We start from the raw sequence: 57,671 nt of genomic DNA on the forward strand, positions 1-57,671 counted from the left end.
TCAATGATGACGGCACGGTGTGTTTTTGAAACACTGGCAATGATCGTATCGGTATCTAACGGTCTGAGTGAGCGAAGATCAATGACTTCAGCGTCAATGCCTTCGGTTTCTAGCTGATAGGCGGCTTGTAAGGTTTTACCAAGGTTGCCGCCATAGGTAATGAGTGTGACATCTTTACCTTCCCGACGAACCAACGCTTTATCCATTGGGCCATCAGGCGCTTCCGTAATTTGACCTTCTTCATTGAGCAGCATGACATGTTCAAAAATGATCACCGGATCAGGGTCAGCCATTGCCTGATTGAGCATGTAACAAGCATCATTGTGGGTGGCTGGGCTTAACACTTTTAAACCGGGAACATGCGCATAGAAATTCTCCCAGCTGTGTGAGTGTTGTGCAGCAAGCTGTTTACCTGCACCACAGGCCATACGAATGACGATAGGAACATTAAACTGTCCTCCGGACATATGTTGCAAAGTCGCGGCGGTATTAATGATCTGATCCATGGCGAGCAAGCTAAAGTTAACGGTCATGACTTCTATGATAGGGCGCATACCACCCAGTGCGGCACCGACACCGACACCGACAAATCCCGACTCACAAAGTGGGGTATCAATGATTCGGTCAGGGCCAAATTGTTCAAGTAATCCTTTGCTGACGGCGTAGCAACCACCATAACGACCGACGTCCTCACCCATTAGGAACGAGCGTGGTTCACTAATTAGAACGTCATTGATCCCAGCACGAAGTGCTTCTCGGTAGGTCATTTTGTCAGGCGCTTGGCTACAAGGTAGAGGTTCTGGTGGTGGCTCGCCTCCCGGACTGTGCACAAAACGGGTAAGTTGTTCGGTGGGTTCTAACTCACCATTTTCTGAGAAAGTGATGGCTTCACTGATTTCTTCGGCAATTTTCGCTTCAATATCAGACAGCTCTTGATCCTGAAAGTGGCTGTTTTTTTGCAGCCAATGGATGAGTTGCTTCACTGGTCCTTTTTCTTCCCACAGGGCGACTTCACTTTTATCCCGATACAATTGCGTATCGAAACTAGAGTGGCCGCGGAATCGGTAGGTCTGACACTCGATAAAATACGGTTTTTTCTGCTCGCGGACGTAATCAACCGCTTCACAGGCAGCGGCTTCTACATCAACCACATTCATGCCATCAACTTGAGTAGATTCAATGCCATAACTTCTGGCTTTTTGTGAAATATTAGTGTTTGACTCTGAGAGCGCTAAAGCCGTGCCCATAGCATAACGATTGTTCTCACAGATAAACAAAACCGGAAGATCCCATAAAGCTGCGAGGTTAAGGCTTTCATGGAATTCGCCTTCAGCAACAGCTCCTTCACCAAAAAAACACACCGCAATCGCATTTCTCTGCATTTTCTTATTCGCAAGCGCGAGGCCGGTCGCAAGAGGCAGACCACCACCCACGATGGCGTTGCCTCCGTAAAAGTTGTGATTTTTGTCAAACAGATGCATCGAACCACCACGGCCACGGCTACAACCATTCGTTCGACCATACATTTCTGCTAAAACACTACCCATGCTCATGCCTCTGGCTAAGGCGTGCCCGTGTTCGCGATAGGTTGCGACGATCTGGTCATCTTTATTAAGTGCAGACATGACACCGACAGCGATGGCCTCTTCGCCAATATACAGGTGCAAAAAGCCACGAATTTTCTCTAGTGCATAAAGCTCCGCGCATTTTTCTTCAAATCGACGAATTCGTAGCATCTGCTCTAGCTGTTTGAGCAAATGCTCTCGATTGATATGGAGTCTTTTGTTCATTGTTCATCACTCTCCAAAGTCGAAATATCACCTTCAGGCAAGCCCAGCTCTCGTGCTTTAAGTAAGCGGCGCATGATCTTGCCACTGCGTGTTTTTGGCAGGTTGTTACGAAAGACGATTTCTTTCGGTGCGACTGCGGCGCCAAGGCGTTTGCGAGCTAAACCAAGCAGCGATTGTTGAAGTTCTTCATCTGCGGTGACATTAGGTTTAAGCGCGACAAAGGCTTTGACGATTTGACCTGCAACGGGATCGGGTACGCCAATCACACCAGCCTCGGCGACTGCTGGGTGCTCCATGAGGGCACTTTCTACCTCGAAAGGTCCAATCAAGTGGCCAGAAGATTTAATAAGGTCATCTTTACGCCCGACGAACCAGAAATAGCCGTCGGCATCTTTCATCGCGAGATCGCCGCTGAGGTACCAATCGCCTCTAAAGCAGGACTGATATTTTTCTTCTTGATTTAAATAGCCGCGAAACATAGAAGGCCAGCCGGATTTGAGCGCGAGCTCTCCGACTTGCATTGGCTCTGTTTCTTCACGTAGGGAACCGTCATCGTTTTGATTCACAATGCCAGCTTCAATATCGGGAAGTGGTTTGCCCATTGAACCCGGTTTGACCGGTCTCGAAGGAACATTGGCAATCATGATCCCGCCAGTCTCCGTCTGCCACCAGTTGTCATGAAATGGCATACCAAAGACTTTTTCACCCCATTCAACCGCTTCAGGATTCAGTGGTTCGCCAACGCTGGCCATAAAACGTAAACGAGACAAATCGAATTGCCTAGGCAGCGCTTCACCTATTTTCATCAACATACGAATCGCAGTTGGCGCGGTATACCAAACGGTCACATGTTGATCCTGTAAGATCTCATACCAACGTTCAGCATCAAACTCGGCTTCGTCAATAATCATGCTTACGCCCAAACAGAGTGGGGCGATAATGCCGTAAGTGGTGCCCGTTACCCAGCCCGGATCGGCAGTACACCAATAGATGTCATCAGGTTTTAGATCTAATGCGTAAAAGGCTGAATTAATATGATGCTTTACGGCCTGATGAACATGAATGACACCCTTAGGTTTTCCTGTTGTGCCGCTGGTAAAGTGAAGTAGCGCCATATCTTCAGGCTGTGTAGATTCGCATGGGCGTTCAGCGTTCGTATCAGCCATCATCTCGTGATAGTTGTAGCAACCGGGTTCGCCATCAGCGCCACCATCTATCAGCAATACCGCTTTAATATGATCCAACTCCTGCCACCAGCCTTTGAGTTTTTTCCGGTATAAGCTGCGAGTAGTAATGACGACATTCGCCGACCCAATCTCCATTCTGGAGCGGATAGGCTCGGGGCCAAATGCTGAAAAGAGTGGAGTAAATACACAACCGGCTTTGAGGGTTCCTAACGCCGCAATGTAGAGTTCTGGCCTGCGACCCGTAAGGCTGAACACTCTGCTACCACGCGGTAAATCGAGTGTAGATAATAGATATGCAAAGCGGTTAGTTTGCTCACTCAGGTCGCGGTAACTGAAGTCAATGACCTCGTTGTCTTTACTGATCCAACGAATAGCCAGTTTATTATGTTCCGGTTGGGTAAGGTGTCTATCTAATGCCTCGAAACCTATGTTTAAACCGCCTTCACTCAAACCTTTCAGCAAAGGAGGAGAGAGCACAGCGTTGCGTGGATCTAATTGCAGGTTGGCATTGTCCGCTAGCGTTTGGTGAAAAATTGTTTTAACCATAATTTGGCATCCCGCACAAAAGTGAACGATTTCCTGATTAGGGAAATAAACCTGCTAAAAGTATGGTTTATCGCAGTAAGTTTGCCACCGAGTAATTAAGTTTTTACTAATGTTTTGAGCTAGCCCAATTCTCTGCGTAATAGGTGTATAAAACTGGGCCAGTTGGCATGCCAATTCCAAATTTAATCTATACTGTGAGGATTCATTAATAACAAAAACATCAATAACAATTCATGAACTCATGACGCTATCCATCATTCCAATGATTTTTGCTTCCTCACCTTTTTATTAAAGGATTCGGATTATGAAAAAGTTCACAAGAAAGCTGCTGGTTACTGCGTGTGTATTACCATCATTAATGTTCGGTTCTAATGCGCTAGCTTGCAGCGGCGATGGAAACCAACTCCTTGGCAGTATGTGTGCATTCGCCGGTAATTTTGCTCCGCGCGGATACACCTTAGCCCATGGTCAGATTTTGTCGATCGCACAAAATACAGCGCTGTTCTCTATTTTGGGTACGACCTATGGCGGTGACGGACGCTCAACGTTTGGTTTACCTGATACTCGAGGTCGTGCACTCATCGGATGGGGAAATGGTCCAGGATTGACTAACTATCCACTTGGCTCCCGAGGAGGTACTGAGTCAGTCATCCTTTCCGAGGCTCAAATGCCATCTCACTCTCATACAGCATCGACGTTGATGTCTGGTGATATAGATATTGACGGTGTGATCGATCTTCACGCATTTAGTGGCAAGTCAAACACAAAAAGCCCAGCTGGCAATGCACTTGCCGGAGCAAAATACGCGACTGAGACTCCGGATGTCGCGATGAGCCCGGATTCTATTTCTTTTAGTTTTGTCGCTGAGAATAACCTGACGGCTTCGACAACAGTATCGAGTGCTGGTGGGAGTCAGTCTCACGAAAATCGCATGCCATATATCGCAATAACCTGGGTCATTGCGCTTCAGGGCATTTATCCATCGAGAAATTAAAGACATGCTAAACGTCACCCTGATACGACTTGCTCTGCTTACCCTAAGCTTGGCTTATCCGTCGTTTTGCGTTGCAGAAAAGCAAGATAAGGAATTGGCACAAGCGTATCAGGCACTCGCCAATGGAGACTATACAGAGTCGTTTGAAATTTTTACTCGCCTAGTAAAAGAAAACTCCGCTGAGGCACATTTTGTCTCAGCCTTGTTTTATAAGCATGGGTGGGGAAAGGTAGAGCAAGATCCTGATAAAGCTTGCGAGTTATTTTTGTATGCTGCTGAAAAAGGAATCCCTGTCGCTCAGCAAGAATATGGCTATTGCGCAATGAATAACGCCTCAGACAGTGCAAATGAACGGCCTGACGATTGGTTTAAGCTGGCGTATGAAAATGGTGTCTATGAAGCAGCCTGTGATATCGGACGTTTATATCTGGGCACTAGCTGGCAAGAGCAAAATTTGCCACAAGCAATAGAATGGTGTCTGCGTGCAGCGGAGAGAAGTGCAGTCAAAGCTCAGGTAACACTGGGTGATATTTACATCTCCTATTCGGAAGTATTCAATTTAGAGCGAGTAGAATTTTGGTATACGCAGGCAATAAATAACGGCTCTGGGGAGGCTGCTTATAAACTTGGAACTCTCTATCTTAGAGTTGTCGGTCAAAAAGGTGGCGATGACCACGCCAATAATAAAGCCCTTTATTTGATGGAACTCGCCTCATCTCGTCACATCGAAAAAGCGTATGAACCGACTGCGAAGATGTATTGGAAGAAGTTGCAAAATAGCTCCCATGATAGCTCTAAACTGTTGGCTAAAAGCTATGTATGGGCAAAAGCGGCACACCAAGTTAATCCAACGACTGACACGGCCCGTTTCTTGGGTGAAATTGAAAAGGAGTTACCAAGACAATGGAAGGAGGAGTTAGATTTTCAAGTTGAACAGTTTAATGAAAATGTTCCGCAATTTAAGTAGAAACGGCGAAGAGCCGGCGACGTTATGTCACCGACTATTTAGCCAATCGAACCATCACGATCTTTATGGCTGAGAATGATCTAAATGCGCTCTCAGTACCTCAATCACCATGTTGTGGTCTTCTTCTGACGGTAATCCAGATACAGTGATCACACCAACAAGTCCACTTCCTTTGATACGAATAGGAAAGGCACCTCCATGGGCACAGTATTCTCTCGCATCGATATGAGGCTGACTGTCAAAGTCACGTTGCTTAGATGCATTGTAATGACCAAGATAATGAGAGCTGTGACCAAAGCGCAGAACAGATTGACGTTTGCGCTTTGCCCAGTCTTGCTTGTCTTTGGTGCTGCCTTCCATTGCGTAACTAAACAGCACTTGTTCGAACGCGTACACTTCGATAAAAACGGTAGCAGATCGTCCCTCCGCTGTCGATTTCAATGCGCAGCCGAGTTCCCATGCAGTGCCATGATTAAAATGATTTAACTGTAATTCCGCTTCTTGCTCTAGTAGCTCTGATAAAATGCCTTTACTCATTTCCTTGTTCTCACACATTCTTAATTGGTAATTTTTGACCCAAACGGCTGCTTTCCATCGCTAGTTCAATCAGCTTGATGTTCCATAGAGCATCTTCAGCACTCACTGGTGGAGCCGTTTTATTACGAATTGCGTCCGCCATTTGTAAGAAGTAGTGCTGATAGCCACCTTGCTCGGTGACCACGGCTTCACTGTTATCGGCATTATAAAAGTAGCCATAATTATCAGGAGATTCATCTGCCCAGTCAGGGCTGGTTGGCTCAACACCTTCTATCAGACGTGGTTCCTGAGGGTCTAAGCCTAGCTTTTCGTAGCTACCTTCAGTCCCTTTCAGGGTAAAACGCTTATTTGGTCCGGCACTAAAGAGATCACCATGGACAATAGCTAAGTGATTAGGGTAGTGCATGACAACATCAAAATAATCAACATTTGTCGAGCCTTCACGCATCATCTTACATTCTGCGCTGATGGCATCAGGAAGTCCGAAAAGCTCAAGTGCCTGATCAATTAAATGCGAGCCTAAATCAAACAAAATGCCACCGCCGTCTGTAGCCTGTTCACGCCAGCGTTGACGCACTTCAGGTCGGAAGCGGTCAAAGTGTGACTCAAAATGTCGGAGCTCACCAATGCGTTTTTCTTCAATTAATTTCCTAACGGTTAAGAAGTCACCATCCCAACGACGGTTATGATAAACACTTAGAATGAGGCCTTTTTCTTTTGCAAGCGTAATAAGTGCTTCACCATCCGACACATTGGTCACGAATGGCTTTTCAATGATCACGTGTTTGCCATTTTCAAGAGCTTGCTTAGCGAGATCGAAGTGCACATCGTTTGGGGCGGTAATGATGACCAGTTCTGCATCCGAACTTGAGAGTAAATCTGACGCCGAAGCATAATGCTGTGCGGTAGGCCAGTCTTTGGCTACCGCCTCGCCATTACGGGTACTGATGGCAACGAGATCGAATTCAGCTAACGCGCTCACAAATGGAATATGGAAAGTTTTGGCTGAAAATCCGTAGCCGATAACCGCAGTTTTGATTGGTAATGAAGTCATAAATTCAAACTCTCAATTGGTGGATTACATGACGTCCGAGCCGTTATTTCGGAATTACATCACTCGGATGATCTATCTACCTTTGGCTACAACATCACATGTACACTACGCGCTAATGCTTATATTCACGTATCAATGCGTATGTAAAACGCGTATGTAAAACACAAATACTGCACGTATGCTTACGCACTTTCAAGCGTTAAAAGCGATGTTCTGCGTATCAATCGCATGGAATCACGTATAAATGTAAGTGATTTTACGTGTATTCAAGTGTTTAACTTCGCGTGAATACGTTACACTCATACAAAACTAAGCAAAGTGTGATTGTAAATGACGCAAGAAGAACGTTTGATAGAGATAGAAGCTCATATAAAAAGCACAGGTAAAGTCACGATAGACGAGATTTGCCTTAAGTATGACATTTCTTACGATTCAGCCCGAAGAGATCTGGTTAAACTCGCTGACCATCCGGGAATATTGCGCATCAGAGGCGGCGCAATTCTGGATGATAAAAAGGTGACGATTTCCTTTAATCAGAGATCGAAATCCAACCCGATTAAACAAAATCTGGCTGCATTTGGAGCATCACTTATCAAAGAGCATGACATCGTATTTTTAGACGCTGGCACCACTTGTGCCGCGCTGGCGTATCATCTCAATGAGCCTTGCAGTGTGATAACAAATTCACTTGAGGCGCTTAGTGAACTTCAGGATAAGGCTGGTATCAAAAAGTGTGTGCTTGGTGGAACGTTTGATGACTTTTCTCACGCCATACTCGGCGATATGACCATTCAACAGATCAGAAAATATCAGGCAAACAAAGCGTTTATTGGTGTGAGTGCTTTATCTGAATCGGGAATCACAACTGACTTAGAGACGGATGCCAACCTAAAGCTGGCGATGGCAGATCAATCTACTCAGGTTATCTGTATTGCGGAAGACAGTAAGTTCAATACCCAACTGATGTTCCAATCCTGTTTGTGGTCAGATATCGACTTTGTCGTGACTAATCGTCGACCTCCCGAGAATATTGCGAAGAAAATGCAAGACCACGATGTCGAACTTATAGTGCTGGATATAGAATCAGAATCTCAATCCGTTACTCTCTAGTTTAAAAAACAATCAGTTAGAGCAGCTTAAGGCAATCAGTGAGCCTCGTCAGGCACGTCGCAATTCACGACTTTTTCTGCGTGTATTGGCTAACTGCGTGCCATATCTGGCTCACCACAGTGGGTGAGGATCTCTGATCGGGCTTTATCGCGAAGTTCAAGCGCTGCGTTCCAGTCATTACCATTGGGGAAGACTGGTTCACCAATGCTTACACTGATGTCGCCTCTACGTGGGAAAAGAGAGTTACCTCTGAGTTTAGAGCGCGTACCACGTAAGGTAATCGGGATGACTGGCACTTGTGAGCTTGCGGCAGCAATAAAGGCGCCCATATGAAACGGATGAAGGCCAGACATTCGATATAATGTCCCTTCAGGAAATACGACCATTGGCTGACAGTCTTCAGCTTCAAACGCTAGCCTTTTGGCATCCACCACGCTTTTTTCCACATCAAACCGTTCAACAAACTCCGTGCCGAGTTTGCTTAAGAAAATTCTGGTAAATGGATTATTGAGTAACTCACTTTTTGCCACAAAACGGCAAGGCAATCCTGAAACGGCAACAATCACCAGCCCATCTAGATAACTGCAATGATTCGCGACAAAAATACAGGGGGCATTTCCTGCTGGTAAGTGTTCCTTTCCTTCGATGGTGCACTTTGTGCCAGTAAGTCCCATGAGCGCTTTGGCACCAAACTGGGCTATTTTCCAGCACATGGCCTTATTGGGTAAGACGGCAACAAGTAACCAGACGATAGGAGCAAGTATTCCCAACACTAACCACGAATAGGCCGCGTACCCGATGTCTAAAAGGATTCGCATGTATTTACGCAGTTGCGGCATGATGCCAGCTAAGGCGAGATTCAGGGTTTGTAACCACAAAGCCCGATGTTGTTTCGCAAAGGATCCACGCTCATGCAGATCTTTACACGCACTGCGACGAATTTTCCCACTGGACGTTTTTGGTATGGAGTGAGGCGGGCCGATAATGACATCATCGACGGGATTGCCAAGTAGTTTTAGAGAGAGTTTGTTAATTTTACGTTTTAGCTGTTTTACTTTGTCTTTACTGGTTTCTCGGCTTTCCGCCAACACGATCAGTTTCTCCGTACCGGAGTGCGCGTCGTGGCTACCAAACGCGGCCACACAACCTTTGCGAATACCATCAATACTCCCTACCGCTTGTTCCAGCTCATGAGGATAGATATTACGCCCAGCTTTGATAATGATATCTTTGCTACGTCCGGTGATAAAAAGCTCGCCGCCTAATGTAAACGCGCGGTCCCCTGTTACCAGCCAACCATCATGATACAGCGCTTTGGTTTTTTCTGGGTTTCGATAGTAACCCTGGGTGGCGGACGGGCCCTGAAACTCAAGTGCGCCTTCTTCTCCATCGGGTAATTCTTTGCCCAGATCATCAACGATACGAATTTGATGCTCGGGAAGTGGGTAGCCTAAGCCAATAAACGGAATGGTATCTTCATCTTCCTGTTGGGCGAGTACAGCACGACCAAACTGGCTTAACGATGCTCTTTGGAAATACTCAATACGCGGTTCGCGGACGGTCACTGGGAATGTCAGCCCGACCGACGATTCCGCTAGCCCATAAACGGGCGACATGGTTTCTGGCTTAAATCCATACTTGGCGTATTTTTCAGAGAAGTTTTGGATCGATTGTGGACTCACGGGCTCTGCGCCGTTCCAGGAAAGCCGCCAACTGCTTAAATCGAGCCCTTCGAGATCGCTTTCCTTCACTCGAGAAACACAAAGCTCATAGGCGAAGTTTGGTGCGGGAGAAAGGGTGCCTCGATGATGATGAATCGCCCATAGCCATCGCTGAGGTTTAGTTAAGAAGAGCAATGGCGACATGATCACCAGAGGGATCGCATGATACAAGCTACCAAGCCATGCTCCGATGAGTCCCATATCGTGGTAGACGGGTAGCCAACTCACAAACACATCGTCCGACTTGGCGTTAATGACTTTACCCATCGCGCGGATATTAGCGAGTAAGTTCGCATGGGTAAGGGTCACGCCCTTAGGTACACCCGTACTTCCGGATGTGTATTGCAAAAAAGCAATATCGTCGGTTTTAGCTTCACCCATATCGGGGAAGCTGGTGTCTTTTTGCAAATCACTCGCGGTAACGACGGCATCAACAGACGGTACTTGTAATTTAAGTAAGTGGGCGACAGGTTTTGCTTCTGGCACCGTAATCAATAGCTTTGCCTGAGCATTGTTGAGAATACTGGCGTGACGATTCAAATGATCTTCGACATGTTCAATTCGGGCTGGTGGATAAATGGGAACAGGCACCGCTCTGGCATAAAGTATCGCAAAAAAGCTGAAGAAGTAGTCAGTACAGGTTGGCAACATGATTGCGACGCAGTCCCCAGCTTCAATTCCTGCATCAATTAGCCCAGCGGAGATTTTGAGTGCTTGTTGTTTTAGTTGTTTATAGCTGACTTCTACCACTTCATCAGCGTTTTGATAAACGTAAAGATGGGGGCGTTTCGGGTGATGTTCCACATGCCAGTCGAGTAGCGCTTGTAGCGTTTTGACCTCAGTTGGTAACTGATGGACTGAGTCGAGTTTGATCGCTTTCGCCGACTCATCTAAGTAGGCTGTTTTATTTGATGATCCTGCCGTTAAAATCTCGCCGATAATATCTTCTGGTGTCGATATGCTGGACAATGCGTGATCCGGAAGTGACACGTCGAAACGACTTTCTATGCGTGTGATTAGCTCAGCACGCGTTAGGCTATCCAAACAAAGGTCATGGTCGAGGTCACTTTTTAAGTGAATAGAAACGGACGAGAGACCTTCGGGGTCTAGTTCAAGTTTTAGGTCCCGAACGATCTCTAACACAGTTTGCGCGATGTTTTCAGAGTCTCTACTTGTAGTGTCATTTTGGTCAGACATGCTGAAGCTTCCTGATCGAAGAAGAGTGCTGCTCGTTTTACTCTGTTATAAACGTTTTCCGTGCTTAAAGCTTAGACCACTCATCAGATGAGGTTACATATTCTGATAATTCGGGCCGCCTCCGCCTTCTGGCGTTTTCCAGGCAATATTTTGGAATGGATCCTTAATATCGCAGGTTTTACAGTGAACACAGTTTGACGAGTTGATCTGAAATGTGGTTTTTCCATCGACTTCAATCACTTCGTAAACCCCAGCGGGACAGTATCGCTGACTTGGTTCATCAAACATCCCAAGATTCACATCTATCGGAATGTGTGGGAATGTTAGAACGAGATGACATGGTTGATTTTCTTCGTGTTGCGTCCCCGACAAAAAAACGGAAGAGGGCTTATCAAAACTGATTTTTCCGTCCGGTTTAGGGTAGTGAATACGATGACATTCACTGGTTGGCTTGAGTTGTTCGTGATCATGCGAATTATCTCTAACTTTCCATGGCAATGGCTTGTTAAACAGTGGTCGCCAAACATTATGCTCAAAGGTAGAAAGCGCACCTCCGAGCAGACTGCCAAACTTGTGAATATTTGCTCCGAAGTTGCGTGTCTCGACAAGCTCATCATACAACCATGACCCTTCAAATAGCGTTTGGTAATCAGGCTCAACTGAAGCCTTTTGTATCGCTTTGTCGATTGCTTCTGCTGCCAACAAGCCAGATTTCATCGCCGTATGACTGCCTTTGATCTTAGCGACGTTCAATGTGCCAGCATCACAGCCAATCAAAAGTCCGCCGGGAAATTGTTGTTTAGGAAGCGAAGAAAAGCCGCCTTTCGCCAGTGCTCTGGCTCCGTAGGCAACACGCTGAGCATCTTTGAGGTGCTTTTTAATCGCTGGATGGTGTTTAAAGCGCTGGAACTCATCAAATGGACTTAAGTAGGTATTGTCGTAGTTAAGGTCGATGATAAGCCCGACAGCAATTTGATTGTCTTCCATTTGGTAAACAAATCCGCCACCGGTCGTTTTCGTTTCACTCAACGGCCAGCCAACGGAGTGAATAACTTTCCCTGCTCGTTCCGCATCGCCATCAGGTAATTGCCAAATTTCCTTTATACCCAACGCGTAATGCTGTGGCTGTTTTCCTGAGTCCAAGCCAAACCGACTGATGAGCTCTTTACCTAAATGTCCACGGCAGCCTTCGGAGAATACTGTGTATTTTGCTTTTAATTCGATGCCCGCTTCAAAGTTAGCTTTTTGGTTCCCGTTTTTATCCAGTCCCATATCACCAGTCGTAATGCCTGTAACAGCACCGGATTGGTCGTAATTGATGCTCGCTGCTGCAAAACCCGGAAAAATCTCAACCCCAAGCTCTTCAGCCTGTTTTGCCAACCAACGGCAAAGGTTTCCGAGGCTAATAATGTAGTTGCTTTCATCGTTGTGCATCGGCTTGGGAGTAAGAGCATTAGGTACTTTGACATGGTTAAGTGATGTCGTTAGATAGAGAAAATCATCACTTGTCACGGACGTGGACAGTGGCGCTTCCATAGTTTGCCAATCAGGAAAAAGTTCATCCAGAGCACGAGTTTCAAATACGGCCCCTGAGAGAATATGGGCTCCGACTTCGGATCCTTTTTCTACCACACAAATAGATAGCGGATTGTCTTGGCGCTGCTGATTCATCTGAGCCAAACGACAAGCGGTACTTAAACCAGCAGGACCGGCACCTACGATCACGACGTCAAACTCCATAATTTCTCGTTCCATATCTCTCTGTCCTTTGATCAAGCTGAACTATGTTATTGTCATATAAAGAACTATAGCTCAGTTAACGTAAACGTGATTGAACGTGTTTGCTTATGTCAGAACGAACGTGACAGGAAAGACCGCGGGCGGGTTAGTTAGGTGTTTATCAAAAGCAAAAACAAAAAAGGCTTCCATCAAGGAAGCCTTTGAGATCATATCAAAGCTAGTTTCCACTTGGCCTTTGCAAATGCTCCGCAAGTACTTTGGTAAACCTTGCCGCTTCACCACCAGTACATGCACGGTGGTCAAAAGTGATGGATAACGGCATAACTTTAACCGCGACCGCTTTTCCGTCTCTTATCACTACGCGCTCAATGATACGGCCTGCGCCGACAATCGCGACTTGTGGCGGAGAAACGACTGGCGTAGCAAAAATACCGCCGATTGCGCCAAAGTTAGACAAAGTAATCGTGGCGTGTTGTAAATCTTCACGATTGATCTTTCTTTCCCGAATGCCTTCTACAGTTTGGTCGAGCCAGCGACGGACGTCTTTTGACTCATACTCATCGGCATGGCGAAGAACGGGTACGTACAGGCCATGCCGACTATCCACAGCAACGCCGAGGTTTACAGTGGTATGAACACAGCGCGTCATGGTTTCTTCGTCGAACCAAGCGTTTAGGGCTGGCTCTTCCTGGCAAGCATGAACGATAGCCTGAACAAGACGAATACTGATGTCTTCACCTGAAGCCCAGTTTTCTAACAAGGCTTCTTCGGTGATAGTAACGGCTGCAACATTTTTGTGTGACTCTGCCATAGCAGAGACCATGGTTCGGCGCGCGCCTTTCAGCACCTCGGTGCCCGGACGTTGCTTGCCAGCTTCATCGTAGATATCAGAATCGATTATCAAGCCGTTTGGACCACTGCCAGAAACCGCGTTTAAATCCACACCGAGTTTCTTGGCTAATAATCGAGCAGAAGGCAGGGCGGTGATCAAATTGTTATTAGATGTACCGTCGCTACTGCCTACCCAAAAGTCATCGACATTCACGTTTTGAGTTTGGTGCGACACATTACCGACCACAGTAGCTGCGTCTGCAGTTTGCCTCTTCTCAGCGGAGACATGATGCTCAGCGCCGCTCTCATCGATTTCGAGAAGTAAGGCACCAATGTTGACGATATCGCCTTCTTCTCCATGGCGACTGACCACTCTGCCGGAATAAGGCGCCGGGACATCGACCGTTGCTTTGGCTGTTTCGACAGTAAGGATCACCTGATCAACTTCGACCATGTCACCCACATTCACGTGCCATTTTACAATTTCTGACTCAGCGAGGCCCTCGCCGAGATCGGGTAAGTTAAACGTCTTCATTTCCAATCCTCCACGAGTTCACGCGCTGCGTTCACAATATCTTCTTCCTGAACCATAAAATAATCTTCGTTACGATAGTAAGGCATGATGGTATCCATTCCGGTAACCCGTTTCGGTGGCGCTTTTAATAAGCACATGGCGTGTTCGGCGGTGCGAGCTAAAAGCTCCGAACCAACACCACAAGTTTTACTTGCTTCGTGAACCACGAGCAGGCGACCGGTTTTCTCCAATGAGCGGAAGATGGTAGTAGTATCAATTGGTTTGATGCTGGCTAAATCCAGTACTTCGACTTCGATACCCTGTTTCGACAATGTTTGAGCTGCTTGCAATGACTCAACTACACAAGCGCCCCACGTGACTAAGGTGATGTCTCGACCTTTGCGTAACGTAAAACAAGTGTCCAGAGGTAATGCTTCACCATTATCAACCACTTCCGATTTTACGGTGCGGTAGATTCTTTTTGGTTCAAAGAACATGACCGGATCATTACTGCGGATGGCAGCAAGTAATAATCCGTAGGCGCGCTGAGGTGATGATGGGACGATGACTTTCAGCCCAGGTGTGTGGGCAAACAATGCTTCCACACTTTCTGAGTGATGCTCGGGCGCATGAATACCACCACCAAATGGGGCACGGAATACGGCTGGGCAGGTGAGTCGACCGCGAGTTCGGTTTCTCATTCGAGCGGCATGGCACATTAAATGTTCCATCGCCGGGAAGACAAATCCCTGGAATTGAAACTCTGCGACCGGGCGCAACCCTTGTGTAGCCATCCCGACTGCAACACCACCAATCAAGGCTTCGGCTAATGGCGTATCAATCACACGCTTCAAACCGAATTTCTGTTTGAGGTTTACCGTAGCTCGGAATACGCCGCCGTTTTCGCCGACGTCTTCTCCTAGCACGACCACGTTTGGATCATGTTCCATTTCATGATGCAGCGCGAGGTTTACTGCTTCAACTAAAGTTAATTCAGCCATGTTTGCCTCCCTGCATGCGCATTGCTTTATTGATGAGTTCATCTCTTTGAGTATGAAGTTCTTGAGGAAGAGACTCATAAAGGTAATCAAACCCTGATTCAGGCGCTTGACTAGGCATATTCAGGTAACGTTTCACTGCTAATTCAACTTGTTGTTTGCACTCTTCGAGCCATTGTTTATCTTGTTCTTCGCTCCAGGCATCTTGGTTGATCAAGAAAGCTTTGAGTCGACGAACGGGCTCAAATTGCCATGCAGTCTGAACATCATCTTCGTTACGATAGCGGGTAGCATCGTCGGCGGTTGTATGGTCGCTGAGGCGATAGCTCACTGCTTCTATAAGTGTTGCACCTTTACCTTTGCGGGCCCTTTCTAGCGCGGTCATAGTGGCGTCGAAGACTGCGACTACGTCATTACCATCGACGGTAATGCCCGGAATACCAGCCCCTTTTGCTTTTTCAGATAAAAACTCAGCGGCACATTGAAGGCTGCGAGGTACGGAAATCGCCCATTGGTTATTGTTAACAACAAACACGAGAGGAATGTTCCAAGCACCAGCACAGTTAATTGACTCAAGGAAATCGCCTTTGGAAGTACCACCGTCACCACACATGACAAGCGCTGCCTCATGGTTGCCCTGAATTTTCAGAGCTGAAGCGACTCCAACGGCGTGGGTACACTGTGTGGCAATTGGGACACAAAATGGCAGGTCACGACTTGGTATCGGGCTACCTTCTGGTGCGAAATCGCTACCGCGTTCATCACCGCCCCAGTATTGCAGGTTCTTTTCCATACCAATACCACGGCACCACATAGCAGGCATGTCGCGATAGTAAGGTACGAAGACATCATCGGCTTTTAGTGCACGACCGACAGCGATCCCAATAGCTTCAGAGCCAAGATGCGAAGGGTAGGTCCCTAATTTCCCTGTGCGTTGCAAAGCAACAGCTTTATTATCATAGGTACGCGTTAATACCATATCACGGTAAAAACCGACCAATGTTTCTACGTCAGCCCAGTTGGGTAGTTGGCCGACTAGGTTCCCATGATGGTCGATAAACCGATGCATGGGTAATGCCTGAACGTTCATCTCAAGCTCCTTTTGACGCTGCGGGTCTTTTGGACTGCAGCTGTTCATTATCAAACCAAAGTTTGTATGGGTACTCAAACTTTGGCATCAGCGTAAAAGGTTATGCCTCAGGCTGCGTTTGTTTATGACCGTTATAATCCTTTCAGTCATTTATTGATTAACAATGTCGTGTTTGGGTAAAACACAAGGCATTGTTAATACTGATACGTAACGCCTAACCCTTTTAGTCATACCAATCCGAGTAATTGTCTAATCACTGGGTTTGGTAATTCATCTTGGTATAACCAGACACCATAAGTGTAAACAAATTGTTAAAAAATGCTTTATTTTAACAATTATTCAACAGTAAAGTTTTGCTTACACCCCTGATATGCAGAGTAATATGCTGGTTTTTTCGTTCTGTAACGTCGAAACCTGAATCTAATCACTAGTTATTGGGAACTATTTGCAACAAAATTAGGCTGTAAAATTTAACAAACTGGGCCATTATTATTGAATCTCGACGGTTAAGATGATGGGAAAAAGATAATTTCTTCCCTATAGAATGGAATCAAGGTAGTGTTGCGGCACATTGAAGCCGTTTCTATTCCAACCACTTGCGTAAGTAAGTGAGACGATTACTAAGACAGCATTACCTAAACTTAAGGTAGAGTGCATCATGGAGAAGTTATGTATCGCGCCCACGTTTATTTTCCATTGCGACAGCAAGATAAAGCTCAAGCGTTAAATGAGATCATTCGCCAGGAACGTCAGGATGTTCTCAGAGTTTGTCCTTTAGTCGGTCGATTACAAGGCCCACATAAAATGCCGATGTTCGAGATACACCTAGAAACGCTGAGCGAAGAATTTATCGCTTGGTTAGATGTGATTCGGGGTGATTTCTCTGTACTGATCCGTCCGGTGAGTGAGCGAGAGCTGCTCGATTACACGGAGCATGCTATTTGGCTTGGTCGAGAGTTAGGTGTATTCGAAGAAAAATTGAATCAATAGTGACAAAGCAAACTGTTGTTCATTGATGAGTAAATAATAATAGGAAGTGCAGTTTACGTTCCAACGCCAAAGGCAGTGAAATCGACAAAATGAAAAGGGGAAGGGTATGCTGACAATACTCCTGGTCGCACTTGCACTGTATATTTTTTGGTTATTGTTTCGTAATGGCCCTGCATTTGACGAGCCAGTTCCTGCCAGAGAGCGAAGTTGGGTTGGCCCGACAGACAACGACGAAGAGTGGCAAGGTTACCGTAACGAAGTATTCCAACCATTCAGCTCCCAAACCTCCTTTTACGCTATCGCCTATTTCGCTAACTTCGTTGCAGCGGCTAACGCGATTTCCTGGTCCACCGTTTATGAGGGGGAATACCCCTTCATCATCAGCCGATTTGGCAGCTACTTTGCTATTAATACCTATGACTCGTTACTGGTGGCTGGGTTTGTGGCGCTGGCCGTCTTTGTGATTAACTGGCAACTTGCGATGCATTGCGCAGGTATTCTCAGCCAATACCTAGTTCGTATTCTGATCATCAATCGAGCCCGCTTTGTGGCGGTAAGTTTGGTGTTCTGTAGCTACTTTGCTTATCTGCTCACCGTGGGCATTTTTTGGCTTTTCCATGATAGCTATTCCATTTGGCATGGGTTAAAGCTGACTCCGGTCTTCTTATTGTTGGCTTTCATTGTCGTTGTCGCTCTGCCATCTGCGAAAAAAGATCCTGAACAAAAACAATAACACGCTGTACAGTAGCAATTCATTCAGTGTTGAGTTAGCATTGCCGACCTTTTTTAGTCAGTGGGAGGATCCATGTTTATCGGCTTTGACTATGGCACTGCAAACTGTTCAGTGGCAAAAATGGAATCAGGTGAGCCAGTATTGCTCAAGCTTGAAGAGAGTAATTATTTCATTCCTTCCACGCTAGCGGCTCCGACGCGTGAATCGGTCTCTGAGCATCTATTTCGACATCGAAATATTAAACCGTTCGACCAGGTCGGAGAGCAAGTACTTCGCCGCGCAATCAACTTAAATCGCGAAGAGAGCATTGAGCTGGAACCCGAGGATATCGATTTTGGCCAAGCGGCACTGAATCGCTATTTAGAAGATCCTCGTGACATTTACTATGTTAAATCGCCAAAGTCATTCCTTGGGGCGTCAGGTCTACGTGACGTGCAACTCGCCTTTTTTGAAGACTTGGTTTGCGCCATGATGGATAACATCAAATCGCAGGCAGAAAATGACGCTCAACAAACGATTACGGATGCGGTGATTGGCCGTCCGATTAACTTTCATGGCCGTGGCGGTGAAAAGGCCAATACCCAGGCGGAAGGCATTCTTTTAAAGGCAGCGAAACGCGCTGGATTTAACAATGTAGAGTTTCAATTTGAGCCTGTCGCAGCGGGATTAGAATACGAAGCGACACTTACCGAAGATAAGACGATCCTAGTGGTCGATATCGGTGGTGGTACCACCGACTGTTCACTGATTCAAATGGGTCCGTCATGGTCTGGTAAAGCAGACAGAACCGCGAGCTTGCTGGCACACAGCGGTCAGCGTGTTGGCGGTAATGATTTGGATATTGCGATTGCGTTTAAGCAACTGATGTTCCCGTTTGGCATGGAAAGCAAAATGGAATCGGGCATCGTGATGCCGACGACTCAGTTCTGGAACCCAATCGCGATTAATAACGTCGAAGCGCAGAATGACTTTTATTCCCGTGACAACCTTGGAGCGTTAAAGCTGCTTCATAAGCAGGCGCAGGAACCGGAAAAGCTTAAGCGTCTGCTTGAGGTTTATCATGAGTCTTTGGGCTATAACATTGTTCGTCGTGCTGAAGAGGCGAAAGTAGCGCTTTCTGATGATGCTTCGTATCGCGCAGGTATTAACTTGTTGTCCGAGCTTATCGAAGTGGACGTAAAGCGTGAAGAAATGATTGATGCTATTCAGTCACCAAAAAATAAGATGACCGCATTGGTCACCGAAGCCGTCGAGCAAGCTGGTGTTAAACCGGACGCGATCTTTATGACGGGTGGTTCTGCACGTTCACCCATTTTACGCGATGCCGTGCAGTCGGTACTGCCGAATATTCCAGTGGTTAGCGGTAATTACTTTGGTTCGGTCACTGCGGGTCTGGCTCGTTGGGCCGAAGTGTGCTTTAAGTAATCGACAGTCCGAAAAGAGCCCGACCAATTGGTCGGGCTCTTTGTATTTATAAACCAGTTAGCGATTAATGGTTCATATGCTTTTCAATATGACCTTTATTTTCGACAGCTATCTCTACGTCTACTTTACCTGCGTTTTTAAACGTTAACGTCATAGGGAAGCGGTCACCTTCTTTTAGCGTCTGATTCGGGTTAAAAATCATCAGGTGGAAGCTTCCTGGTTCCAGTGCGACCGTACCTTTTGCTGGTACGCTAATCTCGCTAACCTTCACCATCTTCATCACGCCATCTTCCATAATGTGGTTATGAAGTTCGATGCGCGCCGCAATTGGGCTTTGTGCCGCGATCAATGCGTCTTCTTTTTCACCGTGGTTGTTGAGTTGTAAGAACCCGCCAATAACAGGAGCATTAGGTGGTGCTTCACGGCTCCATGGGTGATCAATATGAATCTGACCCGCTTCATATTCGTGAGCAAGGCTGACTGGGCTCATAACGAGAGCTGCAAAAGTAATAGCAAGGGTTTTAATTTGTTTAAGCATGGGTATTTTTCCTTTTGAATATAATGACTGCCCTGACCAAACGTAGGTGAGGGATTTTGTTGTTTTTAACCTGATTACTTTTTAGGAATTCAGGCTGGAAAAATACAAGGTGGAGATTGTTTTGGGGCGAGATGCTTGTAAACCAATCTTCCGGAAAGAGTAAAATGATAGGGAATCAGTGCGTGTTTAACACGTCGGAACCAATGGGTAGTGCCTAAGTAAAGCCCAATCGCACACAGCATGAAAAACTGCACGGCTTGAAGCAAAGGACACTCAAACTGAAAACCTTCGTGTAAGTTAAGGTCATGGATAACTGGTGAAGCGTCTTGGTTATTAGCCGCAATCAGCGTGTTGATGTCGACCCATTTAAAACCGTCCGCAGTACAAAGCAGTACTTTTTCGTTTTGAACTTCGCTTAACCAGTTTGTGTTATGCACATTTCTTGGGTTAAGTACCGCAGTCGAAGCGAGATAGAGTTGAAACAGCACAGCGAAGATGACCGTCAAAGCGGCTACGCGTTGCGTTCTCTGCGATGTCTGAGTCATTTCCATGTGGCTTTATTAATTGTTGTCTTTTGGCGCAGGATACTAACAAATATCCCTGAAAATGTAATGGTAAGATAGATAAAAGGTGATTCAACTGTATTTTATTTGTGTCTCGCTGGTGGGGCGAGGGTGTGAATGAGCTTTGCCATTAGCCTAAATCTGTATTTAATCCATTGTCAGTACAGGGCTTGCGATAAACGGCTGGTGAATTAGCGTGCTGGATTTGCGGGATATCAATTCAAAATGAGCATCTATTCTGCACTTGTTTGCCATTAACGCAAATATGACAGTAATTTAATACAGGATACGGTATTCTCTCCCACCTTTGTTATATCCCTGAGCGTGTCTTAGTAAATTATTGGCCGCGCAATCTTAAGAAATTTCTCCAATGAAATACGAACAACAGATCGAGTTTCGATACCCTAAAGGTCGTTTTGCCATGGTGAGTGTTTACGCATTCACGGGAGCGGCGATATTAGCATCGACCATTTTTTCTCTTTTGCTGTTTTTGTCTATAGACGAAAACCCGATGATGCAGACCTTGTTTGGTGGTCTGGCTATCATATTCGAAGCCGGTAAGTTCTATGCCTGGTATGAGTACGGTGAACGTCGCGCTCACAGAAACTATCCCGGTGCGATTACCGCATTGGTGTTTTACTCTGTGCTCGCTGCTATCTCTATTGGCGGCAGTATCGGTGGCATAAACAGTGCGACCAATAGTGCACAAAGTCATATATCAGTTGAACAAGCAAAAGTAGACGCCTTCAACCGCCAGATTGAAGCTATCGATAAACAGATCGAACTTAACAATATTGCTGCTCAGAAATATATCGAGATGGAACGTATTGCCACAGGTGTTACGCGAATTCAGGAGCAAAACAAAACACTGCGCGAAGAGCAGCAAAAGCTGGCTATGGAGCGTGACAGCTTACCGCCAGTAACTCAAGGTTCAGTCATCGGATTGATCGACAGTCTCGCGAAAGCGTTTGGTACGAGCTCTCAGCATGCTCAGCTTGGGCTGGTCGTATTCTTATCCATCCTTCTCGACTTTTTTGCCGCGTTCTTTGTAGGCTTAATTGGTGAAGAACAACGTTTTCGTTACTTCTACCGTCGTTACGATGGGATTAGGCTAGAACGTATTCGAGATATCGAACCAGAGCCTGCGGGCTACCTTCCTCACATTAAAGAAGAACAAGAGCCAGTGTTGCAAGAAGAAAAGGTTGAACCAAAAGCACCAGAGGAGCCTAAACCTTTGATAGAGCAAGTGAGTGATGCACTCCGATCGCATCAGATTACTTGCACTAAAAAAGCGGTGGCTAAGGAATTTAGGCTTTCTGCTGAAGAAGTAGACAAGGTGTTTGAAACACTTGCAGAGCAGGGGCTTGTCGGTAAAAAGGCAAACCACCATTACCACTGGATTGGTGAAAAAGAAGCGGCATAGCGCGCAATCTGAATGGTAAAAAAGAGCGTCAATTGACGCTCTTTTGCTATCTATACTCGAGAAAACTAATCTTTCGTCAGCTTTTTAGTCACGTCTTTTACCGTTGTCTTTTCTTTTTCTGGTGTCACCGCATCAACGGCTTTGCCTGCAATCCCGTCATCCGGAACCTTATCAGCTGCTGTATCTTTTAATGCTTCTTTAGGTGTACAGCGCCCACCAACACCAACCACTGCTTTCGTCGCTGCGGCTTTTGCTGCCTTACCAGCGTCACAATCTGGGTCAAGGACACCCGCATAGGTCGCTGTTGAACCGAACAGGAGGATCAGCAGAGCTAAATTACATTTCTTCATCATTGTCACCGTAGGGGTTAAACATACTTAAAGTGTAATTGAGTTATGTGAGTTTGTTAGTCTGGAAAATCGTTCTGCTTCTAACATACAGTGAAACCAGTAAAAACCAGAATTTGAAGTAGACTGAATAGAGCGAAATAGAAACTCAAGGAGTCAGTATGCTTTCATATTTGGTCAGCAGAAGTATTGAAATCGAAAAGTCTCAAAAGGAAATTATCGACTATCTAAAGGATTTTAAGAACTGGCCAGAATGGTCTCCGTGGGTCATTCTCGAACCGAGCTGTGAACTCACTTATCTTGGGGACCAAGGGCATGTAGGAGCGGCGTACGAGTGGAATGGGCAGCGCATAGGTTCTGGCTCTATTGTGTTAGAAAGTACCCAAGAGCACCGATTGGATATGGAGTTGCACTTTTTCCGACCGATGAAAAGTCACGGTAAGGTTACTCTGATAGTGACGCCGTCACAAAAAGGCTGTTTGGTTGAATGGCAATTGCATTCTTCGACTCCGTGGAATCGATTTTTCCTCAAAAGTGTATTCAAGTCGATGCTCGAAATGGATTTTGACCGCGGGCTAAAAATGCTCAAAAGCCAATTAGAAACTGGGAAAGTGTTGTCAGAACTTGTTGAAATAGCTAATCGCAAACAACCAGCCATTCATTACGTTGGCATATCAGGTTCTGGAACGATCCTCGAGTTGGGCGAAATCATCAGCGATCACATGAGTCGATTGAAAGAAATGGTCGCCGTTGAAAATGTGTCCGTGAATGGTGCCATGTTTTGTTATTACCTCTCCATGGATATGAAGCTTGGCCGATTTAAGTTTGTCACCTGTTTACCTGTCGACAGTCCAACTTCAGTACCAGAAGGGTTTGTTTCAGGGACAATTCCTGAGTGTGAGACGTTTGTCGTTGAGCACTGGGGAGAATATCGACTACTGGGTAATGCCTGGGCGATGGCAATGAACTTAACGCGCAGCAGCGGGGTTAAAGTGAAAAGTAAACCCCTTGGAATCGAGCGTTACTTAAATAGCCCTGATGAGGTTGAGCAAGCGAATTTAAGAACTGAGGTGATACTTTTCGAAAGGTGAGGTTTTAGTAACACTTTGATAGATAGAATGAAGATGTCTTTTATTGTTATCCGTAGGCAATGTTTGCTTCGTCGTTTAATGTGATGTATATCACAAAGAAGGGTTGTGCTACCAAAGTTACAACTAACTGTAATAAATATTTAATATAGGTATGAGTTGTAAAAAAACTTTAGTTTAGACATAGTGTTATTAAGTCGTTAAGAAACGGCTTTAAACCGCAAAAAGGAGCTTGCCTATGCACAACGAAATGATTCAACCTTCACACTTCGGCATTATCGGCCGTACTTGCATTGCCTCAATCATCATGATTGCAGGTGTTTTCACTCTTCTTTAACAGAGCTGTAGATTTTAAACTTCTACATAGAAAACGACGCAAAATTCAGGGAATTACCTTAGATGTTTACAAGGTATTCCCCTGAACTCCCACCTAGCTCAACTTCTGTTAGCCCACCAAGCTAAAAATCAAAGCACTCACCGCGACAATACCTGTCACTAAGACAAAGTAAGTAGATAGCTTACCGCGAAAATCTTTCAATGATTCAATCTTATACACAGCCATCATTGGCATAATGAATAAAATCATTGCGATAACTGGGCCGGAAAGGGCTTCCATCATACCAAGAATGCTCGGGTTCATGATCGCTGCTATCCAAATCGAAATAAACAGCACAACCACACTAACTTTATCTGCTCGGTGTTGAGGTAGGTTTGAATTTTTCGTCAGTAATCCGTTCAGGCTTTCTCTTGCGCCCAAAAAATGGCCTAGGAAAGAGGAAGTGATCGCAACAAAAGCGACCAAAGGCCCCAGCGTTGCAATGAATGGGTTATCAGTCGCATTGGCCAAATAAGACAACACGGATACGTTTTGCGCTTTCGCTTCCGTCAATTGCTGCGGAGAAAGGGACAAAACGCATGAGAAGACAAACAGCAGTACAAACGCGATCAGCATGACGCTTGTACGGCGGAGAATTAGCTCGGATTTGAAGTCGGCGTCTTTCCCGTAGTGGCGTCGTTGCACGTTGGCGAAGCTTGATATCGCTGCTGCGTGGCTAAAAGAGAAAATGACCACAGGTACGGCTAACCACATGGTGTTTGCAAACGACCCCATTTCTGGCGCGTTTAACACTGGCATCGTCCAGTTGGGCATCAAATAGAATGATAGGAAAGCAAGGATAGCGACTAACGGGTAAACCATAACCGCAAAAGCACGCAACATTACTTTTTCTCCAGCCATCATAATCGCAATCAAGCCAAAAACGAGAACACCAGAAAGAAGAGGACGGGGAATGGACGCCATGCCAGCCTGATTCACCATAAAACTATCAACGGTATTGGTAATACCTACGCCATAGATCAGTAGAATTGGAAAAATAGACAGAAAATACAGCAATGAAATCGCACGTCCCGCTTTTGCGCCAAAGTGCTCTTCTACCACATCTGTAAAGTCGGCATTTTTTATTTTTGAAGATAAGACAAATCGAGCCAACCCTCGATGGGCAAGAAAAGTCATAGGAAAGGCGAGGATCGCCATACTTACTAGCGGCCAAAAGCCACCAATACCTAAGTTAATTGGAAGGAATAAAATACCAGCACCGACAGCAGTGCCAAATAGGCTAAGCACCCAATGTGTATCGTGTTTAGACCATGATGTTGTGTTTAACTCACTATAACCTAAGGTTTTTTGAGACTCTTTCACTGAGGAATTGCCTTCGTATAAATAATAATGTGGCAGATGGTATATTTATTAGTGATTGTTATCACATTGGAAAGGTGGTGAATCATACTGTAAAAAAGGCAAATTCATAAATTATCAAACCATGAATATTTTAAAAATGCAGTTTTTTATGTAGGCCTTATGTTTTTAAATTAGTTATAAATACCTTTTTTGTTCGTTTTTTTGGAATTTGATTTTGTGCTTTAATTTTGAACATCAAGAAATGATCTGTGGTAATGCCTTCATTTAGAGGATGAGCGTGACGGCTAATCTACAGCAGCACATCCGACTAAAACCCGAGAAGTAGACCAGGTTGTGAGCGTATGAGCAATTTTGCACGATAATGAGTGCCATTTGCACTCTATCAGTGCGCAGTAATTTAAAGGATACTTATAAGAAAATCTTCAACGTGTTGTTATTTAAGGTTTTTAAAAGTTGGCACTTAGATTGCAATACTATAAATGTTCATCGTTAACTCGATGCACCGCTCTCCTTAGCAGGCGGAGATGCGGGATAGGGTATTACTTTTGTTAAATGTACTAACAGCGTTTAAGGCAGTGCAGCCTCTCTCGATTCGAGAGAGGTTTTTTTTTGCTTGTCACATCGTTCGGTATCATTGCTGACATTGTTATCCGCATCTAATTTGTGAGTGAAACAATCATATATTTGGCGAAGTTGCTGAGTCAGCTCGAAAGGTCAACAAACCCTAAGGTATACGTCTAGCATTGATTGTAATGAGAAACGTGGTACAACTACGTTTATTATTTTTAAGACATTAAAAGCCGATAATAAGAGGGAATATGAGCAGTATTTTGGAATGTATCCGCACGGTAGGACGCGGAGAGCGAGGCAGAAAACCTCTGAACTTTGATCAGGCCTTCCAAGTAATGGATGAGTACTTAAATGGTGAGTTTGACGATGACCAGATGGCGATGCTTTTGATGCTCATCCGAGTACAAAACGAAACTCAGCAAGAAATCGCAGGCTTTGTGAAAGCATTTCAGTCTCGTATGCCTGCAATAGGCGCAGATATTGATTGGCCTTGCTACGCAGGCAAACGTCAAGCAGCAGGGCAGCCATGGCACCTTCTTTCAGCAAAAATCCTTTCAAATAACGGCTATAAAGTTTTGATGCATGGCTATCATGATCGCCAGTCTGGACGTCGTCATGCAGAAGATTACCTAAACAAGCTTAACATTCAAAAAGCGCAATCAACGGAAGAAGCGAAACGAATCCTGGAGACAGAAAATATTGTCTACCTTCCTTTAAGCGTCTTTGCGCCTCGAGCTGAAAAGATGATTGGCTGGAAAAATCGTTATGGATTGAGAACGCCGATTAACACGGTTGTTCGCGCATTAAACCCTGGTCAAGCGACAATTGGAATTCGTGGCAGTTTTCACCCTGGTTTCCAGCAGCTTCATGCAGAAGTCGAGCATGAAATTGGACAGACGCGTCATGCAGTTGTGTCGTTCAAAGGTCAATCTGGTGAATCGGAATATAACCCTAAAGTCAGCCAAACCGTTTGGTTGAGCCAAACCAGTGGCGTCACTTCGCACTATTGGACTGAGCAAATGATTTCTGAAGTGCCTCTGCCATCTTCTTGCTTGTTTGAGACATCAGAGCAAGATTTAACACAAATGGCAAATACGGTGATTGCAACAATGGCGGTCGTACTATTTGCTGAAATGCAAGACCGAGAAAAAGCTTACGAACGAGCATTTTCGATGTGGGAGAGTTATACCCAAGGTGCCTAGTCCTTAAAAGGTTTTTGCTAATACAGTATCCTGTATTTACTTAAAAAGGCCTGCGTTAGCTGGCCTTTTGGCGTTTTAATGTAGATTCAACTTTGTTGTATAAACGTTACATACTTTCAACGTTGTAGATATCGTAAGGAAAGTATTTATCGGCAATCGTTTTATGGGTACCGTTCAAAATAAGTGCTTCTAGACCTTTGTTTAAAAGATCTCTTAAATCTTTATCTTGTTTACGTACTGCGATTCCCACACCTTTACCAAACCACTTCTGTTCTGTGTAAGAAGGGCCAGTAAAATGAAAATCTTGGCCTTGTTCCGTATCTAAAAAACCGCTGCGCAATCCAATCGCGCCGCCGAACACAGTATCTAAACGTCCATTAATTAAATCAGTAAAGGCTTCATCAAACGTATTGTATCGACGCAATTCGATGTTTGCATATGCATGACTAAGATATTGATCGCCGACCGTTGCACGCTGTACACCGACTACAATACCATCCATACCTTTTTCGCTAGTGTCGACTTCACGGTCTTTATGCATAACAAATCTTTGTGGAACAAGAGCATACGGTGCAGTGAATGCTACCTTCTTTTCTCTTGCCTCTGTGATGGTCATTGCCGCAATAATGGCGTCACTTTTTCTTGCTAATAGCGCAGGAATAATACCATCCCAATCCTGTTTACCGATTTCACATCTTACTTTAAGTTCGTCGCACAAAGCGTTTGCTAAATCTACATCAAAGCCAACTAACTCACCTTCTTGTGTTGTCCAGTTAAAAGGAGGATAAGCACCTTCAACTACAAATCGGATAGTGTTCCACTCTTTGGCTATCGCGTTACTTGATAGTCCTAGGCAAACAAGTAGAGTTAAGATTATTTTTTTCATTTTAAAATCCTTTTTATTATTTTCATCCGCGCAAATAGATGTTTTAAGCAACTGAGTGGATAGGCTAGGGTAAGTTCTTTTTAGGATCAAGCAGCTGGATAGACACTTTTAACAAAAAATATACAAAACGTGAAAGATGTGTCGGATGTGAGAACACTATTTTACGAGAAATAACGTCTAGTAGTAACGGCGAAAACTAATCAAAAATGCGATGAGGATATTGCAATTAGATCTACTAGATAATGCCTATATCATTGCCTAATAGGTATAGTTTATTTAAAGAGGCCGAAAGGTCCTTGAATGTAGAAAATGAATAGCCATCACTTGGCCGGTGATTACTCTTTCGTTCGAAAAGTGAACGGAAAAGCAAAATTGACACACTAGTTATGAAGGCTATTCAAATTATTTTTTAAACTAACTCGTCTTTGGTTAAAGGTTAAGCAATCTTAGTTAACCAGTTATGAGTATCTGGCGCTTTACCCCATTGGATATCGTTCAGTGCTTGGCGCAATTTTTTCGCCGCTGGGCCAGCTTCGCCAGTGCCAACTTTAAAATCTTGACCGTTGTGGATAAGCGTACCGACAGAAGTTAGTACCGCTGCAGTGCCTGAAAGCATTGCTTCAACGCCCGGTTTAGCGGCGCGCTCAAGTAGCTCTTCCACAGAGACTTCGCGTTCTGTAACGGTCATACCTAGATCTTTAGCAATCGTTAGGATACTAGAGCGTGTTACACCGTGTAAGAAGCTTGAATCTAGGGCTTTAGTAATGATCTCGTTACCATCAACCAACAGGAAGTTTGCAGCACCTGTTTCTGTAATGTAGCCGTTTGGACAGAAAAGTACTTGGTCTGCCTGGTATTTTGATTTTGCTTCTAACGTTGGTGCTAATGCACTTGCGTAGTTACCACCACTTTTGATCATACCCATGTGTGGCGCACAACGTTGGCCGGTTTCGTCTAGCAGTAGACGTAAGGCGTGAGCACCGCCAGAGAAATAGTCACCTACTGGAGAAAGTAGGATATATAGCATTGATGAGATTGAAGGTGCTGCTGCTTTACCAACGGCTGCCTCTGTACCAATGTGAGTTGGACGAATGTACATTGAGCCTGGAGGCAAAGGCACTTCAGATGAGAACTCAGACACAATATCAACAATCATTTTTGATACTTGTTCTTTATCAATCTCAGGTAGCGAGAGTAGCTGACTACTTTGAGCAAAACGCTCGACGTTTTGATCCATTCGAAAAACGTGTACGCTGCCATCTTCGTGACGGAATGCTTTCAGACCTTCAAAGCAAGTGCTTGAGTAATGCAATACGTGAGCGCCGGGATGAAGTGAAATACTGTCTGATGTAACGATCTGTGTGTCAGACCATTGATTATTTTCAAATGTTGCTAATGCCATCCTAGGCATAAACTCAGTACCAAAAGCCGCCATTATGACTCCTTTCTTATTCAAATTATCAAGCAGATAGCTCTGCCTTGTTCAATATGCGTGTTTGCATTATATGTTTTTCAACTTTGTGCGTTAACAAACAAGTAACGATTGTATGCGTTCTGGAGTGCTAAGACTTAGAGCAGAGTGGCATAAATTAGCATAAAGATAGTTTCAATCAGAATGTTATCTGTATCGCACAAAGTTAGTTTGTAAAACCATGATGAATGGAAAATGTGATAACAGCAAGCAGAATGTCGCATGCGATACGGATAGATATTAAATTACCTCGATCTCGGGTTAATCAAAGCTGAACCACCCAATATTCATACTCTGGTATTGCTTCCTTATCACCCATTCAGGTGATTTTTGAGTGATTGAATTCCTCGTCGCAAGATAAGCTTATTAATAGATCTATAGTTAAGTCGGTTCCCCTATAAAAAGTAAGGAGAAGGCTTATGGGATCGTTTCTCATTTTTAATTTCGACGGAACAGGCAATGAACCGGAAGATGCGAAGCAAGAGGTAAAATATAAAGCGAAACAAGAAGATGACAACATCAGTAATGTTCTCAAGCTTCATTTGATGATGGGAGGTAATCTTTTCCTGAGCGGAGAGCAATATGGACAATGTGATCAAAACACCGTCGATCATTGCTTTTATTATCAGGGTGTTGGTACAAATGGTAGTTGGGTCAAACGCGCAATAAATCAAGGGTTAGCGTTGGAGAGCTGCGATGTGGCTTCGATACTTAACAAAGCCAAAGCCGATTTTAATAAACACTATAAACAAGGCGATATTGTGCTAGCCACTGGGTTTTCTCGCGGGGCGGCATTGGCACGCCGTTTCGTTGGTCTGATAGCGAAAGAGCATCCTAGCGTGACCGATAACACCAAACCATTCGTTTTTCTCTGCGTGTTTGATACGGTCGCAAGCATTGGGTTACCAAACTTGAGTACCGCAAGCAGACCTGACTATGATGTTGTATTTGAATATGGATGCACCTTATCACACATCGTCAAACAAGCGATCCATATGGTTAGCCTGGATGATAAACGTCGGGCATTTCAGCCAACTTTAATGAACCACGATCCGAACAGGATCCATGAAATTTGGTTTGCTGGTGCGCATTCGGACGTTGGTGGCGGCTATTACCGCGACGGTCTGTCGGACATTACACTAAGTCACGCGATGAAATGGCTTGAGTATATGACCAGATATCATTCTCTCCCTGCAATTCAGTTTAAATTTCCGAGCCAAGCCGATATCGACAGGGCTTGTCCAAAGAGACTAAAAGGGATGATCGGACTTGATGATTTACAGCGAAATCCAAATTCTTTAGGAAAAAACCACCAGCAAGATAGGTGGCCAATCATTGATTGGGTGACTTTAGATGATCGACGTTGTTGCGTGATCGATAGAGATAAAATCAATGATGATTTGTATCCTGTCATTCATTACGCTGTGGCGGAGCGCTTACATCGGGATGATGACTACCGTCCTAAGTCTCTAATGAATAAACGCCATTATCTTTGGTATGACTTTATCAATCCTCCTGTGGACTGCCCTAGCTATACACAGCACATTCATTATGCAGCGGTGAACTGGGAAGAGTTGAGCGTCTCTCAATCGGTTGAGCGTATGATCGACGCTGACCGATTTTACAACTTTACCGGCATAGTGGTTAAACAAGGAGAGGAGTACGAGATTTCGGTTCGAGAAGGAGATAGCTGGCATGATGGAAAAGAGATCAGTTGTGACGGAGATGGTTGGAACTTAAACCATGTACAACTGGGATTAGCTGAGCTGCCGATTCGAGCGATGAAAGGGTTACGTCGAGTGCCGAGTTCTGACTGGTTTACGCTTTGTGCAGTGGTTGATAGTGATGACGATAGCGCAAGAGCGGTTGGACAAAGGGGCGTTTATCGAGTTACCAAAACAGGGGAGTTGCAGTTCTTTGCAAACGACCTGAAGTTTAAGTACGGCAATAACAGTGGCAGCCTTCGAGTTCGAATAGACAGAATTAAATAAATTATCTGAATTTGTACGCGAAAACGCTATAGGGCTCAGTTGTTTATATTTGATTGGTGGTAAATGAGCCCTATTGCTGATTTTTTAGATCAAAGTATTCAAGTTTGAACAGTTAACATTAACATTAATTTTTTAAATCTTTCATCCCTCTTTATTTATCAGTATGTTGTTGCTTATTTCATGGTAATTACATAGCCGTACAATTAACAATGTGTACTACCAGGTCAGGTATTTTTCTTAAATGAGAAATTAATCATCATTGGTCAATGCGTTATTTATATGCATTTTTATTTATATAAATATCAACAATTGGTCTAGAATAGTAGATACCATTTCCTTATTACTTAGTTAAATATATTTAAGCTGTTTACTTTTAAATACATTTCTAGTTAGGTACTAGAGGGTTAATACAATGAAAATTACAGAGTTGTTAACCATTAAAACGCCACTTCCCGTCAGTGAATTAGTTGAAAAACAAGTAGAAGAGTTACAAAAGGCGCTATGTATTCTCGGCTACCCGGTAGGTACAGTCGATGGACTCATAGGGCCTAAAACTCGCAACGCATGGGCCGAGTTCAAAACCGATGAACTACCAGGAAACCCTGTCCTAATCGGCAAGGAGTCGATTGAGCGTTTACAAGTGAGGTTAGATGGTATTACCGCAAATGATACTTATGACTTTACTTGTAGAGAAGGCGTGATAGACGCAATCAAACATGAATGTGTAGAGCAAGGCTTAGTACTCGACACACAGAAAGCATACGTACTCGCGACAACTCAGTGGGAAACCAATCAAACGTTCATGCCTGTTCGTGAAGCCTATTGGCTTAGCGAAAACTGGCGAAAGAAAAATCTCAGATATTTTCCGTTCTACGGTAGGGGATTTGTACAACTTACTTGGAAGAATAACTACGAGAAGTATTCACAGTTACTGGATATAGATATGACTAATCAACCGGATATTGCCATGCAGCCTAATATTGCTTTATTTGTTCTTATTCATGGTTTTAAAACCGGCACCTTCACTGGTAGAAGAATTTCTGATTATATTAATGATAATAATACGGACTTTATTGGTGCAAGACGGTGTATTAATGGCTCTGATAGAGCTCATGAAATATCCGAGATTGCAAAGGGATTTCTGAGGAAGTTTTAATTAAACAAATCAAATCGGCAACTTATTGATTGGGCGAAGAAATTATTAAAATAAATATTATCGCCCAATTACACTTACTTTGTCAGGTATATTACTTAATTAGTTGAAGTAATGTTTACCTGTAATTCTGTATATCCGGTGCTTTCATCCATCTCACGGCTAAAGGTGAGTTTAGGGTAATTATGGATGATTAACTCAGCTGTCGTATCAATGATTGTGCCTTCCATTAAGTGTCCACCCCAAACGTGCCCGTGCTCATCGGAAAGCGAAATATGTACATGTTGATGCTCGGGTGTCAACGTCCCCATTACCGATACAATTTCTAAAGGTTCTTGTTTGATTAAAGTTGATTTGGCACCCGCGAGACGAAGCTGGAGTTGTGACACACAGCCGACGCAAGAAGCGATTGAGCCTGCTGTAATGCCTTGTTCCAGCACAATCTGCGCGAGGCTTTGTTTAAGATCCATACCTTTGGTTAGCCTAACTACGATGACGTTTAATGACATATTATTTCCTTATTAAGGTGAGTAAACACGATAACGCTGTGTCTAAATCGTCATAACGCTTGGCCTTACCAAGTACCCGCATTCCTTGCATATTGTTGAGAATAAAACAGGCTAGTTCTTTTGGTTTGAGCGTTTTAGGAATTAATGTTTCCCTTTGTGCGTTTTTTATTGCTTCACTCATGATTTCGATGAGATGGTCAAACAAAAAGTGCCCCATACGTAATACATCGTTATCTTCACCAGCGTGTTCTACCAACGCATTTTGAACAAAACATCCGTAGCTACTTTTGCGCTGTAGTTGGGCAAAAGACGTCAAAAACGCTTCGATTTCACGCAGGGAAGCGTCATCTTTACTCAAATTCTCCAGAGAGGGTAACGAGACTTTTTTCAGGTATGCGTCTAACGCCTCGTAATAAAGCTGCTGTTTGTCGCCATAGGTATTGTAAAGGCTGAAACGGTTAATGTTCAGTTCGTCTGTGAGATCGGAGATAGAGGTATTTGAAAAACCTTTGCGCCAGAACAGGTTCATGGCGACCAAGAGCTTCTCATCTCGGTCAAAGTTAGCTTTTCTTGCCATATAGGTACCCACTTAAAAATCGTTGCTTTGATAGATTTTTCAATCTTATGAAGTGACGAGTAATTATATTCTTGACTGATCGTTTATAAACTGGCTACAGTATAACCTAACCGAACAGTTAGATAAAGGAATAGGGTGTTACATGAAGCTATATGAAACCGCGATGACGCCAAGTTGCAAGCGCGTTAACATTTTTCTTAAAGAAATCGGTGGAGATGTCAAACGAGTCGCAATAAATGTACGTGACGGAGATAACCTTACGGATTCTTTCAAACAAAAGAGTGTGAATGGAAAAGTTCCGGTTTTAGAGTTCGATGATGGCACCACAATTTGTGAAAGTGTGGCGATTTGTCGCTATTTCGATGAAGAGTTCAGTAACGATCTCAACTTATTTGGTGGAAATCAACGTGAACGTGCTCAGGTTGAAATGTGGCATCGTGTTGTTGAGTTTCAGGGGCTATACGCAGCATTTCAGGCATTCCGTAACATCAGCGCTATCTATAAGGATCGCGAAAACTGCGTAAAAGAGTGGGGCGAGGAGTCAAAATCTCGCGTATTGGAATTTTTACCGGTTTTGGATAAACGTTTAGCGGAAAGTGAGTTTATCGCGACTGATCGATTTACTATTGTAGATATTACTGGTTACCTGTTCGTTGGATTTGCAATTAATGCACTTCAGATTGATGTGCTTTCAACGGCTCCAAATATCGCTCGTTGGTTTGAGAAAATCTCAGCTCGAGAAGCCTTTCAAAGCTAAAATACGCTGATCTTCATCTGGTCATAGAAAGCAGTAAGGATAAAGTGAATCTTGCTGCTTTTGACTTCTATGGTATGAAACACGTTCAAATTGTTGAGTATTTCTCTTCTTTTGTAGTCACTCACCTATAATTAAATGTGTCACTGCTAGATTCGCTTTCTGAACGATAGAATCCCTTGTTCAGGGGGCGTTGAGCAGGGGCTTTAATTGGTAAAGTGCGATAGAGACAAGGAGAGGTTTATGCATATTCAACCTAAAACCATCAATAATGTCCTGATTGCAATGTTGATGATTTCTATCTTCGGATTGATTGCAATGTATAACAACAATACCCAACAGAATCAGGAGATTGAACAGCTGCGTGGTCAACTGATAGAGAAAGAAAATCAGATAGTTGTCTCTAACGAAGCGTTATCGTATACGCGTTACCAACATCAATTATTAGCAGAAGATTACAATCGCTATAGAGATGAGCAATCAATGAGTAACGTGTTAAGTCAGTAAACCAAAGGTTCTATTGAGGGGAAGGGGAATCACTTTGGATTGCTGTGGGAGCGTATAACACTTAACTCGTTCTATTGTTTCGCACAAACATATCTAACCTGATAAAAAATCTAAAAACCAAGTAAAGCGTTTCTGCTCTACCTGGTTCCTAGCGCTGACGAGCTGTCACTATTTTGATTCTGTTGTTTGTGTTGGAGTAAGCAAAGCTGCCAACTCTTCTTGCGTAAGTAAATCATCAGTTCTGAACATACCGTTTTCGTCATCTAACGACATTTTTGTTCGGCTAATGAGGTACCTTTTCTGAGTTGGCGTTAAATCTTTGAGCGAATCAATAAGCTCTCTAAAGTTGCTGCTGTTCATTGCCATATATCCCCCCGCTTTAAGCCTATACAGATTTGCCATTCATATTGTCTAAGTAAGCAAAAATCTGCTGATTAATCGTTAATAGCTCCCTATTAACTATAGTGATATCTGACACATCTGGTGCAATATTGTTGCGTGTATCCTCTTCAATTTCTTGTAATGCTGTGACGGCGGTGTCTTCGCCGAAGCTTTCTAGTACTCCTTTTAAGCTTTGCGCTAACAAGTGTAGTTCCGGCCAATTTTCATTGGCATATAACTCATTAATGCGTTCCAACCCATTAACGTGTTCTTCTAAGTAGGTCGAAAACACGGTGATAATGATCTCTACATCGTTATCCATAGCTTTGTTTAACACGTCAAAATTGATCATTTATTAATCCCTGTAAAGAATACGTTGGTTCTATGATGCAGGCAGTCGATTGGTGTAAAAATCCGCGAGATAGCTTTCTAACCAATAAGAACAGTTAGGAGGTATTGCTCGTTGTACTAAGTGTTTGACTCTATGATCGTTTGATGCGTTTGTTACTTCGGCGGTATCAATTGAACTCAGTTTGGGTGTTTGCCCAACTGAATACGTGTGCTTTTTCAGAGTAAAAAGAAGTTTCTGACGCCGATTCCACGATGCTGATTGTTGTTGTGGAATGCTTTGAGCCAGTTTAACTGAGGGGTGTTCAAGTATCTTAGCGTCAGAAGATTGGAATAAAATACAGTATAAACAGGGTAATGCAGAGTCGAGATGAAAAGTGAAGAAAACGAAGCTCGCTTGTGCACTTATTTCACAAGTTGGATTTGATGCCTTTCCACCTAATGGGATGAGTTGGTTAACCATCAAAATTGAAGTCGTTAAACATTGATCAACGACTAACACATTCATCTCATCAAGTGCGACTTCACCCTCAGTCAATGTACGTTTTCCTTGCAGAGTATTACTTTTAAACTAGTAACCCGAATAGATAAATTCAAGGTGGCAAGGGTAAAACAAGATATCGCCCAAACTTTAAGGTCTTTCGTATGGTTAAGCGTCGTTGCTTAATGTGATCTAATGGAAAATTCTAGATTTGGTTTGAATATTCGACGCAACAAGCAGATCTGAGGTGATAAGTCGTCGGTCGTTAAATTGGGTGGAAGGCGTAGATCAGAAAGATTAGTCTAAGCGCTTTTTAGGCATTTTGAAGGGCAACTTCTTTTCGTAATAAGAAAAAAATAGACAAACCGAAGTTTGTCTATTTTGTAGTTTTACCAAGTTTTAACTCAGAGATACAACGAAATTAGTCTTCGTAGTTCTCAATGCTTGGGCACGAGCAGATTAGGTTACGGTCGCCGTAAACATTATCTACGCGGTTCACTGTTGGCCAGTATTTCCAAGACTTAGTCGCTTTCGATGGGAAACAGCCTAGCTCACGAGAGTAAGGGCGATCCCATTCTGCTGCTGAAAGATCAACTTGAGTGTGTGGAGCGTTAACTAGAGGGTTGTTCTCTAGTGGCCACTCACCGTTTTTCACTTTTGTCATCTCTTCGCGGATTGCGATCATTGCCTCACAGAAGCGGTCTAGCTCTTCCAAATCTTCTGATTCAGTTGGTTCAACCATCAGTGTACCTGCAACTGGGAATGACATCGTTGGCGCGTGGAAACCGTAGTCCATTAGACGCTTCGCGATGTCTTCTTCGCTGATGCCTGTTTCTTCTTTAAGCGGACGAATATCAACGATACATTCGTGCGCTACGCGGCCATTTTTACCACGGTAAAGAATTGGGTAGTGTGGACGCAGACGCTCCATCACGTAGTTGGCGTTAAGAATCGCAACTTTAGTCGCTTCTTGTAGGCCAGCTTCACCCATCATCGCGATGTAAGCCCATGAGATAGGCAGGATAGATGCGCTACCCATATCTGCTGCAGAAACCGCTAGCTCTTTACCTTCAACACCGTTCTCGATGTGACCTGGTAGGAAAGGTGCCAGGTGAGATTTAACACCGATAGGACCCATACCTGGACCACCACCACCGTGAGGGATACAGAAGGTTTTGTGTAGGTTCAAGTGAGAAACGTCAGAGCCGATGAAACCTGGAGAGGTTAGGGCAACCTGTGCGTTCATGTTAGCGCCGTCCAGGTAAACCTGACCACCTGCTGCATGAACCATTTCACATACTTCTTTCACGTGCTCTTCGTATACGCCGTGCGTAGAAGGGTAAGTGATCATGATGCTTGATAGGTTGTCTTTGTGTTTCTCAATTTTCGCTGCTAAGTCAGTCATGTCGATGTTGCCATCTTCATCACATTTCACCACAACGACTTTCATTGATACCATTGACGCTGTCGCTGGGTTAGTACCGTGTGCTGAGCTTGGGATCAAACATACGTTACGGTGACCTTCGCCACGGCTGTCGTGATAGCGTTGAATCGCGATAAGGCCAGCGTATTCACCAGATGCACCAGAGTTTGGCTGTAGAGAGAAATCATCGTAACCAGTGATTTCACATAGCTTCTCTTTAAGATCTTTCGCTAGCGCAGAGTAACCTGCCGCTTGCTCTAGAGGAGCGAATGGGTGGATAGAACCAAACTCAGGCCAAGTAACAGGGATCATCTCTGCTGCTGCGTTTAGTTTCATCGTACAGCTGCCCAGCGGGATCATACCGTGAGTCAGTGAGAAGTCTTTGTTCTCTAGCTGTTTCAGGTAACGCATCATTTGCGTTTCGCTGTGGTGCGTGTTGAATACTGGGTGAGTCAGGAACTTAGACGTACGACGTAGCGCTTCAGGAATAGCAGCAAACTCGTTGGTTGCGATTTCAGAAGACAGAGCGTTAACATCTTGTTGAACACCAAACACTTCAAATAGAGCGTTGATGTCGTCAGTAGTTGTTGTTTCGTCGAAGCTGATACCTAGCTTGCCATTTAGCTTACGCAGGTTGATGTCTGCCGCTTGTGCTTTCGCGTAAAGCTCTTCAGTTTTGCCATCTGTGTTGATCGTGATGGTGTCAAAGAAGCTATTGTGAGCAAGCTCGTAGCCAGACTTAGTCAGACCAGCAGCCAGAATCGCAGTCATGTGGTGAGTGCGACGAGCGATAGTGCGTAGACCTTCTGCGCCGTGGAATACCGCGTAGAAAGATGCCATGTTCGCTAGTAGTGCTTGCGCAGTACAGATGTTTGATGTCGCTTTTTCACGGCGGATGTGCTGTTCACGCGTTTGCATCGCCATACGCAGTGCTTGGTTGCCGTTTACATCGATAGAAACACCGATTACACGACCAGGCATTGTACGCTTATGCTTATCACGAGTTGCCATGAATGCTGCGTGTGGACCGCCGTAACCCATAGGTACGCCGAAACGCTGAGCTGAACCAATAACCACGTCTGCACCCATTTCACCTGCTGGTTTCAGCAAAGTAGAAGCGAGTAGGTCAGTAGCAACCGTTACTAATGTTTTGTTAGCTTGTGCTTTCGCGATGATGTCCGTTAAATCACGTACTTCACCTGTTGTACCTGGGTACTGAACTAGCGCACCAAATACGTCTTGTTCTGGTAGTGATTCAAGTGAACCAACGAGTACTTCAAAGCCAATGTATTTAGCACGAGTTTTTACAACTTCTAGAGTTTGTGGGTGAACATCGTCAGCCACGAAGAATACGTTACTTTTGCTCTTACCTGCACGCTTACATAGCGTCATCGCTTCAGCTGCTGCCGTTGCTTCGTCAAGAAGAGAAGCGTTCGCGATTTCCATACCAGTTAGGTCCATGACCATTTGTTGGTAGTTAAGAAGCGCTTCCAGACGACCTTGAGAGATCTCTGGTTGGTAAGGAGTGTAAGCTGTGTACCAGCCTGGGTTTTCTAGTACGTTACGTAGAATGACATTTGGCGTGAAGGTGTTGTAGTAACCTTGACCGATGAACGTACGTTTAATTTGGTTTTGGTCAGCGAATTTGCGCATCGCAACCAGCATGTCCGCTTCGCTTTTCGCTTCTGCTAGTGCTAGTGGCTTTTCTAGGCGAATTTGTGCTGGAACCGTTTCTTCGATAAGTGCGTCAAGGTTAGCAACATTGATCGCATCCAACATTTTTTGTTGGTCAGATTTGTTTGGGCCGTTGTGGCGAGCAACGAACTCATTTTGTGTGCTGAGGCTTTGAAGTAATTCAGTCATTGTCCTTTACCTACTCCATCGTTCGGGTAACGTATCGGGTCGTTACTGATATGGTCCGAACATTGAAAAAAAGCTGCCTTCCAGGCGGGGGCAGCTTTGCAAATCTTCCTAATTACTCTTCTTCAATTGAGTTTAGGTATTCTTCTGCGTCTTTTAGGTTGTCTAGTTCTGATGGGTCAGACATCTTAACTTTAACAATCCAGCCGCCTTCATATGGTTCTTCGTTGATTAGCTCTGGGCTATCTTCAAGCTCTTCGTTGATTTCTACAACTTCACCGCTGATAGGTGCGTAGATATCTGAAGCTGCTTTTACAGACTCAACAAGAGAGAAGCTATCGCCAGCTTCAATTTCGTCTTCCACGTCTGGTAGGTCAACGAATACTACGTCACCAAGCATTTCTTGTGCGTGCTCAGAAATACCGATAGTTACTGTGCCATCGCCATTATCACGTACCCACTCGTGGCTATCTGCAAACTTCAATGTGTTGTCCATTGCTTAATCTCCAAAAAATAACTGCGTTTAAATTGTTTATTGGTAAAGAGGGAATCGGCCGCACAGTGCTTTCACTTCTTTGCGAACGCGCTGTTCTACTTCTGCGTTACCTTCAGGGCTTTCTACTAACCCATCCAATACATCGCCAATCCAATTACCGATGAGCTTGAATTCTTCTGCGCCAAAGCCGCGGCTTGTGCCAGCTGGTGTACCCAAACGGATACCCGATGTAATCATAGGCTTCTCTGAGTCAAATGGGATGCCATTTTTATTACATGTGATTCCCGCACGCTCGAGAGCTTCTTCTGCTTTGTTACCTTTCAAACCCTTAGGACGAAGGTCAACCAGCATTAGGTGAGTATCGGTTCCGCCAGTCACAATGTCGCAACCGCGAGTCTGCAATACTTCAGCTAATACTTTTGCGTTATTGATCACTGAATTGATATAAGTTTTGAACTCAGGGCCAAGCGCTTCACCAAATGCGACGGCTTTTGCAGCAATAACGTGCATTAGCGGGCCACCTTGAAGGCCAGGGAATACCGCTGAGTTGATTTTCTTAATAATGTCTTCGTGGTTGGTTAAGATCATGCCGCCACGTGGACCACGCAATGTTTTGTGCGTTGTTGTCGTTACAACATGTGCGTGTGGTAGTGGGCTTGGGTGAGCACCAGTCGCGATAAGACCTGCGATGTGCGCCATATCAACCATTAGAATAGCTTCAACTTCGTCTGCAATTTCGCGGAACTTAGCGAAGTCGATAGTACGTGGAATAGCACTGCCACCAGCGATGATCATTTTTGGTTTGTGCTCAAGCGCAAGAGCACGAACATCTTCGTAATTAATTTCTAGTGTTTCGCGGTCAACACCGTACTGAACGGCATTGAACCATTTACCTGATAGAGCAGGGCGTGCACCGTGAGTAAGGTGGCCACCCGCGTCTAATGACATACCTAAAATGGTGTCGCCTGGCTGAAGAAGAGCCAGTTTTACTGCGCCGTTCGCCTGAGCACCTGAGTGAGGTTGAACGTTTGCGTATTCGCAACTAAAAAGTTTTTTCGCACGTTCGATAGCGATTGCCTCAACCGTATCAACGTGTTCACAACCACCGTAGTAACGACGGCCAGGGTAACCTTCAGCGTATTTATTTGTTAGGCAAGTGCCTTGAGCTTGCATTACCGCTTTAGACACAATGTTCTCAGAAGCGATAAGTTCGATTTGTTCGTTTTGGCGAGCGAATTCCGCCTGAATTCCAGCAAAGACAGCATCATCTGTCGCAGAGAGGTTGGTAGAGAAAAAGTTTTCCAAGCTGTGGTTAGGGTAACTCTTGTTCATGGTAGTTGACCTTCCAAATCTGAAAATGAACCCGCATAGATTGAATTATTGGTTTGCGGTTAGGTTCATTTGTCCTCAAAACAGCTGAACTGCATAGCAGAACAGAGCGAACATCCAGCCCTAAAAGTGGGCAAAAACTCCGTCGAATCGTGCGTTACTAATCCAATCTCTCACGCCTAATCGTTTACGGAAAAGTGCATCTCTACATCTAACAAGGCTGTAACATAACGCTTGGGGCGGGAACAATCAACAAAAAATTTCCTATAGGAAACGCGTTTGCGATTTTTGTTAACGAGAGCACACTTTAATTAACCTGGTGGACTTTTATCCATTATACGGTTCATGCACAATGCATATAGGGAGAGAGATAAGAACAATTACAGAGGGAATTATGGCAGGAAGTATTTATGATGAGTACCCATCGATGACGCTTGCGAAAGACAAAATTGATGAGAGTATCGAGCCTTTAAAGCTTGGGCAGCGTATTAAAGATATTCGCTCCAAGCTGGGTATTACACTTGAAGAGGCGAGCCAAAGAACCGGTCTGGCGCGTTCTACACTTAGTAAAATAGAGAACGAGCAGATTTCTCCTACCTTTCAGGCGATGCAAAAATTGGCGCTTGGTTTGCAAATAGATATGCCTCAACTATTTGAACCACCAAGAAAAAAAGTCGCAACAGGGCGTAGGGATGTTACTCGTAAGAATGAAGGTAAACCTCACCCGACTCAAACCTACGAGCACGAACTACTTGCTACTCAACTTTCCAATAAGAAAATGATGCCCTTCAAAAGCCAGATCCGTGCCCGACACTTTGATGAGTACAAAGACTGGGTTCGTCATGACGGTGAAGAGTTCCTGCTTATCTTATCTGGCGAAGTAAAGTTCTACTCTGAGTTCTATGAACCTGTGGTTCTGTGTGAAGGCGACAGTGTTTACTATGATGCGAACATGGGACACATGTTGACCAGTGTTAGCGAAGAAGATGCACAAATATTGTGGGTCACCGCTAAGTAGTGATAAAAAATTGTAAATTTCCTATAGTGAAAGCAAACGATTGCTATCGGTTGTAAATTCGTTAAAATGGCGCTCAGTTGATGATCTATCACTCAATTGAGCGCTTTTTTTAGCCTTTTGTTGTGATTAAAATGTTAAAAGTCACACTTTTGAAAGCCAACAGTCGTCTTGTTCGTGCAAAATTGGATCAAGCGTGTTTATTATTGGAAACATAGAAAGCGAATGCTGACAGCATTCTCGGGTCTATCTAAATGGAGACGAAAATGACTCAAGAACTTCTGAAAACACCACTGCATGCACTTCATATTGAAGTTGGCGCAAAAATGGTCCCGTTCGCGGGTTACGATATGCCTGTCCAGTACCCACTAGGCGTTAAGAAGGAACACTTACATACGCGTGATGCCGCGGGTCTGTTTGATGTTTCTCACATGGGACAACTTCGTTTGATTGGTGAGGGTGCAGCAGCATTCCTAGAGACATTGGTTCCTGTAGATATCATTGACTTGCCGCAAGGTAACCAACGCTATGCTTTCTTTACCAATGAGCAAGGCGGAATCATGGATGACCTAATGGTAGCAAACCAGGGTGATCATCTGTTCGTTGTGGTTAACGCTGCTTGTAAAGAGCAAGATATTGCTCACCTTAAAGCTCACCTTCCTGCTGATGTTGAACTTGAAATCATCGAAGATCGCGCTCTACTAGCACTTCAAGGTCCAAAAGCGGCTGAAGTACTTAAACGCTTTAATGCTGAAGTAGCAGATATGCTGTTTATGGACGTGAAGAAACTCGAAATCCTTGGCGTTGAATGTATCGTAAGCCGTAGCGGTTACACGGGCGAAGATGGTTATGAAATCTCAGTACCAAACTCTCACGCTGAAGAGCTAGCTCGTAAACTTACAGCGGAAGCTGAAGTTGAGTGGATAGGTCTTGGCGCACGCGATTCACTGCGTTTGGAATGTGGTCTATGCCTGTACGGTCACGACCTAGATACAACGACAACTCCTGTAGAAGCAAGCCTACTTTGGGGTATTCAAAAAGTTCGTCGCACTGGTGGTGAACGTGAAGGTGGTTTCCCTGGCGCAGACATCATTCTTAAGCAAATTGAGACCAAAGATGTCGCGCGCAAACGTGTTGGCCTAGTTGGTCAAACTAAAGCTCCAGTTCGTGAAGGCGCGGAGCTATTTGATGCTGATGGAAATCAAATCGGTGTAGTGACCAGCGGTACAGCAGGCCCTAACGCGGGTAAACCAGTTTCAATGGGCTATGTGCGTGCAGATTTATCTGCTATTGGTACAGAGTTGTTCGCTGAAGTTCGTGGCAAAATGCTACCGATGACGGTAGAAAAAATGCCGTTTGTTCCTCAGCGTTACTACCGTGGCTAATTAGATTAGATAAAAAAATGCCGGGCTGTTTAGTCCGGCATTTTTTTTACTATTAACGAAGGTTTGAGTTTAATCGCCAGCCAGGGCTGAATTCATTCTTATCCGTCAGCAAATTGTTTAGCTCGCGGCTTCATCAATGTTACAACACATGTCGATAACGATATCTTCCAATCTAGTCGGGTGAAGCATGTCTTCTTTCTTAATGCTGAACTGGCTTGCGATGATCGTGTTGAATAGTTCCCAGTGCTTTAACACCATTTTTTCTCTGTCATCAGCAATTTCTGGCCATGTTTGCTGCATCATTGGTGCTAGTGAAGTTGCACCATGAGCAAACAAGAGCATTTGCCATTTAGATTCCCAGTGATCGACCTGCGCGTCAGGGTATTCGCGGTTGTACTCTTCAAAAATGCCAGAGAAAATCGCGCCAAACTCTTCTTTTGATCGCAAGAAATAATCAAACAGCGCATTGTCATCTTGACGGATAGCATCCGCGATCATTTGTATAGGATGTGGGTTGATTAACGTAAACGCCAACATACGCACCGTAAATAGGTAAATCTTTTTGTTAGAAGGCGTATCTTCGGGCATTTGGTTGAGCAGTTCGGCCATGTAGTCTTGCAAGTACTCATCCATCGCATCACTAACTGCTTGCCAGATTTTTTCTTTACTGCCGAAATGATGTCGGATCAAGCTATGTGAGACCCCCGCTTTTTCACTGATGTTTCTTAGCGAAACTCGCGAGTAACCAAGTTCGCAAAACATATCTGCAGCAACCTTCAGAATGACACATTTCGTGTGTTCCGCTGCTTCAGCACTTCGTCTGCCTTGCTTTCTCTCATTCATAGTTCGACATTTCCCGAATAATAATCAACGCGTTACTTTTACCAGAAACTTGCCTATTTGACTAATTTATTTACTGCACAAATGGAAAATATGTTGATCTATATCTAAATGAGAATATACTGCACAACTGTGTAGTATATTTGAATTTGGAGATAACGGGTGCGTAAACAATATCTAAAACGCATTTTGGTTGGCGCAGTAATGACTATAAGTCTTTCTGGACTGCTGACTGGATGCAATAAAGCCATATCAGAGCCGTCAGAACCTTTGATTAAACCCGTGAAGTTGCTCGCGGTTAAGGATTTGACTGTGGCTGATTCCGATGCTTTTCTCGCTCAAATAGATGCAACACATCGTGCACAGTTGTCGTTTCAGGTCGGTGGTGAAGTTGAACAGTTGCTAGTCAGAATGGGTCACGATGTCAAAAAGGGCGACGTGTTAGCAACGTTGGATCCGAAAGACCTTCAATTGGCGCTGAATTCCGCCCAAGCACAATTCTCACTTGCACAAACGCAATGGCAACGAGCTAAGAGTCTATACAAGAAAAAGCTGATCAGTACTGACGAGTACGACCAAAAAGAAACGCAATATAAAGCGGCTTTAGCGAACTTCGAACAGGCAAAAACCGATTTAAGCTACACAAAGATCCATGCACCGTTTGATGGTGTTGTCTCTTATACGTATGTGAAACCTTTTCAGGTTGTAGGTGAGAAACAGGAAATTCTGAACCTGATTGACAACAGTACCTTGGATGTCTCTTTTACATTACCGGTAACTTACGCAGAGTCTGTATCGCTTGCTTCTTTAAAGGAAGCACACATGTGGGTGACGATGGATAGCGAACCGAACAAACGCATTCCGGGTAAATTCAAAGAAATTTCAACTCAACCTAATTCCGATACCAATAGCTATGAAGCGATTGTGACCATCACTCGTCCTTCTGAGCGCAACTTGCTTACAGGTATGACAGGCCAAGTACATATCGCGAAACAGAATGTCTCTGACTCAGTGATATTACCTCAATCAGCATGGGTGAGTAAGGACATTGACCAAGGTGAGGTTTGGGTAATGGACGGTGAAACACAACAAGTAAGAAAGGTGAAATTGTCACTTGGCGACAGTGGTAGCGTTGAATCCGGACTAAAAAGTGATGATTACGTTGTTATTGCTGGTGTTGAACACTTAGTCGAAGGTCAGGTAGTTAAAGCTTGGGTTCGAGAGGGAGGTATTTAATGAAAGGTAAGTTGTTTACGGTTTCTGCTATCGCGCTTGCGGTCCTAACTGGTTGCCAAGGCGATACCCAAAAGGCTTCTGAACATTCACTGTATGTTTCATCCGTATCAGTCGGTGCGCCAGTGAAAAGCCAGTTCAGAGCTTTTAAAGGGATTGTGGTTCCGGCCGAACAGACTCCAATCGCGTTCCGGCTCGCGGGTGAAATTCAGCATGTTCTCGTAAAAGCGGGTGATGTGGTTAAACAAGGCCAAATGCTCGCCAAGCTCGATGACAGTCAAGAAAAGCAAGCAATCAACGATGCGGAAGCTCAATACACGTTGGCCATTCGCCAATTGAAGCGTGGTACAGATTTATATGATCGCCAAATGATTTCAAAAGCGGAACTGGACGAACTGACCGCGAATAAAGAATTAGCAGAAGCCAATTTCTATAGTGCGACCAACCAGTTGAACTACACACGTCTTTTTGCGCCGTTTTCGGGCAAGGTATCTGACGTTTATAAAGAACGTTTCGAGCAAGTTGGTGCGGGAGAAACGGTACTTAATCTTTATCAAAACAACATGGTGTATGTGCGCATAGAACTCTCAGACAACGTTTTAGCGCTCGTGAATCCGAATACTGAGAATGTGAACTACAAGCCTAGTGCGACATTCTCTGGCGATACGAAATCTTACTTGTTGGATTACCTGGAGTACACGAGTGAGCCGAACGCCAATACTCAGACTTATGAAATGTATCTCACGATGCCTCAACCAGAAAAAGAAATCTTACCAGGTACAAGCGTTAGCGTAATGGTTGATATGGTCGAAGCGGGCATCACGTCGATTGATGGTTACAGTATTCCCGTTACGGCGCTGCAAGCAGGCAGTCACAGCAATGAGTTTTTTGTGTGGAAAATGAAGGATGGCAACGTCACTAAGGTGCCTGTTGCTGTTTCACAAGTAAACGGTCAAGGAGCCATTGTCTCATCCGGCGTCAGCAGCGGTGATGTATTGGTTAACTCAAACTTACGTAAATTACGTGAAGGCAAACATGTGGAAGTGGTGGAGAAGGGACAACAATGAACATTGCTGAGTATTCCATAAAAAATAAAGTCATCAGTTGGCTGTTCATTGTTATTCTTGCCATTGGTGGTATCACCTCATTCCTTGAGCTTGGCCGGCTGGAAGATCCGGCGTTCACCATCAAAGAAGCGATGATCATCTCTACTTATCCAGGGGCAACATCGAAGGAAGTGGAAGAAGAACTCACTTATCCGCTGGAAAAAGAGATTCGTAAACTACCGTATATCGACTTTATTACCTCGACGTCGTCGGATGGCATGTCACAAATAATGGTCAGCATGAAGATGGACTATGGTCCAGACGAGCTGCCACAAATTTGGGACGAAATGCGCCGTAAGATTAATGATCTGCAACCAAATTTACCGCAAGGGGTGCAATCTCTTCAGATCATTGATGACTTCGGTGACGTGTACGGTGTGATGCTGATGTTAACGGGTGACGACTATAACTATGTCGAACTCAAACGCTATGCTGACCACCTAACCCGTGAATTAGAGTTGATCGAAGGGGTCGGTAAAGTTGATATTAGTGGCGACCAACAGGAAATGTTTTTTGTCGAGATTTCGTTAGATCGCCTTGCGTCTTTAAACATTGATATGAACGTGGTCGCGAATTTGCTGAACCAGCAAAATAGTGTGGTGTCTGCAGGTGAGGTGATGGTTAATGGCGAAAGCCTTATTATCCGTCCGAGCGGTGCACTAAATACCGTAGAAGCTCTGGGAAATCTGATCATTCATGGCCGAGATACTGGCAACCTGATCCGCTTAAAGGATGTCGCGACGATTTCACGTGGCATTCAGGAAAAACCAAGCAACGTGATCTTGTTTAACGGGAAGAAAGCGATAAACATCGCTATCTCTTTTGCGTCCGGTGTCAATGTGGTCGAAGTCGGAGAACGTATTGATGCTGAGCTAAGCAACCTAGAGACCATTAAGCCGGCTGGCATTGATTTGAGCTACTTCTACAATCAGGCACAAGAGGTGGATCAGTCCGTTAAAGCTTTCGTCATTAGTTTGGCCGAAGCGGTTGCGATCGTCATCATCGTTCTGCTGTTTACCATGGGGTTACGTAGCGGTGTCATCATCGGTGCCGTACTTCTATTGACAGTGTTTGGTACGTTTATCCTTATGAACTACTACAACATCGAGCTTCATCGAATTTCTCTCGGTGCTTTGATCATTGCGTTGGGTATGCTGGTTGATAATGCGATTGTTGTTGTTGAAGGTATTCTCGTTGGTCTAAAGAAAGGGCGTTCAAAGGTTCAGTCCGCCGTAGATATTGTAAAGCAGACTCAGTGGCCGCTGTTAGGGGCGACCGTGATCGCCATTACGGCATTCGCACCAATCGGGCTTTCGCAAGATGCGACGGGTGAGTTCATGGGCTCGTTGTTTTGGGTGCTTTGCTTCTCGTTGTTCCTGAGCTGGGTAACGGCTATTACGCTGACTCCGTTTTTAGCCAACCTTTTATTAAAAGAAGAAGATAAAGAAGTCGGTGATGAAGACCAAGACCCTTATAAAGGTTGGTTGTTTGTCGCATTCGGAGCGTTACTCAAAGTTGCTCTGCGTTTTAGGTGGTTGACCGTAGCCGCTATGGTGGCATTACTCGTTGGTGCAGTTGTGGCGTTTGGCAATGTTAAACAGCAATTCTTCCCGCCATCTAACACGCCGATGTTTTACGTGGATATGTGGATGCCTGAAGGCACTGATATTCGCGAAACAACGAAAAAAGCAGAAATAGTTGAAAGTTACATTCAAGAACAAGACGATATAGATTTTGTGTCGGTATCAATTGGTCAAGGTATGCAGCGCTTTGTGTTGACTTACCAGCCCGAGAGAAGCTACGAAGCTTATGCTCAGTTCCAGGTTAGGGCAACGGATCGCGAGAATATGTTCAAGCTTTTGGATACGTTGGATGCCAACTTAGCCAAGAAGTTTAACGAGCCGACATTCCAGTTTAAGTTGATGGAGTTTGGTCCATCGCCAGCGTCTAAAATTGAGGCGAGAATTACTGGCCCAGATCCACAGGTACTTAGAGATTTGGCGGTCAAAGTAGAAGACATTTTACATACCGACCCTGGTGCGAGAAACATTCGTCATGACTGGCGTGAGCGCACTAAAGAGCTCGTTCCGGCATTTAATGAGTCGAAGGCGCGTCGATTGGGTATTTCGAAAGAAGATCTGTCAGGCACATTACAGATGGCATTTGGTGGCCGCGCATTAGGTTATTTACGCGATGGAACACACACTCTGCCAATTCTGACCCGACTTCCGGAAGAAGAGCGTGTGGATTTTGAATCTCTGCAAAATGTGAACATTTGGAGCCCATCGCTGCAAACTTACATCCCCGTTGACCAAATCATCGACGGCGTGAAGTTAGATTGGAATGAGCCATTGATTCAACGTCGTGACCGCAAACGTACTCTAACGGTATTGGCTGACCATGATGTGCTGAGTGAAGATACCGCAGCAAGTTTGTTTGCTCGCGTACAACCTAAAGTGATGGCTTTACATCTGCCTGATGGCTACGAAATTACATGGGGTGGGGAATACGAGTCATCGAAAGATGCACAAGATGCCTTGTTCGGCTCACTGCCGATGGGTTATTTGCTGATGTTCATCATTACCATCTTACTGTTTAACTCGGTCAAAAAGCCGCTGGTTATTTGGTTTACGGTGCCGTTATCCATTATTGGTGTGTCATTCGGCTTGTTGGCGACAAATATGCCTTTCAGCTTTACCGCTTTCTTGGGGTTATTAAGTTTGAGCGGGATGATACTGAAAAACGGTATTGTATTGCTTGACCAAATTAACCTTGAATTGGCATCAGGAAAAGATCCTTATCTCGCTATTGTAGATAGTGCGATCAGCCGTGTACGCCCGGTAAGCATGGCGGCTGTGACGACCATTTTAGGTATGATTCCCCTCGTTTTTGATGCCTTCTTTGGCTCAATGGCGATAACGATTATGGCAGGGCTTGGTTTTGCTACTGTACTGACACTGATTGTAGTGCCAGTGATGTTTGCAATTCTTTTTAGGATAAACTCGACCGCTGCATAAGGCTCCTGACTAATATTTAGTCAGACTCCTGCCTAGCCCTGAGAGATTTTCTCAGGGCTTTTTTTGTATCAGAGCCAGATAAAAAAAACGCCTCTCTCAACCGGAACATGAGAGAGGCGTAAGATGCCGGGGGGCTTTAAAAGAATATTAAGCAGTAACTTCTTGCTTTGCTTCTGCTTTGTTTTTTAGGAATGCATATGTGAAACCTGTTACCGCAGTACCTGCAGCAATCGCAACCAGGTACATTAGTACTGGAGTGATTGCGTTAGGGATAAGCAGTACAAACAGGCCACCGTGTGGTGCCATAAGTTTTGCACCAAACAGCATAGAAAGTGCACCTGTTAACGCACCACCGGCCATACAAGCAGGGATAACGCGCATTGGATCTTTTGCTGCGAACGGAATAGCACCTTCAGAGATGAAGCATAAGCCCAGTACAAATGATGCTTTACCCGCTTCGCGCTCACTCTCTTCAAATTTGTTCTTAGCAAGGAATGTAGCCAGACCCATACCCAGAGCCGGAACCATACCAGCAGCCATAATTGCCGCCATTGGTGCGTAAGTTTGAGAAGCCAGTAGACCAACACCGAATGCATAAGCTGCTTTGTTTACCGGGCCACCCAAGTCGAAACACATCATTGCGCCAAGGATAATACCTAGCAGAACTGCGCGGTCTGAGCCCATGTTGTTTAGGAATTCAGTCAAACCGTTCATGATACCTGCAACCGGACCACCAACGATGTAGATCATTACTAAACCAGTAAACAGGGTTGCAACGAAAGGAATGATAAGAATCGGTTTTAGTGCTTCCATAGATTGTGGCAGTGATACTTTATCAGCCAGTAGTTTCGCCGAGTAACCCGCAATGAAACCTGCTGCGATACCGCCTAAGAAACCTGAACCGATAGAACTAGCCAGCATACCGCCAACCAAACCTGGAGCCAGGCCCGGACGGTCTGCAATTGAGAAGGCAATGAAACCTGCAAGAACCGGAATCATAAGCGCGAACGCAGAACCACCACCGATATTCATCAGTGCAGCGGCCATAGTACCTTCTTCTTTAAAGGCTTCGATACCGAACACGAAGGATAGGGCAATGATCAAACCACCTGCAACTACCACAGGAAGCATGTGCGATACGCCTGTCATCAGGTGTTTGTACACGCCTTTTTTCTCTTCCGTTGCAGACTCACTAGAAGAGCCAGAGTGCTGGTAAACCGTCGCCTGTTCAAAGGCTTTGTCCATCTCTTCTGCTGTTTTCTTAAGTGCTGGACCAGTCTTAGTACGGTACATTTTCTTACCGTTAAAGCGATCTAGTGGCACTTCGATATCTGCAGCGATGATTACTAAATCCGCTTCTTCGATCTCTTGCGCGGTTAGCTGGTTTTTAGCACCGACAGAGCCACGAGTTTCCACTTTGATTTGGTGTCCACGACGTTTGCCTTCTTCATCCAGCGCTTCTGCTGCCATAAAGGTATGAGCAACACCTGTCGGACAAGCTGTGATAGCAACAATTTTCTTCACAGAGGACGCGGTGCTTTCTGCTGGCGCTGAAACGGTTGTCGCTTGCTCCAGCACACTTGCGCTCTCTACAGCAGTTTGCAGAAATGCCTCGGCATCTTTAGCGACTGCACCTATCTCGGCTTGATAGACTTTTTTGCCTACGAAACGAGAAGTATCTACCGGCGTATTCGCGGCGATGATGATAGCTTCAGCCTGTTCAATGTCAGCGTCTGTAAGTAAATTAGGTTCGATGATGCTCGATTGACATTCAATCTTTGCATTCCATCCCAGTTTAGTCGCTGCTTGATCGAGTAGTCCTGCTGCCAGGATGCTGTTTGCAACACCACTTGGACAGGCTGTAATAATGGCAATATTCATACTGATAACCTTCTGTTCCTTAGTTATTGTCTAAGTTTGTATTAGAGTTAAGCTCGCTCACTTGAGTTTGTAGCTTAATGTTCTCCAGTTCTTCCTGACTGGTAAGTCCAACGCCCACCTGACTCACTGCTAAAGCAGAAAGTGCTGTGGCGAAGCGTAATAATTCGTTCTTTGGCATGACTTGCATGTGGCCCCAACACAGCCCGGCAACAAGTGTGTCACCTGCGCCTACGGTACTGACCACATTCATTCTCGGTGGTTGTGCGCGTAGCCACTCACCTTGATTGAGCCACATCACACCATTCGCTCCCATAGAAACGACGATGTTTTCAATTCCTTTGTCAGCCAGCGACTGTGCCGCTTGTTGACATTGTTCTGGCGTTTCGAGGTGCTGACCAACAAAGTCACTCAGCTCTTCGTCGTTAGGCTTGATAAGCCAAGGGTGCGCATCAATACCCGCACTCAAAGCCGCTTTACTGCTATCAAACAGAACTTTTTTTCCAAGCTGGTGCAGTTTTTCGATCCAAGCGGCGCATAGTTCAGGAGTCACGCCACCCGGAAGGCTACCTGCGAGTACAAAGTAGTCGTGCGTCTCTGCAAGTCGGAAAAGCGTATCTTCGAAACGAGCGATGTCTTCAGCTGTAACCTGAACGCCCGGGAAGTTGATGTCGCTGACTTCGCCGTTTGATTCAACGAGTTTTACGTTGATTCGGGTAGAGCCTTCAACTTCGATAAACTCGTCTTTAACGTCAATCTCTGCAAATAGCTGGTGGAAAAGCTCTGGATTATCTTTACCTAAGAATCCGGTCACGGTTACGTCTGCGCCTAAATCACTCAGCACTTTCGCCACGTTCACACCTTTACCAGCAGCATGGAGGTTGCTTTGTTTTACTAGGCTTACTGAGCCCACTTTTAACGCCTCAACCGAGCCTGTAAGGTCAAGCGCTGGATTCAGCGTAATAGTGACGACTTTGTTTGTTTTTGTGCTAGTCATAACCGCCCCTTAACCTTCACCAAGGCCAGATGCGATTGCGTTACCGATTGATTCAAGTGCTTGAGCGGCATCTGGGCCTTCAGCAGAGAACTGAAGTTGGTGGCCGTGTTTCACACCCAAGGCGATAACTTTCATTAAGCTTTTCGCGTTTACTGTTTTACCGTCACCGTCTAGGTTAGACACCTGAATTTTTGACTCGAATTTTTTAGCTTCTGCAACTAGCATTGCACCTGGACGAGCGTGCAGACCATGCGAGTTTTTGATTTTGAACACTGCTGTGTTTCCGTCTCCAGAAGCAGCAGGCGCCATTTCCTCACCATTAAACAGAGCAAGAACCTGTTCAGCAGATGCGTCGAGTAATTTGCCGTGTTCTTTGTTGAACACAAGCTGAGAAAGCGTATTTAGCATAGGCTGGTGAGCGTTGTTGCAAGCGGCAAAAGCAACCAATGCTCGTACTGGTTGACCTTCGTAGTTACAGTCGTTCGCCGTTGAAACAAAAGAAACGCCTGTACGGGTTACTTGTTTGTTACTTCCGACCAGCCATAGGCCATTACCAAGGTGAGTTGGCGCTTTAGTTACAAGGTCCGCGACAAACTCTTTGTCCGCGCAACCTGTGTTTTTAAGTAGTCCGCCAGCGACTGCGCTCATTTGAACCATATCGCTAGCAGGGAAATTGAGCTGAATAAGTGACGCGTCGAAGTCAGCTTCTAGCTGAACATCACCATGAAGTAGGGCGATAATGTCATCTTCGCTTTTTGCTGTGCGCAGGCGTTCTTCGACACCATCAGCACCCAGTACTTTTGTAAGCTGTTTTAGGATACCAAGGTGTTCGTCTGACTTGGCCGCGATACCAATGGCAACGAATACGGTATTACCGTCTCCCCATTCAACGCCTTCAGGGAAGTGATGCACCGCGACACCAGTGGTTTTAACCATTGAGCGAGTGTCGGTCGTTCCGTGCGGTATCGCAATGCCATTGCCTAAAAAGGTAGAGTTTTGGTTTTCGCGATTAAGCATGCCTTCTACATAACCTTGCTCAACCAAACCTTTTTCAGTCAGGCTCTGGGCAATGCTTTTGATTGCTTCAAACTTATCTGTTGCAGATTGCGATAGGGTAATGTCGTTCTTACTTAGCTTAAGCATGGTGCTCTCCAGCATTAAGGTGTCAATTTAAAATTCATTTCGGTTGTGCTGCTTCACGTCGTCTTAAAGATGATGGCGTTAGCGCCCAACATTTCTTGTCTAATTTATTTGTTTTTATGTTTAGCTGAAACGATTCAGCATTGCGTTAAATTTTTTAAGAACTTCAGCAAAACCATTTAAATCAATCGTTAATTTTCGTTCTTATAATCCTAGACCATGTGGCTGACAATTGCCGTGTTTTGGTGATTTAGGTCAATTTTTAGGTTTTTGCTGAATCCTTTCAGCTTTTATACTGAATCGGTTCAGCATATAATTCAACTTATCGTCGGATCATTGATGTATTAATATGATCACGCGCACAGAATAAGGTTAACAATATGACACTGGATGAAATAGCCAAACTGGCAGGCGTTTCGAAGACAACTGCGAGCTATGTAATCAACGGGAAAGCGCAGAAATACCGAATAAGCGAAAAAACGCAAAAGCGAGTCATGGCGGTTGTCGATGAACACAACTACAAGCCAGATCATGCGGCTTCCGCTTTACGAGCGGGTAACTCACGTTCGTTTGGGCTTATCATTCCAGATTTGGAAAACACCAGTTACGCTCGTTTAGCAAAACTTATCGAACAAAACTCGCGTAAAGCGGGGTACCAAATTTTAATCGGTTGTTCTGATGATGATCCGGAAACGGAGCAAAAGGTTGCTGAAGCGTTGATCAGTCGTCGGATTGATGCGCTGTTTGTTGCGAGCGGTATGCCAAACGCCAACGAGTTTTATCTCAAATTGCAAAACTCAGGGACACCAGTGATTGCACTCGACCGTCCCATGGATGACGAGCATTTTTGCTGCATACTGAGTGAAGATTTTGATGCAGCGCTGGAGCTAACCGAATCGGTACTGTCAAACGAGATAAACTCTGTCGGATTGATCGGTGCATTGCCTGATTTACAAATCTCTAAGGAGCGTGAATTAGGTTTCCGTTCAGCATGCCAGCAAGGAAATAAAACGGTTCAGGTCGGCTATGGCCAGCAGTTCTCTCGAGAAGAAGGTAAAAAGGTGTTAGAGAAATGGTTGGCTGATGATCACCTTCCTGATGCTATTGTCACCACGTCTTACACCTTACTTGAAGGTGTTTTAGACATGATGCTGGAACAGCCAGATTTAATGAGCAAAGTGCGTTTAGCGACGTTTGGTGATAATCGTCTACTAGACTTTCTCTCTGTAAAAATTAACTCCTTACCTCAGCAATTCGAAGTCATTGCGGACAGTGCAATGGAACTCGCATTGAATGCTTCTGCAAAACGTTATAAGCCTGGAGTGGAGTTAATTCCCCGTAAGATAGTGAAGCGCCAGTAATAATTGATTTGCTAACACTACAATTTAACCTCTACCGTCAGTGCGACAAATGCATGGTCGCTGGCGTACTTATCCCTCTCAAAAGAGGGATTAACCAAATGCTGATCTAACACTTGATAGTCAACCACGTCGGCGACTGAGACATCAGAATGTTCATCAAACTCTTGTGATAGCAGTATGTAGTCGAGCACATTGCCTTTAGAAAAATGATAGTGGGTTGCAGGGCGATCGTTGAGCGTCGGTGACACTTGTAAATCCCACCCATCTCTGATTTGCAATTCAGTGACGCTGTCACTATAAGTTTCAGTTAATACGCTGTTTACACCGTTGATTGTGATGGGTTGATTCATATCACCCATTAAAACCGTCGGCATCGGTGCGTTTTTGTATTGATTCTGCATTGAATCTCGAAGCATGGCGGCTTCCCATCCCCGTTGCTGTGTTGATAACCAGCGCGCTAGGACACGGCTTGTGTCTTCAGCGTTATTTGAATCTGCAGGACGTTGCGACTTCAAATGAACAACGTAGACCGCGATATGGCCAAGTGTCGGATGCACAATCTGCGCGTAAATTGGCTTACGGCTGAATTCTGGTGAAGTATTCATCTCAAATGGGATGAGCGAGCGTCGATCAAACGTTACGGGTTGAACTTGTTCTATCGGAAAGCGAGAAGCGATCGCGACTACCGGATGGGTGTAAATGTATTCGTCTTCTACTTGAGGTGTATCGACAGTGGCAAAGTAGGGGTATCCAATGCTCTTAAAAAATGACTTCGTATCTTCGATACTGAACACTTCTTGCAAGCCGATGATATCAGGCTCGAGTTTTTCAATTTGATTTTGCGTCCAGGCAAGCTTTCCTTGCCATTGTTCATGAGAATAAATGTTCTCAAAGTCGTAATAGGCATTAGGTGGAGCAATAAAATTAAATAGGTTCGCCGTAACAAAAGTTATCTGGCTTGGTCTGGACAAAATACGTTCTCGTTTTACAAATTATCTGGACAGTATATACATAAGACTTTGTCTGTTGCAGGTTTAATCCGCGAAGTTAACACAAACAGCACGTTAAAATTTAGTCTGTGATTCCTGCAAAATTACGCTGAGGTATCTATTTCCCGGCAATCCGTTTAAACTCCCGATCAACAAGTTAAATGAGTAAACGACATGACCCAAGACTACGAACGCGAAGCCTATTTAGATAACGAAGAGTTAGAAGGCGAAGAGATAGAAATCGAAGCGATAGGTATCGAAGTTGATGCCCACCCAATCGAGTTGTATAAGCTTTTCAAAATCGCAAACTTGGTAAGTGGTGGCGGTGAAGCCAAGCACATCATTGATGAAGGTTATGTCGCAGTCAACGGTGAGCTTGAAACGAGAAAGCGCCGCAAAATGTACGATGGCGATTTTTTCGAGTTCAATCAAGAGTACTACGTTGTTGTTTGCGACGCGCCAGTCACGGAACCTGAAGCGAAAGAAGCAAAGCCTAAGCAAGCTCCGCAAAAGCAGCAAAGTAAACCTCAGCCTTCGTCAAACAAGCCAAAAGCGGCAAGCAAGCCGAATAAATCGAATCAGAATAAAGGCAATAAGGCGACTAAACCGAAAAATAGCAAGAAGGCCGCTACGGAAAACAAGCCAAAGCCGAGCCGCGATCCGAAAAGCGGACGTAACTCTATCGATTTCTTCTGATAAGGTTTTGATGATGATGACAAGCGCCGACATTACGTTCGGCGCTTTTTCGTTGTGTGTTTGATTAGTAAGAATATGACTTTGATTTTTTCTCTACATAGCGAAAAAACAGCGAAAGCCCAAAGCAGACGATGAAGTAGGTGAACCCTACGAACAACCAAATCTCAAATATATAACCTGACGAATTCGCCATCTCAGTTCCAACAAACGTCATTTCCTGAATAGAAATAAGAGAGACAATCGAGGTGTCTTTGACTAACGAAATGGTTTGACCGGCGAGTGCAGGGGTGATTGCTTTAAGCACTTGCGGGGCGATGACAAAGCGGTATTTTATCCAGCGTGACAGTCCCAAAGAGTCTGCGGCTTCCCATTGACCTTGTTCGATACTCTGCAAGCCCGCACGAACGACTTCCGCGATGTATGCCGATGAGAGTAATCCAACACAAAGTACGCCAGATGCGAGATTTTCCCACAGCTGTGCGGGACCAAATAGAAAGTGTTGGAGTGAATTAGGCTCACCTTGATAGTTGCGTAATAGCGAATCTAAACCAAGCAGCGGTATCAATTGGTTAGAAATAAAAAAGTAGAAGATAAATACAAACACCAAAGGTGGAATATTTCTAACTAACTGGATAAACGCGTTGGCTGGCGTGCGTAGCCAAACAGCATTTGAGAAGCGAGCCAATCCAAGCAGCGTTCCCAGAACTAATGCAAAGGTAAGGCCCCAAAGGCTCAGCCTTAGTGTAGAGATCAAACCCTGAAAAAAGTAAGGGAGACTGCCATCAGCTCTTGGGGTAAAGAGTAGATTGAATGCTTCCGACCAGTGCCAAATGTAGTTGATACCAATGGTTGAGCGATAGTAGAGCCAGAAACCGACGATTGCACAAATAACCACTAACACCACGTCGAGCAAGCGAAAGCGTGCCAATATCGAACCTGATCGAGTTTTGCCTGGTGCCAGTCGAGTGCTCGTTTGTCCGCTCAAATTTATTGT

General features: G+C 44.7%; 49 protein-coding genes (1 of these 49 cut by a window edge). 20 read left to right on the plus strand and 29 right to left on the minus strand.

Annotated features, from left to right (window positions below; all coding sequences use genetic code 11):
- Together pdhA (VER99_RS22110) and acsA are read right to left on the minus strand one after the other, a co-directional pair.
- On the minus strand, positions 1–1,790 hold the 5' portion of the coding sequence (gene pdhA / locus VER99_RS22110; RefSeq protein ID WP_020334975.1) for a pyruvate dehydrogenase (acetyl-transferring) E1 component subunit alpha. Its footprint begins 217 nt before the window's first position; only the first 1,790 of its 2,007 coding nucleotides appear in the window; the start codon lies at positions 1,788–1,790; the stop codon falls past the left edge of the window.
- Positions 1,787–3,523: an acetate--CoA ligase gene (gene acsA / locus VER99_RS22115; protein WP_020334974.1), complete on the minus strand. Its 1,737-nt coding sequence runs from the start codon at positions 3,521–3,523 to the stop codon at positions 1,787–1,789. Before acsA ends, pdhA (VER99_RS22110) begins: the two co-directional genes overlap by 4 nt.
- A gap of 304 nt (positions 3,524–3,827) precedes the next feature.
- Here acsA and VER99_RS22120 point away from each other — a divergent pair, with 304 nt between their 5' ends.
- The gene (locus VER99_RS22120; protein ID WP_020334973.1) at positions 3,828–4,517 is read left to right on the plus strand and encodes a phage tail protein; all 690 of its coding nucleotides are present in this window, start codon (positions 3,828–3,830) and stop codon (positions 4,515–4,517) included.
- Positions 4,518–4,521: 4 nt separating this feature from the next.
- Complete coding sequence (locus VER99_RS22125; protein ID WP_020334972.1) at positions 4,522–5,484, plus strand: tetratricopeptide repeat protein; 963 nt, start codon at positions 4,522–4,524, stop codon at positions 5,482–5,484.
- A 63-nt stretch (positions 5,485–5,547) separates the two neighbouring features.
- Here the strand turns inward: VER99_RS22125 and VER99_RS22130 are convergent, their stop codons facing one another.
- Together VER99_RS22130 and VER99_RS22135 are read right to left on the minus strand one after the other, a co-directional pair.
- Entirely contained in the window at positions 5,548–6,021 is a 474-nt protein-coding gene (locus VER99_RS22130) for a heme-degrading domain-containing protein (RefSeq protein ID WP_024372984.1), read from the minus strand.
- A gap of 10 nt (positions 6,022–6,031) precedes the next feature.
- Positions 6,032–7,075, minus strand: coding sequence for an oxidoreductase (locus VER99_RS22135; RefSeq protein WP_020334970.1), 1,044 nt, complete (start codon positions 7,073–7,075; stop codon positions 6,032–6,034).
- A gap of 330 nt (positions 7,076–7,405) precedes the next feature.
- Between VER99_RS22135 and VER99_RS22140 the strand changes: the two genes are divergently transcribed.
- Entirely contained in the window at positions 7,406–8,185 is a 780-nt protein-coding gene (locus tag VER99_RS22140; protein WP_020334969.1) for a DeoR/GlpR family DNA-binding transcription regulator, read from the plus strand.
- A gap of 89 nt (positions 8,186–8,274) precedes the next feature.
- On the opposite strand, the gene VER99_RS22145 is transcribed toward VER99_RS22140, so the two are convergent.
- The 5 genes from VER99_RS22145 to pdhA (VER99_RS22165) all read right to left on the minus strand — a co-directional run bounded on the left by VER99_RS22145 (position 8,275) and on the right by pdhA (VER99_RS22165) (position 16,276).
- A complete protein-coding gene (locus VER99_RS22145) occupies positions 8,275–11,103 on the minus strand; it encodes an AMP-binding protein (protein WP_020334968.1) in 2,829 nt (942 codons plus the stop codon).
- A gap of 93 nt (positions 11,104–11,196) precedes the next feature.
- Entirely contained in the window at positions 11,197–12,858 is a 1,662-nt protein-coding gene (locus VER99_RS22150; RefSeq protein WP_020334967.1) for an electron transfer flavoprotein-ubiquinone oxidoreductase, read from the minus strand.
- A gap of 202 nt (positions 12,859–13,060) precedes the next feature.
- The gene (locus tag VER99_RS22155; protein WP_020334966.1) at positions 13,061–14,209 is read right to left on the minus strand and encodes a dihydrolipoamide acetyltransferase family protein; all 1,149 of its coding nucleotides are present in this window, start codon (positions 14,207–14,209) and stop codon (positions 13,061–13,063) included.
- The gene (locus VER99_RS22160; protein WP_014234327.1) at positions 14,206–15,189 is read right to left on the minus strand and encodes an alpha-ketoacid dehydrogenase subunit beta; all 984 of its coding nucleotides are present in this window, start codon (positions 15,187–15,189) and stop codon (positions 14,206–14,208) included. Before VER99_RS22160 ends, VER99_RS22155 begins: the two co-directional genes overlap by 4 nt.
- Complete coding sequence (gene pdhA, locus VER99_RS22165; RefSeq protein WP_020334965.1) at positions 15,182–16,276, minus strand: pyruvate dehydrogenase (acetyl-transferring) E1 component subunit alpha; 1,095 nt, start codon at positions 16,274–16,276, stop codon at positions 15,182–15,184. Before pdhA (VER99_RS22165) ends, VER99_RS22160 begins: the two co-directional genes overlap by 8 nt.
- A gap of 669 nt (positions 16,277–16,945) precedes the next feature.
- Here pdhA (VER99_RS22165) and VER99_RS22170 point away from each other — a divergent pair.
- From VER99_RS22170 to yegD, 3 genes are all read left to right on the plus strand, one after another.
- The gene (locus tag VER99_RS22170; protein WP_014234325.1) at positions 16,946–17,266 is read left to right on the plus strand and encodes a DOPA 4,5-dioxygenase family protein; all 321 of its coding nucleotides are present in this window, start codon (positions 16,946–16,948) and stop codon (positions 17,264–17,266) included.
- 106 nt (positions 17,267–17,372) lie between these two features.
- The gene (locus VER99_RS22175) at positions 17,373–17,999 is read left to right on the plus strand and encodes a hypothetical protein (RefSeq protein WP_020334964.1); all 627 of its coding nucleotides are present in this window, start codon (positions 17,373–17,375) and stop codon (positions 17,997–17,999) included.
- Between the two features lie 72 nt (positions 18,000–18,071).
- On the plus strand, positions 18,072–19,424 hold the full coding sequence (yegD, locus tag VER99_RS22180) for a molecular chaperone (RefSeq protein WP_020334963.1): 1,353 nt from the start codon (positions 18,072–18,074) through the stop codon (positions 19,422–19,424).
- A gap of 64 nt (positions 19,425–19,488) precedes the next feature.
- On the opposite strand, the gene VER99_RS22185 is transcribed toward yegD, so the two are convergent.
- Both VER99_RS22185 and VER99_RS22190 read right to left on the minus strand, forming a co-directional pair.
- Positions 19,489–19,962 (minus strand): copper chaperone PCu(A)C, encoded by a 474-nt coding sequence (locus VER99_RS22185; RefSeq protein WP_020334962.1) that lies wholly within the window; start codon positions 19,960–19,962, stop codon positions 19,489–19,491.
- 89 nt (positions 19,963–20,051) lie between these two features.
- The gene (locus tag VER99_RS22190) at positions 20,052–20,513 is read right to left on the minus strand and encodes a hypothetical protein (protein WP_024372986.1); all 462 of its coding nucleotides are present in this window, start codon (positions 20,511–20,513) and stop codon (positions 20,052–20,054) included.
- A 382-nt stretch (positions 20,514–20,895) separates the two neighbouring features.
- Here VER99_RS22190 and VER99_RS22195 point away from each other — a divergent pair, with 382 nt between their 5' ends.
- Complete coding sequence (locus VER99_RS22195; RefSeq protein ID WP_020334960.1) at positions 20,896–21,948, plus strand: hypothetical protein; 1,053 nt, start codon at positions 20,896–20,898, stop codon at positions 21,946–21,948.
- A 65-nt stretch (positions 21,949–22,013) separates the two neighbouring features.
- On the opposite strand, the gene VER99_RS22200 is transcribed toward VER99_RS22195, so the two are convergent.
- A complete protein-coding gene (locus VER99_RS22200) occupies positions 22,014–22,298 on the minus strand; it encodes a hypothetical protein (protein WP_014234319.1) in 285 nt (94 codons plus the stop codon).
- 158 nt (positions 22,299–22,456) lie between these two features.
- On the opposite strand from VER99_RS22200, the gene VER99_RS22205 reads away from it, so the two are divergent.
- Entirely contained in the window at positions 22,457–23,386 is a 930-nt protein-coding gene (locus VER99_RS22205; RefSeq protein ID WP_020334958.1) for an SRPBCC family protein, read from the plus strand.
- Positions 23,387–23,828: 442 nt separating this feature from the next.
- Here the strand turns inward: VER99_RS22205 and VER99_RS22210 are convergent, their stop codons facing one another.
- Positions 23,829–25,082: an aromatic amino acid transport family protein gene (locus VER99_RS22210; RefSeq protein WP_020334957.1), complete on the minus strand. Its 1,254-nt coding sequence runs from the start codon at positions 25,080–25,082 to the stop codon at positions 23,829–23,831.
- Positions 25,083–25,900: 818 nt separating this feature from the next.
- Between VER99_RS22210 and VER99_RS22215 the strand changes: the two genes are divergently transcribed.
- The gene (locus tag VER99_RS22215) at positions 25,901–26,854 is read left to right on the plus strand and encodes a glycosyl transferase family protein (protein WP_020334956.1); all 954 of its coding nucleotides are present in this window, start codon (positions 25,901–25,903) and stop codon (positions 26,852–26,854) included.
- Positions 26,855–26,960: 106 nt separating this feature from the next.
- Here VER99_RS22215 and VER99_RS22220 read toward each other — a convergent pair whose 3' ends face one another.
- Both VER99_RS22220 and VER99_RS22225 read right to left on the minus strand, forming a co-directional pair.
- Complete coding sequence (locus VER99_RS22220; RefSeq protein WP_020334955.1) at positions 26,961–27,740, minus strand: transporter substrate-binding domain-containing protein; 780 nt, start codon at positions 27,738–27,740, stop codon at positions 26,961–26,963.
- A 436-nt stretch (positions 27,741–28,176) separates the two neighbouring features.
- Positions 28,177–29,175: a branched-chain amino acid aminotransferase gene (locus VER99_RS22225; protein ID WP_014234314.1), complete on the minus strand. Its 999-nt coding sequence runs from the start codon at positions 29,173–29,175 to the stop codon at positions 28,177–28,179.
- 455 nt (positions 29,176–29,630) lie between these two features.
- Here VER99_RS22225 and VER99_RS22230 point away from each other — a divergent pair, with 455 nt between their 5' ends.
- Together VER99_RS22230 and VER99_RS22235 are read left to right on the plus strand one after the other, a co-directional pair.
- Positions 29,631–31,202, plus strand: coding sequence for a T6SS phospholipase effector Tle1-like catalytic domain-containing protein (locus VER99_RS22230; RefSeq protein ID WP_020334954.1), 1,572 nt, complete (start codon positions 29,631–29,633; stop codon positions 31,200–31,202).
- A 412-nt stretch (positions 31,203–31,614) separates the two neighbouring features.
- Entirely contained in the window at positions 31,615–32,358 is a 744-nt protein-coding gene (locus tag VER99_RS22235; RefSeq protein ID WP_020334953.1) for a peptidoglycan-binding protein, read from the plus strand.
- Between the two features lie 95 nt (positions 32,359–32,453).
- Here VER99_RS22235 and VER99_RS22240 read toward each other — a convergent pair whose 3' ends face one another.
- Together VER99_RS22240 and VER99_RS22245 are read right to left on the minus strand one after the other, a co-directional pair.
- Positions 32,454–32,864 (minus strand): PPC domain-containing DNA-binding protein, encoded by a 411-nt coding sequence (locus VER99_RS22240; RefSeq protein WP_020334952.1) that lies wholly within the window; start codon positions 32,862–32,864, stop codon positions 32,454–32,456.
- Between the two features lies 1 nt (position 32,865).
- On the minus strand, positions 32,866–33,441 hold the full coding sequence (locus VER99_RS22245) for a TetR/AcrR family transcriptional regulator (RefSeq protein ID WP_020334951.1): 576 nt from the start codon (positions 33,439–33,441) through the stop codon (positions 32,866–32,868).
- A gap of 142 nt (positions 33,442–33,583) precedes the next feature.
- Between VER99_RS22245 and VER99_RS22250 the strand changes: the two genes are divergently transcribed.
- On the plus strand, positions 33,584–34,198 hold the full coding sequence (locus tag VER99_RS22250) for a glutathione S-transferase (protein WP_020334950.1): 615 nt from the start codon (positions 33,584–33,586) through the stop codon (positions 34,196–34,198).
- 240 nt (positions 34,199–34,438) lie between these two features.
- Positions 34,439–34,702, plus strand: a complete 264-nt coding sequence (locus VER99_RS22255) for a hypothetical protein (RefSeq protein ID WP_014234308.1) — start codon at positions 34,439–34,441, stop codon at positions 34,700–34,702.
- Between the two features lie 168 nt (positions 34,703–34,870).
- Here VER99_RS22255 and VER99_RS22260 read toward each other — a convergent pair whose 3' ends face one another.
- The 6 genes from VER99_RS22260 to VER99_RS22285 all read right to left on the minus strand — a co-directional run bounded on the left by VER99_RS22260 (position 34,871) and on the right by VER99_RS22285 (position 41,023).
- Positions 34,871–35,062 (minus strand): hypothetical protein, encoded by a 192-nt coding sequence (locus VER99_RS22260; RefSeq protein WP_014234307.1) that lies wholly within the window; start codon positions 35,060–35,062, stop codon positions 34,871–34,873.
- A 25-nt stretch (positions 35,063–35,087) separates the two neighbouring features.
- On the minus strand, positions 35,088–35,435 hold the full coding sequence (locus VER99_RS22265) for an Hpt domain-containing protein (RefSeq protein WP_014234306.1): 348 nt from the start codon (positions 35,433–35,435) through the stop codon (positions 35,088–35,090).
- A 30-nt stretch (positions 35,436–35,465) separates the two neighbouring features.
- The gene (locus VER99_RS22270) at positions 35,466–35,969 is read right to left on the minus strand and encodes a hypothetical protein (RefSeq protein ID WP_020334948.1); all 504 of its coding nucleotides are present in this window, start codon (positions 35,967–35,969) and stop codon (positions 35,466–35,468) included.
- A gap of 364 nt (positions 35,970–36,333) precedes the next feature.
- Positions 36,334–39,198: an aminomethyl-transferring glycine dehydrogenase gene (gene gcvP / locus VER99_RS22275; RefSeq protein ID WP_020334947.1), complete on the minus strand. Its 2,865-nt coding sequence runs from the start codon at positions 39,196–39,198 to the stop codon at positions 36,334–36,336.
- 112 nt (positions 39,199–39,310) lie between these two features.
- Positions 39,311–39,691, minus strand: coding sequence for a glycine cleavage system protein GcvH (gcvH, locus tag VER99_RS22280; RefSeq protein ID WP_014234303.1), 381 nt, complete (start codon positions 39,689–39,691; stop codon positions 39,311–39,313).
- A 36-nt stretch (positions 39,692–39,727) separates the two neighbouring features.
- A complete protein-coding gene (locus tag VER99_RS22285) occupies positions 39,728–41,023 on the minus strand; it encodes a serine hydroxymethyltransferase (protein ID WP_020334946.1) in 1,296 nt (431 codons plus the stop codon).
- Positions 41,024–41,414: 391 nt separating this feature from the next.
- On the opposite strand from VER99_RS22285, the gene VER99_RS22290 reads away from it, so the two are divergent.
- Positions 41,415–42,038 carry a helix-turn-helix domain-containing protein gene (locus VER99_RS22290; protein WP_020334945.1) on the plus strand — a complete coding sequence of 208 codons (624 nt, stop codon included), beginning with the start codon at positions 41,415–41,417 and terminating at the stop codon, positions 42,036–42,038.
- Between the two features lie 263 nt (positions 42,039–42,301).
- Positions 42,302–43,420, plus strand: coding sequence for a glycine cleavage system aminomethyltransferase GcvT (gene gcvT / locus VER99_RS22295; protein WP_020334943.1), 1,119 nt, complete (start codon positions 42,302–42,304; stop codon positions 43,418–43,420).
- Positions 43,421–43,537: 117 nt separating this feature from the next.
- Here the strand turns inward: gcvT and VER99_RS22300 are convergent, their stop codons facing one another.
- Positions 43,538–44,263 (minus strand): TetR/AcrR family transcriptional regulator, encoded by a 726-nt coding sequence (locus VER99_RS22300; RefSeq protein WP_020334942.1) that lies wholly within the window; start codon positions 44,261–44,263, stop codon positions 43,538–43,540.
- 159 nt (positions 44,264–44,422) lie between these two features.
- Here VER99_RS22300 and VER99_RS22305 point away from each other — a divergent pair, with 159 nt between their 5' ends.
- The 3 genes from VER99_RS22305 to VER99_RS22315 are packed head-to-tail and all read left to right on the plus strand — an operon-like array spanning position 44,423 to position 49,616.
- A complete protein-coding gene (locus VER99_RS22305) occupies positions 44,423–45,496 on the plus strand; it encodes an efflux RND transporter periplasmic adaptor subunit (protein ID WP_020334941.1) in 1,074 nt (357 codons plus the stop codon).
- Positions 45,496–46,560: an efflux RND transporter periplasmic adaptor subunit gene (locus tag VER99_RS22310; protein ID WP_020334940.1), complete on the plus strand. Its 1,065-nt coding sequence runs from the start codon at positions 45,496–45,498 to the stop codon at positions 46,558–46,560. Before VER99_RS22305 ends, VER99_RS22310 begins: the two co-directional genes overlap by 1 nt.
- Positions 46,557–49,616, plus strand: a complete 3,060-nt coding sequence (locus VER99_RS22315) for an efflux RND transporter permease subunit (protein ID WP_020334939.1) — start codon at positions 46,557–46,559, stop codon at positions 49,614–49,616. Before VER99_RS22310 ends, VER99_RS22315 begins: the two co-directional genes overlap by 4 nt.
- A gap of 147 nt (positions 49,617–49,763) precedes the next feature.
- Here VER99_RS22315 and fruA read toward each other — a convergent pair whose 3' ends face one another.
- The 3 genes from fruA to fruB are packed head-to-tail and all read right to left on the minus strand — an operon-like array spanning position 49,764 to position 53,634.
- Positions 49,764–51,497, minus strand: a complete 1,734-nt coding sequence (gene fruA, locus VER99_RS22320; protein ID WP_020334938.1) for a PTS fructose transporter subunit IIBC — start codon at positions 51,495–51,497, stop codon at positions 49,764–49,766.
- 19 nt (positions 51,498–51,516) lie between these two features.
- Positions 51,517–52,491, minus strand: a complete 975-nt coding sequence (gene pfkB, locus VER99_RS22325) for a 1-phosphofructokinase (RefSeq protein ID WP_014234294.1) — start codon at positions 52,489–52,491, stop codon at positions 51,517–51,519.
- 9 nt (positions 52,492–52,500) lie between these two features.
- Positions 52,501–53,634, minus strand: coding sequence for a fused PTS fructose transporter subunit IIA/HPr protein (fruB, locus tag VER99_RS22330; RefSeq protein ID WP_020334937.1), 1,134 nt, complete (start codon positions 53,632–53,634; stop codon positions 52,501–52,503).
- Between the two features lie 377 nt (positions 53,635–54,011).
- Here fruB and cra point away from each other — a divergent pair, with 377 nt between their 5' ends.
- Positions 54,012–54,992, plus strand: a complete 981-nt coding sequence (cra, locus tag VER99_RS22335) for a catabolite repressor/activator (protein ID WP_014234292.1) — start codon at positions 54,012–54,014, stop codon at positions 54,990–54,992.
- Positions 54,993–55,009: 17 nt separating this feature from the next.
- Here cra and VER99_RS22340 read toward each other — a convergent pair whose 3' ends face one another.
- On the minus strand, positions 55,010–55,963 hold the full coding sequence (locus VER99_RS22340) for an endonuclease/exonuclease/phosphatase family protein (protein WP_020334936.1): 954 nt from the start codon (positions 55,961–55,963) through the stop codon (positions 55,010–55,012).
- 192 nt (positions 55,964–56,155) lie between these two features.
- On the opposite strand from VER99_RS22340, the gene VER99_RS22345 reads away from it, so the two are divergent.
- Positions 56,156–56,677, plus strand: coding sequence for an RNA-binding S4 domain-containing protein (locus VER99_RS22345; RefSeq protein ID WP_020334935.1), 522 nt, complete (start codon positions 56,156–56,158; stop codon positions 56,675–56,677).
- A gap of 64 nt (positions 56,678–56,741) precedes the next feature.
- Here VER99_RS22345 and VER99_RS22350 read toward each other — a convergent pair whose 3' ends face one another.
- On the minus strand, positions 56,742–57,662 hold the full coding sequence (locus tag VER99_RS22350) for an amino acid ABC transporter permease (RefSeq protein WP_020334934.1): 921 nt from the start codon (positions 57,660–57,662) through the stop codon (positions 56,742–56,744).
- Positions 57,663–57,671 lie beyond the last annotated feature (9 nt).

The sequence above is a fragment of the Vibrio natriegens NBRC 15636 = ATCC 14048 = DSM 759 genome (genome assembly GCF_035621455.1).
GTDB classification, from domain to species: Bacteria; Pseudomonadota; Gammaproteobacteria; order Enterobacterales; family Vibrionaceae; genus Vibrio; species Vibrio natriegens.

Bases quoted from the DNA above. Each gene is read 5' to 3' on its own strand.
- VER99_RS22235 (WP_020334953.1), top strand. From the start codon at position 31,615: ATGAAAATTACAGAGTTGTTAACCATTAAAACGCCACTTCCCGTCAGT.
- VER99_RS22150 (WP_020334967.1), bottom strand. From the start codon at position 12,858: ATGGAACGAGAAATTATGGAGTTTGACGTCGTGATCGTAGGTGCCGGT.
- fruA (WP_020334938.1), bottom strand. From the start codon at position 51,497: ATGAATATTGCCATTATTACAGCCTGTCCAAGTGGTGTTGCAAACAGC.
- VER99_RS22130 (WP_024372984.1), bottom strand. From the start codon at position 6,021: ATGAGTAAAGGCATTTTATCAGAGCTACTAGAGCAAGAAGCGGAATTA.
- VER99_RS22225 (WP_014234314.1), bottom strand. From the start codon at position 29,175: ATGGCGGCTTTTGGTACTGAGTTTATGCCTAGGATGGCATTAGCAACA.
- VER99_RS22120 (WP_020334973.1), top strand. From the start codon at position 3,828: ATGAAAAAGTTCACAAGAAAGCTGCTGGTTACTGCGTGTGTATTACCA.
- VER99_RS22250 (WP_020334950.1), top strand. From the start codon at position 33,584: ATGAAGCTATATGAAACCGCGATGACGCCAAGTTGCAAGCGCGTTAAC.
- gcvH (WP_014234303.1), bottom strand. From the start codon at position 39,691: ATGGACAACACATTGAAGTTTGCAGATAGCCACGAGTGGGTACGTGAT.
- VER99_RS22160 (WP_014234327.1), bottom strand. From the start codon at position 15,189: ATGGCTGAATTAACTTTAGTTGAAGCAGTAAACCTCGCGCTGCATCAT.
- VER99_RS22155 (WP_020334966.1), bottom strand. From the start codon at position 14,209: ATGAAGACGTTTAACTTACCCGATCTCGGCGAGGGCCTCGCTGAGTCA.
- VER99_RS22230 (WP_020334954.1), top strand. From the start codon at position 29,631: ATGGGATCGTTTCTCATTTTTAATTTCGACGGAACAGGCAATGAACCG.
- VER99_RS22135 (WP_020334970.1), bottom strand. From the start codon at position 7,075: ATGACTTCATTACCAATCAAAACTGCGGTTATCGGCTACGGATTTTCA.
- VER99_RS22310 (WP_020334940.1), top strand. From the start codon at position 45,496: ATGAAAGGTAAGTTGTTTACGGTTTCTGCTATCGCGCTTGCGGTCCTA.
- VER99_RS22190 (WP_024372986.1), bottom strand. From the start codon at position 20,513: ATGGAAATGACTCAGACATCGCAGAGAACGCAACGCGTAGCCGCTTTG.
- VER99_RS22215 (WP_020334956.1), top strand. From the start codon at position 25,901: ATGAGCAGTATTTTGGAATGTATCCGCACGGTAGGACGCGGAGAGCGA.
- VER99_RS22290 (WP_020334945.1), top strand. From the start codon at position 41,415: ATGGCAGGAAGTATTTATGATGAGTACCCATCGATGACGCTTGCGAAA.
- cra (WP_014234292.1), top strand. From the start codon at position 54,012: ATGACACTGGATGAAATAGCCAAACTGGCAGGCGTTTCGAAGACAACT.
- VER99_RS22245 (WP_020334951.1), bottom strand. From the start codon at position 33,441: ATGGCAAGAAAAGCTAACTTTGACCGAGATGAGAAGCTCTTGGTCGCC.
- VER99_RS22125 (WP_020334972.1), top strand. From the start codon at position 4,522: ATGCTAAACGTCACCCTGATACGACTTGCTCTGCTTACCCTAAGCTTG.
- acsA (WP_020334974.1), bottom strand. From the start codon at position 3,523: ATGGTTAAAACAATTTTTCACCAAACGCTAGCGGACAATGCCAACCTG.
- VER99_RS22300 (WP_020334942.1), bottom strand. From the start codon at position 44,263: ATGAATGAGAGAAAGCAAGGCAGACGAAGTGCTGAAGCAGCGGAACAC.
- gcvP (WP_020334947.1), bottom strand. From the start codon at position 39,198: ATGACTGAATTACTTCAAAGCCTCAGCACACAAAATGAGTTCGTTGCT.
- VER99_RS22315 (WP_020334939.1), top strand. From the start codon at position 46,557: ATGAACATTGCTGAGTATTCCATAAAAAATAAAGTCATCAGTTGGCTG.
- VER99_RS22200 (WP_014234319.1), bottom strand. From the start codon at position 22,298: ATGAAGAAATGTAATTTAGCTCTGCTGATCCTCCTGTTCGGTTCAACA.
- VER99_RS22145 (WP_020334968.1), bottom strand. From the start codon at position 11,103: ATGTCTGACCAAAATGACACTACAAGTAGAGACTCTGAAAACATCGCG.
- VER99_RS22170 (WP_014234325.1), top strand. From the start codon at position 16,946: ATGTATCGCGCCCACGTTTATTTTCCATTGCGACAGCAAGATAAAGCT.
- VER99_RS22240 (WP_020334952.1), bottom strand. From the start codon at position 32,864: ATGTCATTAAACGTCATCGTAGTTAGGCTAACCAAAGGTATGGATCTT.
- VER99_RS22175 (WP_020334964.1), top strand. From the start codon at position 17,373: ATGCTGACAATACTCCTGGTCGCACTTGCACTGTATATTTTTTGGTTA.
- VER99_RS22345 (WP_020334935.1), top strand. From the start codon at position 56,156: ATGACCCAAGACTACGAACGCGAAGCCTATTTAGATAACGAAGAGTTA.
- VER99_RS22265 (WP_014234306.1), bottom strand. From the start codon at position 35,435: ATGATCAATTTTGACGTGTTAAACAAAGCTATGGATAACGATGTAGAG.
- VER99_RS22285 (WP_020334946.1), bottom strand. From the start codon at position 41,023: ATGAACAAGAGTTACCCTAACCACAGCTTGGAAAACTTTTTCTCTACC.
- VER99_RS22205 (WP_020334958.1), top strand. From the start codon at position 22,457: ATGCTTTCATATTTGGTCAGCAGAAGTATTGAAATCGAAAAGTCTCAA.
- pdhA (WP_020334965.1), bottom strand. From the start codon at position 16,276: ATGAACGTTCAGGCATTACCCATGCATCGGTTTATCGACCATCATGGG.
- yegD (WP_020334963.1), top strand. From the start codon at position 18,072: ATGTTTATCGGCTTTGACTATGGCACTGCAAACTGTTCAGTGGCAAAA.
- pfkB (WP_014234294.1), bottom strand. From the start codon at position 52,491: ATGACTAGCACAAAAACAAACAAAGTCGTCACTATTACGCTGAATCCA.
- VER99_RS22185 (WP_020334962.1), bottom strand. From the start codon at position 19,962: ATGCTTAAACAAATTAAAACCCTTGCTATTACTTTTGCAGCTCTCGTT.
- fruB (WP_020334937.1), bottom strand. From the start codon at position 53,634: ATGCTTAAGCTAAGTAAGAACGACATTACCCTATCGCAATCTGCAACA.
- gcvT (WP_020334943.1), top strand. From the start codon at position 42,302: ATGACTCAAGAACTTCTGAAAACACCACTGCATGCACTTCATATTGAA.
- VER99_RS22195 (WP_020334960.1), top strand. From the start codon at position 20,896: ATGAAATACGAACAACAGATCGAGTTTCGATACCCTAAAGGTCGTTTT.
- VER99_RS22140 (WP_020334969.1), top strand. From the start codon at position 7,406: ATGACGCAAGAAGAACGTTTGATAGAGATAGAAGCTCATATAAAAAGC.
- VER99_RS22220 (WP_020334955.1), bottom strand. From the start codon at position 27,740: ATGAAAAAAATAATCTTAACTCTACTTGTTTGCCTAGGACTATCAAGT.
- VER99_RS22255 (WP_014234308.1), top strand. From the start codon at position 34,439: ATGCATATTCAACCTAAAACCATCAATAATGTCCTGATTGCAATGTTG.
- VER99_RS22260 (WP_014234307.1), bottom strand. From the start codon at position 35,062: ATGAACAGCAGCAACTTTAGAGAGCTTATTGATTCGCTCAAAGATTTA.